Raw genomic sequence first — 55,837 nt, 5'->3', positions numbered from 1 at the left:
TCGTCGAGGCCGCGGAGCAGATGGGCATCACGCGGTCCGTCACTCCGGTCGCCCCCGGCGCGGCGCGCGCGGCCCGGCGCATCACCGAGATCGACACGCAGGACGCCCCGCGGCGCACGAGCGGCGTCGGCGAGTTCGACCGGGTGCTCGGCGGCGGGATCGTGCCCGGCGCCGCCATCCTGCTGAGCGGTGAACCCGGCGTCGGCAAGTCCACGCTGCTGCTCGAGGTCGCGGCGCAGAGCGCTCGCGCCGGCCGCCGCGTGCTGTACGCGAGCGGCGAGGAGTCCGCGGCGCAGGTCCGGCTCCGCGCGGAGCGCACCGGCGCGCTGCACGACGAGCTGTTCCTCGCGTCCGAGACCGACCTGGCCACGATCCTCGGCCACATCGACCAGGTCGAGCCCGAGCTGCTCATCGTCGACTCGGTGCAGACCGTGTCGTCCGCGCTCAGCGACGGGGCGGCCGGTCAGCCCGCACAGGTGCGGGAGGTGGCATCCACGCTCATCCGCATCGCGAAGGAACGCGGGCTCCCCGTCGTGATCGTGGGCCACGTGACCAAGGACGGCACGATCGCGGGACCGCGCGTGCTCGAGCACCTGGTCGACGTCGTCTGCCACTTCGAGGGCGACCGGCAGACGTCGCTGCGGTTCGTCCGCGCGCTCAAGAACCGCTTCGGCCCGACCGACGAGGTCGGCTGCTTCGACATGACCGGCAGCGGCATCGCCGAGGTCAGCGACCCGAGCGCGCTGTTCCTCGGCCACGGCGATCCCGAGCCCGGCACGTGCGTCACGATCGCGATGGAGGGCCGGCGCGCGCTCCCCGTCGAGATCCAGGCACTGGCCGTCAAGCAGACCGCCCCCAACCCGCGGCGCATCGTGAACGGCGTCGACTCGTCGCGCGTGGCGATGGTGCTCGCCGTGCTCGAGAGCCGGATGGGCGTCTCCCTCTCCGACAAAGACGTGTACGTCTCGACGGTCGGCGGGGTGCGCCTGGTCGAGCCGGCGGCCGACCTCGCGATCGCGATCGCCGTGGCCAACGCGGTGCAGAACCGCAAGGTCTCGAAACGCCTCGCGGCGATCGGCGAGTTGACGCTGACCGGCGAGATCCGCAACGTCACGCAGGCGGCGCAGCGCGCGTCCGAGGCCGCGCGGCTCGGGTATCACACGGTGCTCGACTCGTCGTCGCGCAAGCTCGCGCAAGCACTGAACGAGCTGAAGGTGCGCGGGATGCCACGCGACGAGGTCGCGCCCGAGTTCTGAGTCTGAAGCCGGCCGATGCGCCCGATCAGCGCCCGGGCGGGGCGGAACGGCGGCGGCGGTGCGGCGACGTGAATCCGAGAACTGCGGGGATCACGAGTCCGGCGGCGCACACGGCGCCGGCGATCAGGTACTCCATGCCTCGAGTCTTACACGGGCTCCTCACCCGCGCGACCCAGGTACTTCACCCGCAGAGTGTCACGGGGACGCGGCGCTCGGTTCCCGGCATCCATCTCTCCGGCGCAGCCGTGGGGCGCACAACTCCTGCAGATCGGGTCGGGCCCGCGGAAGCCGCCGTCCGGAAGCCGGAACGGCAGGAGTTGTGCCGCCCGATGCCCCGTCGCTCGGGAAGGTCAGGCGTCGAGGGCGGCGAGCAGGTCGGCGGGGCTGGCCTGAATCGGGTGCGGACCCGCGATGTCGATGAACACCGTCGTGATCTCGTCGCGGTGGCGGTCGAGGAACGCTCGCAGCCACTGCGGCGACTGCAGCGCAACGTGCGGCGGGAGCGTCTCGGGCTTGTGCGCGGCGTCGCTGAACAGCAGCAGCGCGATCTGCCCGGTGTTCGGGTCGCGGTAGGTCCACACCTCGCCGACATCGAGCGGGTTGTCGGCATCGCCCGCGCGCATGAGCGGCACGACCGTGGGCCCGTGTCGCAGCGCGAACGCGATCGCGGCCATGTCCTGGGTCTGCAGGGCGTCGGTCAGGGCGGTGTTCTTGAACTCCACGTCGGGCTTCTTCCCCTTGCGCTTCTTGCCACCGGCCATCCTCCGAGCCTATCCGCGACGCCCCGGCCGCGTCGCGTCAGCGCCCATCAGCCGCGCGCCGTGCCCGCGTGCCCCCGCGCCCGCGTGCCCAGCGGAGGACATACGGCGAGCGGAGGACCAAAACCCCCGCGGGCGCCCTCCCTCCGCCGCATCTCCTCCCGCCGTCACCGCGGCAGCCCCGACCGCCGAAGCCGCGAAGCCCAGCCCCCTGCCAGGCGGAGGAGATTCCGCGAGCGGAGGACCAAAACCCCCGCGGGCGCCCTCCCTCCGCCCCATCTCCTCCCCTCGTCACCGAGCGAGCTACCGCCCCGCTGCCGTCTGAACCCGGCACGCGTGACCACGGGAGGAGAGTCCGGGAGCGGAGGACCAAAACCCCCGCGGGCATCCTCCCTCCGCCACATCCCCTCCCGCCGTCACCGCGAGAGCTCCCGCCGCAACCCACGAACGGCGCAGCAGCGCATCGCTGCCGCCCGACCCGGCCCCGCGCTTCCGCCAGGAGTCGGCGCAGGCGCAGGCGCAACAGCACCCCGCTGCCGCCGACCCAGCCCCCGCGCTCTACGCCAGGAACCCGCGCAGCAGCGCCTCACTGCCGCCGAGGTGGTCGCGCATCGCCGCGTGGGCGGCATCCGGTCTCCCGGCGAGGATCGCCGACACGATCGCGGCGTGCTGCGCCGTCGAGTGGTCGATGTTGCGCGGCAGCAGGGGGAACGTGTCGAGCCATGCGTTGACGCGCGCCCGGTTGTCGGCGACGAGCGGAACGAGCGAGGGGATGCCGGCCAGTTCCGCGATCGTCAAGTGCAGGAGCGTGTCGAGCCGGCGGTAGTCGTCGCTCCCCGCGACCGCGGCTGCTTCGTGCCGAGCCCACAGCACGTCGCGTTCCTCGGGCGCGAGAGTGCGGCCCGCCGCGGCCCACGCGGCCCCGGGCTCGAGCACGCCGCGCAACGCGATGACGTCGTCGAGCTCGGCGGCCGAGACCTCCGCCGGACCCGCGGGCCGCGGGACGGGGTCCACCACGAACGTGCCGCCGTAGCGACCGCGGCGGGTCTCGAGCCAGCCGGCATCCGAGAGCTCCCGGATCGCCTCGCGCACCGTGTCGCGGCTGACGCCGTACAGCGCGGCGAGCTCGCGCTCCGCGGGCAGCGACTCCCCCGGCGCGACGAGCCCGAGTCGCACGGTCTGGACGATGCGCGCCGTGGTGTCCTCGAGCGCATTGCCGCTGCGGACGGGCCGGTACACGGCCCGCCGCAGGTCGTCGAGGGGCGCGGCGCTCATGCCGTCAGCCTGTCATGCCCCAGGTCACAGGGGCGTCACGTAGGCGTTGGTGATACCGCCGTCCACGACGAAGGCGGTGGCGGTGATGAAGGACGCATCGTCGGATGCCAGGAACGCCACGGCCGCGGCCATCTCCTCAGGTTCCGCGAACCGGCCCATCGGCACGTGCACGAGCCGGCGCTGCGCGCGCTCGGGGTCCTTCGCGAAAAGTTCCTGCAGGAGCGGTGTGTTCACCGGTCCGGGGCACAGCGCGTTCACGCGGATTCCCTGCCGCGCGAACTGCACGCCGAGCTCGCGGGTCATCGCGAGCACGCCGCCCTTGGACGCGGTGTACGAGATCTGCGAGGTCGCCGACCCGAGCAGTGCGACGAACGACGCGGTGTTGATGATCGACCCGCGTCCCGCGGGGACCATGTGCCGCAGCGCCGCGCGCGAGCAGAGGTACACGCTCTTGAGGTTCACGTCCTGCACGCGGTCCCACGCGGGTAGCTCGGTCGTCTCGATCGAGTCGTCGTCGGCGGGCGAGATGCCGGCGTTGTTGAACGCTATGTCGACGCTGCCGAGCTCCGTCGCGACGCCGTCGAAGAGGGCGTCGACGGATGCCTCGTCCGCGACGTTGACCTGACGGAAGACGCCGTCGACCTCGGCGGCCGCCGCCGTGCCGGTGGTCTCGTCGAGGTCGGCGATCACGACGCGCGCGCCCTCCGCGGCGAAGCGGCGCGCGGTGGCGAGGCCGATGCCCGACGCGCCGCCGGTGACGATGGCGACGCGGTCGCGCAGCCGCTGGGTGAGGTCGATGGTCATGTGCTGTGGTTCCTTACGCGTGGGGATGGGGTGGAAGAGGGGGTCACTCGGTGGCGTAGAAGACGTTCTTCGTCTCGGTGAAGTGCTCGGCGGCATCCGGTCCCAGCTCCCGGCCGAGGCCCGAGGCCTTCATGCCGCCGAAGGGCGTGGCGTACCGCACCGACGAGTGCGAGTTCACCGACAGCACGCCGCTGCGCACCCCGCGCGAGACCCGGATGCCACGACCGAGGTTCTCGGTCCAGATCGAGCCCGCGAGGCCGTACGCGGTGTCGTTCGCCAGGCGGATGGCATCCGCTTCGTCCTCGAACGGGAGCACGGCGAGCACCGGACCGAACACCTCCTCGCGCGCGATGCGGTCACCGGGCTGCGCGAGCACGACCGCGGGCGCGAACCAGAATCCGTCGCCCTCCGGTGCCGAGCCGCGGAAGGCGACGTCCGCCCCCTCGAGGAAGCCCGCGACGGTCGAGCGATGGGATGCCGAGATCAGCGGCCCCATCTGGGTGTCCTCGTCATACGGGTCGCCGACGCGCCACGCGGCGACGGCGGGTTCTAGCAGCTCGAGGAACCGGTCGTAGACGCTGCGCTCGACGAGGAGTCGGCTGCGCGCGCAGCAGTCCTGGCCGGCGTTGTCGAAGACGGAGCCCGGGACCCCGGCCGCGGCCTTCTCGAGGTCGGCATCCGCGAAGACGATGTTGGCGCTCTTGCCGCCGAGTTCGAGTGTGACGGGCTTGAGCAGCCGCGCGCACCCGGCGGCCACCTCGGTGCCGACCTCGGTCGACCCGGTGAAGACGACCTTGTGCACGTCGGGATGCGAGACGAAGCGCTGGCCCACGACCGCACCCGAACCGACGATCACCCGGAACAACCCCTCCGGCAGCCCGGCCTCCAGCGCCAGCTCACCGAGCCGCACGGCGGTGAGCGGCGTCAGCTCGGCGGGCTTCAGCACGACGGCGTTGCCCGCGGCAAGCGCGGGGGCGAAGCCCCACGCGGCGATCGTCATGGGGAAGTTCCACGGCACGATGATCCCGACGACGCCGTAGGGCTCGTGATACGTCACGTCGAGGCCGCCGGCGACGGGGATCTGCTGCCCGATCAGGCGTTCCGGCGATCCGGCGTAGTAGTTGAGCACCTGCGCGACGTGCTGCGCCTCCCACCGAGCCGAGCCGATCGGGTGCCCCGAGTTGCGCACCTCAAGCGCCGCGAGCTCCTCGACGTGCGCCTCGACGACCCGCGCGAACGACCGCAGCGCGTCGGCGCGGGCGACGGGCGGGAGCGCGGCCCACGCGCGCTGCGCGCGGACGGCGTCGGCGACGGCGGCATCCACCTCGGCGACCTCGGCGCGATCGAGCGTCGTGATCGGCGTGCCGGTCGAGGGGTCGGTGACGGTGAAGGTGCTCATGCGGGAACTTCCTGGTGCGTGGAACGATCGGCCCGGTACCGCGCGGCCGCGGCGACGAGCCCGAGGAACAGACGCCGGTCCTCGGCGTTCTCCTCGGGGTGCCACTGCACGGCCACGAGGTAGTCGTCGCCCGGGGTCTCGATAGCCTGCACGAGCCCGTCGTCGGTCCGCGCGGTGACCCGCAAGCCCTCCCCGACCCGGTCGATGCCCTGGTGGTGGTAGCTGTGGACGGTGAGCGCTCCGGCCCCGACGAGACCGGCCAGCCGGGTTCCGGCATCCACTTCGACGACGTTCTCGGCGAAGACGCCTCCCCCGATCTTGTAGCGCTCGGTGCGGAGGGCCTCGGGCAGGTGCTGGTGCAACGTGCCGCCGAGGGCGACGTTGATGAGCTGCAGTCCGCGGCAGATGCCGAAGACCGGGATGCCACGCTCCCGCGCCCCGGCGAGGAGCGCGAGCTCCCACGCGTCGCGGTCGGCGCGCGGCGGGTCGGTGAGCGGGTGGCGCTCGGCGCCGTACAGCTCGGGCTGCACATCGAGGCCGCCGGTGAGGATCAGCCCGTCGAGGCCGTCGAGCACCGCGGCGGCGGCCTGCTCGGGTCGGGGCTGCGGCGGCAGCAGCACGGCAGTGGCCCCCGAGGCGGTCACGGCGTCGAAGTACTGCTGCGGCAGGAACGACGCGCGCACGTCCCACACGCCCTGCGTGGCGCGTTCGAGGTAGGTCGTGAGACCCACCACGGGGGTCCGGGCCGGATCAGAGACGCTCGAAACCACGCACGCGCTCCCAGTCGGTCACGGCGGCGTCGAAGGCTTCCACCTCGATGCGCGCCTGGTTCAGGTAGTGCTCGACGACGTCGTCGCCGAAGGCGGCGCGCGCCACGGTCGACTCCGAGAACAGCGTCGCGGCTTCGCGGAGCGTCGTCGGCAGCGTGTCGACGCCGGCGGCGTACGCGTTGCCGGTGAGCGGCGCGGGCAGCGGCAGCTCGTTCTCGATGCCGTGCAGGCCGCCCGCGATGATCGCCGAGATGGCGAGGTACGGGTTCACGTCGCCACCCGGCACGCGGTTCTCGACGCGCAGCGATCCGCCGTGGCCGACGACGCGGAGTGCGCAGGTGCGGTTGTCGATGCCCCACGCGACGCCCGTGGGCGCGAACGAGCCCTTGGCGTACCGCTTGTACGAGTTGATGGTGGGGGCGTAGAGCAGCGTGAATTCGCGGAGGGTGGCCAGGATGCCGGCGATCCAGTGCTCCATGAGAGGGCTGAAGCCGTGCTCCCCGTCGCCGGCCATGACGGCCTCGCCGTTCTCGCCGCGCACCGACAGGTGGATGTGGCAGCTGTTCCCCTCGCGCTGGTCGAACTTGGCCATGAAGGTCAGCGACTTGCCGTGCCGGTCGGCGATCTCCTTCGCACCGTTCTTGTAGATCGTGTGGTTGTCGGCCGTCTCGAGCGCTTCGGCGTAGCGGAACGCGATCTCCTGCTGACCGTCGTTGCACTCGCCCTTGACGCCCTCGCAGTACATCCCCGCGCCGTCCATGCCGCGGCGGATGTCGCGCAGCAGCGGCTCGAGCCGCGTGGTGGCGAGGAGGTTGTAGTCGACGTTGTAGTCGGTCGAGGCCGTGAGCCCGGTGTAGCCCTTGGCCCAGGCATCCCGGAAGGAGTCGTCGAAGACGATGAACTCCAGCTCCGTCCCGACGTACGGGGTGAGCCCGCGCTCCGCGAGCCGGGCGCGTTGGGCGTTCAGGATGCCACGCGGCGACTGCACCACCGGCGCGCGGTCCTCCCACGCAAGGTCGGCCATGACGAGCGCCGTCCCCTCCTGCCACGGGACGCGGCGCAGCGTGTCGAGGTCGGGCACGAGCAGCATGTCGCCGTAGCCCTTCTCCCAGCTCGACATCGCGTAGCCGTCGACGGTGTTCATGTCGACGTCGACCGAGAGGAGGTAGTTGCACGCCTCGGCTCCGTGCGGAAGCACCTCGTCGCGCCAGAATCGCGCGGCGACGCGCTTTCCGACCAGCCGCCCCTGCGCGTCCGGGAAGGCGACGACGACGGTGTCGATCTCGCCCGAGTCGATCGCGGCATCCAATTCCGCGGTGGTGAGATTGCCCGCCATGGTCTCCCTCTCGCCTGCTCGACGCCTCATCTACCGGAGGCCGTAACGAGGAACTTACACGCCAAAGGTAGACAGGTCGACCAATAGAACGCCATGATTTCCCGCAAAGGCGCTCCCGAAGCCTGTCCGCATCTATCAGGAGGCTCCATGTCCACCTCGAGCAGTTCACAGAAAAAGGTCGCCGGGGCCACCTATACCGCGACCGACTCCTCCTACTTCGAGAAACGCACCCTGAAACGCTCCGCCGGCGTCTGGGGCCTGTGGGGCCTCGCCGTCGCCGCGGTCATCTCCGGCGACTTCTCCGGCTGGAACTTCGGCATCGGCTTCGCCGGGTTCGGCGGCATGCTGATCGCGTTCGTCGTGCTGGTGATCATGTACTACGGCCTGACGTTCTCGATCGGCGAGATGGCCGCCGCGATGCCGCACACGGGCGGGGCGTACTCGTTCGCGCGCTCCGCGATGGGACCGTGGGGCGGTCTGGCCACCGGCCTCGCCGAAACCATCGAGTACGTCGCGACGACCGCCGTCGTCGTCTACTTCTCGGGGCAGTACGCCGACTCCGCGCTCGAGCTGCTCACCGGCGTCAGCCTGCCGGCGTTCGTCTGGTGGATCATCCTCTACGCCGTGTTCATCGCCCTCAATGCCGCGGGGGCGAACATCTCGTTCGTTTTCGCGATCGTCGTCTCGGTGATCTCGATCGGCATCATCGTGGTCTTCGGGATCATGTCCCTGGCCACCGGCACCTTCGACTGGGGCTCGCTGTGGGACATCGCGCCCGATGAGGGGCAGTCCGCGTTCCTCCCTTACGGCGTCGGATCGATCCTCCTCGCCCTCCCCTTCGCGATGTGGTTCTTCCTCGGCATCGAAGAGCTCCCGCTCGCCGCGGAGGAGTCGCACAACCCGGCCCGCGACATTCCCCGCGCGGGACTCTGGGCCCGGGGCACGCTCATCATCACGGGCCTCATCGTGCTGTTCCTCAACACCGGGGTCCTCGGTGCCGACGCCACCGGCAGCTCGCTCGAGCCGCTGCTCGACGGGTTCCGCGCGATGGTCGGCGACCAGGCCGCGGCGCTGCTGTCGCTCCTCGCGCTCATCGGCCTGCTCGCGTCGCTGATGGGGATCATGTTCGCCTACGGCCGCAACATGTACTCGCTGTCGCGCGCCGGGTACTACCCGCGCTGGCTGTCGCTCACCGGTGCTCGCAAGACCCCGTGGGTCGCGCTCGTCTTCGGGGCCGTGGTCGGGTTCGTCGCCCTCGTCGTCGTGCAGGCGGCGGGTGGGGATGCCAGCCCCGCCGGCGCGATCGTGCTGAACATCGCCGTGTGGGGCGCGGTGGTGGCGTACTTCCTGCAGATGGTGTCGTTCATCGTGCTGCGACGGAAGTTCCCGAACGCGGTCCGGCCCTACAAGAGCCCGTGGGGACTGTTCGGCGCCTACTCGGCAGCGATCATCGCCGCGATCGTCTTCTTCGGTCTGCTGCTGAACCCCGCGTACCTGCCCGCGATCGTCGCGATCATCGTGGTCTACGCGATCATCTTCATCGGCTTCGCGATCTACGGCCGCCACCGCCTCGTGCTCTCCCCCGAGGAGGAGTACGCCCTGTCCGGCGGCCTGCACCGCGACCCGCAGGAAGAGGGCTACGACGCGATGGAGGGCGAGGTCTTCGGCGAGAAGCGCTGACGACAGTGGGGCGGATGCCACTGGCATCCGCCCCTCTTCGCCTGGTGCCGTCCCAGTTTGGGTGTCCAAGACACGCGGACGCGTCGGCGCGCGATCCGCGTGTCCTGGACACTGAAGCGCGAGCGACCCGTATCAGCGCAGGATGAACGCGGCCGTTCCGGCGGACGGGATGCCACCGATCGAGACGCTCAGGTGGTACGTCGCGCCGCCGCCGGGGGCGAACGGCCGCTCGCCCTGGCACGAGCTCACCGACGAGCGCGTGCGGTCCCACGTGAGGGGAGCCGCGCTCGTGACCTGCTGGCCGGCGGCGAGGGTCACGACCATGTCGCTGGGCTCGGACTGGCAGTCGGTCGACCGCCACCACACGTCGGAGCCGCTGGTCACCGTGAAGGACTGCGCGCTCGTGCCCACGTTCATCGTGCACGGGTTCGCCGAGGTGTTGGTGAGGCGGATCGACAGCTGCGGGTTCTCGCCCTGCCCGTACTCCGTCTTGTCGGTGAGCGCTTCGACCTTGATGTCCGCGGCGGCGCATTCCGCGGGACCCGCGGGCACGCTCGGGCTGGGGCTCGCCGAGGGCGTCGGCGACTCGGCGGGTGCGGAGGGCGAGGCGGGCGCCGACGGCGCGGGCGCGGCGGAGCTCGCCACGGGCGCGGGGTCGGCGGTCGGCGCGGAGCGCCACGGCGGCGCGGCGACGAGCCACACGACGAGGCCGATCACGAGCAGCGCGAGAAGCACGGCGGCGAGACGGCGTCGACGGTAGACCGCCGGGGATTGCCGCCGCCTGCGGGGGGCATCGGTCATCGTTCCAGCGTAGGCCGCGCGGCTGAGCGGCCACGCCACGCCGCGCTCAGAGCTGCTTGAGCATCCGGGTGTTGCCGAGCGTGTTCGGCTTCACGTGCGCGAGGTCGAGGAACTCCGCGACACCCTCGTCGGGGCTGCGGACCAGCTGCGAATACACGTCGGGGTCGACGACCTGCTCGCCGATGGGCGCGAAGCCGCGTCGCGTGAAGAAATCCACCTCGAAGGTGAGGCAGAACAGCCGCGAGACGCCGAGCGCCCGCGCGTTCTCCTCGAGCACCTCGACGATACGGCGACCGACCCCGTGGTGCAGCCACTCGTCATGGACGATCAGCGTCCGGATCTCGCCCAGGTCCTCCCACATGACGTGCAGCGCGCCGCAGCCGATGACCTCGCCGTCAGCCTCGGCCACGACGAACTGCTGCACCGAGCCGTACAGCACCACGAGGTCCTTGCCGAGCAGGATCCTCTTCTGCACGAACGGCTCGAGCAGCTCGTGGATGCGTCGGACGTCGCGGGTCCCGGCGGGGCGGACGACGAACGGCGCGGCGGTGGTCATCGTCCCAGCGTACGACGAGCCGGGCGCTCCCCCGGCATGCCGTGATCTTCGCGGCGGGGACGACGAAGGGCCTGGATGCCATGGCATCCAGGCCCTGTCGTGTCGTCGGGTCAGCCGGCGAGCGTGTCGGGCGTCGCGGCGATCTCGCCGGCCGTGCCCACACCGATCGCGACCTTGTCGCCGCGAGGTCCGCTCTCGAACGTGAACTGCCCGTTCTCGACGCCGACCTTGACGTGGTCGCCGGACTCGAGCTCGCCGTGCAGGATCTTCTCGCTCAGGCGGTCCTCGACCTCGCGCTGCATGGCGCGGCGCAGGGGCCGCGCGCCGAGGGTCGGATCGAAGCCGATCTCGATGAGCTTGTCCTTCGCGTCGTCCGACAGCTCCACCGTCATGTCGCGGTCGAGCAGCCGGTCGGCGAGGCGCTTCACGAACAGCCCGACGATCTGACGGAGCTCGTCCTTGTTCAGCTGCGGGAACACGATGACGTCGTCGACGCGGTTGAGGAACTCGGGCTTGAAGTGGCGCTTGAGCTCTTCGTCGACCTTGCCCTTCATCCGCTCGTACGAGGTCTGCGCGCTGCCCTCGATCTGGAAGCCGACCGGACCACCGGCGATCGCCGACGAACCGAGGTTCGTCGTCATGATGATGACGGTGTTCTTGAAGTCGACGACGCGGCCCTGACCGTCGGTCAGACGACCCTCTTCGAGGATCTGCAGCAGCGAGTTGAAGATGTCGGGGTGGGCCTTCTCGATCTCGTCGAAGAGCACGACCGAGAACGGCTTGCGGCGCACCTTCTCGGTGAGCTGGCCGCCCTCTTCGAACCCGACGAACCCGGGAGGGGCACCGAACAGACGCGAGACCGTGTGCTTCTCACCGAACTCCGACATGTCGAGGGAGATCAGGGCGCCCTCGTCGTCGAAGAGGAACTCGGCGAGCGCCTTGGCCAGCTCGGTCTTTCCGACACCGGTGGGGCCGGCGAAGATGAACGAGCCGCTCGGACGCTTCGGGTCCTTGAGTCCGGCGCGCTGACGACGGATCGTCCGCGACAGGGCCGCGATCGCCTCTTCCTGGCCGATGACCCGCTGGTGCAGGGCCTTCTCCATGAACATGAGGCGGCTGGACTCCTCCTCGGTGAGCTTGAACACCGGGATGCCGGTCGCCTGGGCGAGCACCTCGGCGATCAGGCCCTCGTCGACCACCGCGTGGGAGGCGACGTCGCCGGAGCGCCACTGCTTCTCGAGGCGCAGACGCTCGGCGAGCAGGGACTTCTCCTCATCGCGGAGGGCTGCGGCCTTCTCGAAGTCCTGCTCCTCGGAGGCGAACTCCTTCTGCTCGCGGACCTTGGCGATCTTCTCGTCGAACTCGCGCAGCTCCGGCGGCGACGACAGGATCGACAGGCGCAGGCGCGCGCCGGCCTCGTCGATCAGGTCGATCGCCTTGTCCGGCAGGAACCGGTCGCTGATGTAGCGGTCGGCGAGGTTCGCCGCGGCGACGATCGCGCCGTCGGTGATCTGCACCTTGTGGTGCGCCTCGTAGCGGTCGCGCAGCCCCTTCAGGATGTTGATCGCGTGGGGCAGGCTCGGCTCGGCGACCTGGATCGGCTGGAAGCGGCGCTCGAGCGCGGCATCCTTCTCGAAGTGCTTGCGGTACTCGTCGAGCGTGGTGGCACCGATCGTCTGGAGCTCACCGCGGGCAAGGAGGGGCTTGAGGATGGATGCCGCGTCGATCGCGCCCTCGGCGGCACCGGCACCCACGAGGGTGTGGATCTCGTCGATGAAGACGATGATGTCGCCGCGCGTGCGGATCTCCTTGGTGACCTTCTTCAGGCGCTCCTCGAAGTCACCGCGGTAACGGGAACCGGCGATGAGCGAACCGAGGTCGAGCGAGTAGACCTGCTTGTCCTTCAGCGTCTCGGGGACGTCGCCCTTGACGATGGCCTGCGCGAGACCCTCGACGACGGCCGTCTTTCCGACACCGGGCTCCCCGATGAGGACGGGGTTGTTCTTCGAGCGACGCGAGAGGATCTGCATGACCCGCTCGATCTCCTTCTCGCGCCCGATGACGGGGTCGAGCTTGTTGTCGCGCGCGGCCTGCGTGAGGTTGCGACCGAACTGGTCGAGCACGGCCGACCCGCCCTGGGCGGCGCCCTGGTTCTGCTCGCCGGCGCCGGACGCGACGCCCGCGGGCTCCTTGCCCTGGTAGCCCGAGAGCAGCTGGATGACCTGCTGGCGCACCTTGTTCAGGTCGGCGCCGAGCTTGACGAGCACCTGGGCGGCGACGCCTTCACCCTCGCGGATGAGGCCGAGCAGGATGTGCTCGGTGCCGATGTAGTTGTGGCCCAGCTGCAGCGCTTCGCGCAGCGACAGCTCGAGCACCTTCTTCGCACGCGGCGTGAAGGGGATGTGACCGGTCGGCTGCTGCTGGCCCTGACCGATGATGTCCTGCACCTGCTCGCGCACGGCGTCGAGCGAGATGCCGAGGGACTCGAGCGCCTTGGCGGCGACTCCTTCTCCCTCGTGGATGAGGCCGAGGAGAATGTGCTCGGTCCCGATGTAGTTGTGGTTGAGCATCTTCGCCTCTTCTTGGGCGAGCACAACCACGCGACGGGCACGGTCGGTGAATCTCTCGAACATCCTCAGTCCCTCCAGGAATGGGCTGACAGGCACGCCTCCGCGCGCCGTACATCGAGAGTAACCAGCGGTCGGATGCCACGGACCCGTGTTCGCCGTGGGCATACCCAACGCGACGGCGGGCTTGCGAGAGGCATCGAAAATCGATAACTTATCGACCAACGATAACAACGACTTTCGATAAGGAGTGAGTGATGGCATCCCCCCGTCCGACCTCGCGCATCTTGTCCCGCAGCGACACCGTCGCCTTCCTCTTCTTCATCGTCCTGGGCGTCGGCCTGGCGATCTGGGCTGTCGTGCACAGCGCGGTCCGCATCGCCGGGGCCCTTCCGGGGCGCGATGTCCGCGTCACCGCGCCGTTCCTCGACACCGTCGCCCAGGCGCCGCTCGGACCCGACGGCGCGCCCGTCCCGGTCGAGCTCGGCACCGGCGCCATCATCGCTCCTGAGCTGCCGATCGCCTCGCTGTGGGCGCTCGTGATCGCGGAGGCGCTCTTCGCCGCGGTCGTCGTGACCGTCGTCCTGCTGCTCCTCCTGCTCGTGGCCGACATCCTGCGCGGCCGGATCTTCAGCCGCCGGAACACGACGCTCGTGTCGGCGGCGGGAATCGTCGCCCTCGTCGGTCTCGCCGGCGTCCCGTTCTTCCAGAACATGGTGGCCAACGGCGCACTGGCGCGGATGTCCGACTACACGTACGACCGCGGGCTCGTCCAGGTCATCGACCTGCCGACGCTGTTCGGCGCGGCGTTCCTGGTCGCCCTGGCCAGCACGGTCTTCACCGTCGGCGACCGCCTGCAGCGCGACACGGAAGGGCTCGTGTGATGACCGCTCCGGCCCCCGTCTCACCACGAATGGAGCGCGGCATCCTCGTCCTCTTCGTCGCCGCGAGCGCCGTCATGGGCTCGGTGCTCGCTCTCCCCGCCGTGCGCAGCGCGATCGGCATCGCCACCGGCGACGGGGGGTTCCGTCTGCTCACCGACGCCGCCGTCCTCACCGCACCCACGGGCACCGGCGCGCAGACGGTCTCCGCCCGATACGAATCGGCCTGGGTGGTCGCCGACGGTCTGAGCGCGGGGGCGCGCAGCCTTCTCGCGTCGGGGACCGCTGCGGGAGCGTTGACGACTCTGTTGACCATCGGTGCCGTGATGCTGTTCTTCCTCTTGGTGACGTGGAGACGCCCCTTCCATCGCGCCCTGGTGGTCGCGACGCGCGTTGCCGGGGCCTCGCTGCTGATCGGCGGCATCCTGTCGGCGGGCTTGACCGGGCTCGGACGCATGATGGCCGCCTCCGAACTGAATCCATCGGCGGGGGACGTCTTCGTCATCGGGTCGGCCTTCGAGCCCATCTGGGCACTGGTCGGCCTGGGTGTTCTCACCCTCTCCGTGGTGTTCTCCTACGGGATCCGCCTGCAGCGCGACACGGAAGGACTCGTGTGAGCCCCGCGGTCGACGACGAAGGACCCAGCGGCATCCACTGCCGACTCGATGAGCTGCTCGCCGAACGGGGCATGACGCTGACGCGACTGAGCGAGCTGGTCGGGGTGAGCATCGTGAACCTGTCGGTACTCAAGAACGACCGCGCCCGCGCGATCCGCTACTCCACCCTCGCGGCGATCTGCCACGCTTTGGACTGCGAGGTCGGCGACCTGCTGGTGCTCCAGGGCTAGGCGATGCCGCGATCGTGCGGCTACTGCAGCGCCGAGGTGAGGCGCGCGAGGTTGTCGAGGATCGTCGAACGGAGCGGCTGGCGCCGCCACTCCTCCGCCGTCAATTCACGGCTGAGGGTGCGGTACACGTCTTCGACGCGCTGCATGTCGCGCACGAATTCCTCGCCGCGCACGAGCATCGAGATCTCGAGGTTGAGACCGAACGAGCGCATGTCCATGTTGCTCGAGCCGATCACGGCGACCTCGTCGTCGATGGTCAGGCTCTTGCTGTGCAGGATGAAGGGCTTGCGGTACATCCAGATCTTCACGCCTGCGGTGAGCAGCGCCTCGTAATAGCTGCGCTGGGCGTGGTAGACCATCGCCTGGTCGCCCTCCTCCGAGACGAAGAGCTCGACGTGCACACCGCGCTGGCATGCGGTCGTGATCGCGAGGAGCAGAGCCTCGTCGGGCACGAAGTAGGGACTGACGATGATGATGCGCTCGCGGGCCGCGAAGAGCAGACCCAGAAAGAGCTTCAGGTTGTTCTGGAAGTCGAAGCCGGGGCCCGAGGGGACGATCTGGCAATCGAGGTCGCCGGGACCGGATTCGACGCTGAACAGGTCGATCTCGTCGGTCAGCGTCTCGTCGGTCTCGCTGTACCAGTCGCTGAGGAACACCGCGTTGATGCTGGCGACGACGGGACCCTGGACGCGCACCATGAGGTCGACCCAGTGGAGTCCCCGCCGGATGTTCTTGCGCAGGTTGTACGACGAATCGGTCACGTTCTGCGACCCCATGAACGCGACGTCGCCGTCGATGACCAGGAGCTTGCGGTGGTTGCGCAGGTCGGGACGCTGGTAGCGGCCGCGCAGCGGCTGGACCGGAAGCATCAGATGCCAGTGCGCGCCCATGGCATCCAGCCGACGAAGAGTCTGACGGTAGTAGGGCTTGCCGCGGTTGGCCCAGTGGTCGAGGAGTACGCGAACGACGACGCCGCGTTCGGCGACCTCCTCGAGGGCGCGGAAGAAGTTGTCGGTGGAAGCGTCGGTCTGCAGGATGTAGAACTCGACGTGCACGTAGCGTTTCGCCCGACGGATGGCATCCGCCATCGCGTCCAGGCTCTCCTGGTAGTCGGCGATCAGGGTCGCGGCGTTGTCACCCGCGATGGGCATGGCGCCCAGATTGCGGTTGAGGCGTACGAGCGCCCGGAACCAGTCGGGGGCGTTCGGGCGGAGAGTCCCGAACTCGAGCGACTCGCTCGTGTCGTGGATGTAGCGGTTGATGTCGGCCTGCTTGCGGCGGCGCTTGCGCGGAAGACGCGGGTTTCCGATGAGCAGGAACAGCAGCACCCCGACGTACGGGATGAAGTAGATCGCGAGGAGCCACGCCATCGCCGCGGTGGGCCGGCGGTTGCGCGGGACGATGATGACCGCGGCGATGCGCACGACGAGATCGATCACGAACAGCGCGATGACGAGCCAGCTCGCCTCGAACGTGGTGTCGATCACGGGACCTCCTGGGCGGAATGTCCCCCCAGCGTAGTGACCGGCTCGGACACTCGGAGAACGGCGGCGCTCAGCGCGGAGTGCCGTCGGAGGTGGGGAGTCCGCGCTTCGCGCGTTCCTGCGCCTCGATGCGCGCGTAGGCCTTGCGCTCGGTGCGGTCCATCCGGATCACCGACCGCAGGATGAAGAAGAAGATCACCGACACCGCCAGCGTCGGCAGCAACGGCCACAGCACGGCAGTCCAGACGTCATCCACCCGCCCAGGATACGGCCATCTCCTGTGCATCGGTCGGGAGCGCGACCCCTCCCTCACACCCGGCGGACTTTCCGATCCCTCCCCAGATCGCGGTTCTCCCCGGGCGACCGACCGATCGACCCGGCCAGTCTCGTGGGCATGTCAACGATCGTCCGCGCCGGATCCTCGGCCGAATTCCTCGCCCTCGTCCCCCACCTGCTCGAGTGCACGCCGCACCGGAGTCTCGCCCTCGTCGCGTTCGCCGACGGGCGATCGATCGGAGCACTGCGTGTCGACCTCCCCGACCCGGCGGTCAGCGCCGACGTCGACAGCGTGGCCTCCACCGTCATCGGGATGGCGTGCAAGATCTCGCGAGCGGATGCCATCGCCGCCGTCGTCTACACCGATCGCTCTCTCACGGATGCCCGAGACCTGCCGCACCGGTCCCTCATCGATGCCGTACGGTCGCGCGCCCACATCTGCGGCCTCCGCGTGACGGACGCCCTCGTCGTCGGCGCCGACGGATGGGACAGCTACGTGGCGCCGGCGGACGACGGCCCGCTCCCGCTTGCGGACATCGAGGCACGCGATGACCTGCCCGCGGTGGACGGCGATCAGCTCTCCGCGGTGGCGCTCCCGGAAATCGCACAAGCCTCGGTCGAAACGGTCGCACGCCTCCTGACCGACGCCGAGCTTCTCCTGACGCGTTCGCGCGCCGCAAAGCGACTGTCGGGACGCCACCGCAGCGACGCGATGAAGCTCATCGACGTCCTCGGCGATCCCCCGGCCGTGTTCGAGGCCGCCGTGGCTTCCGACTCACCGCTCGACGTCCCGCAGCTGGCCGCGATGTCGTTCTGCCTCCAGCGGCCCGCGCTCCGAGACGTCGCCCTGATGCAGTGGGTCGGCGACCTCGCGACCGGTGACGCCACGTACCGCGCACAGTTCGCCTTCGCGGAGGGGCGTGCGTTCCCCGCCGACCTCGCACGCCCCATGTGCGGCGAGGGCGCGCGGCCCGAACCGACGCGACTTCTCCGAGCCCTCGAGGCCTGCCGTCAGGTCGCCGCGGCGACCCCGCGCGCGGAGCGTCCCGGACCGCTCGCCGCGTGCGCGTGGCTCGCGTGGGCCGGTGGTCGATCGACGCACGCAGCGGCATATGCCGACCAGGCACTCGCGATCGACGCCGAGCACGGCCTCGCCGGGATCGTGCGCACGCTCGTGGGTCACGGGCGTCTGCCCGAGTGGGTGTTCGAACGCCCGGCGGTTACTTCACCAGCGGGAACAGGATCGTCTCACGGATCCCGAGCCCGGTGATGGCCATCAGCAGGCGGTCGATCCCCATCCCCATGCCGCCGGTGGGCGGCATGCCGTGCTCGAGCGCGCGGAGGAACTCCTCGTCGATGGACATCGCCTCGTCGTCACCTCGGGCCGCGAGCTTCGCCTGCTCGGTGAAACGCTCGCGCTGGATGACCGGGTCCACCAGCTCGGAGTACCCCGTGGCGAGCTCGAAACCGCGCACGTACAGGTCCCACTTCTCCACGACGCCGGCGATCGAGCGGTGCTCACGAACGAGCGGGCTGGTGTCGAGGGGGAAGTCCATGACGAACGTGGGACGGGTCAGTCCGCCCTTGACGAAGTGCTCCCACAGCTCTTCGACCCACTTACCGTGCGTCTCGTGAGCGGGGGCGTCGACTCCCGCCTCGGCACCGAGGGCGCGCAGCTCGTCGAGCGTCGTCTCGGGGGTGATGGCCCGCCCCGCCGCGTCGGAGAGCGAGTCGTACATCGAGATGCGGTCCCAGTCGCCGCCGAGGTCGTACTCGGTGCCGTCGGCCCACGTCACGGTCGTGGAACCCGCAACAGCGACGGCCGCGTCCTGGATGAGGGTCTGCGTGAGGTCCGCGATGCCGTTGTAGTCGGTGTAGGCCTGGTAGGCCTCGAGCATCGCGAATTCGGGGCTGTGGGTCGAGTCCGCTCCCTCGTTGCGGAAGTTGCGGTTGATCTCGAAGACCCGGTCGATACCGCCCACGACCGCACGCTTGAGGAACAGCTCCGGAGCGATGCGCAGATAGAGGTCGGCGTCGAAGGCGTTCGAGTGGGTGATGAACGGGCGGGCGCTGGCACCACCGTGCTGCACCTGCAGCATCGGAGTCTCCACCTCCACGAACGAGCGCTCGGCGAACGTGCGGCGCAGGCTCGCGTTCACCTTGGCACGTGCGAGCACCGTTTCGCGGGCGCGATCCCGAACGATGAGGTCGAGGAAGCGGCTGCGGACGCGGCTCTCCTCACTCAGCTCGGAGTACAGGTTGGGAAGGGGGAGGACGGCCTTCGCGGCGATCTCCCACTGCGAGACCATGATCGACAGCTCGCCGCGCCGGCTCGAGATCACCTCGCCGGCGACGAACACGTGGTCACCGAGGTCGACGAGCTCCTTCCACGCCTGCAGGGAATCCTCGCCCACGTTCGCGAGCGACACCATCGCCTGGATACGGCTGCCATCACCGGACTGCAGCGACGCGAAGCAGAGCTTCCCGGTGTTCCGGCTGAACACGACGCGCCCCGCCACGCCCGCGGTCACACCCGTCTCGGCACCGGCCTCGAGGTCGCCGTATCGTTCGCGCAGTGCGGGGATCGTGTCCGTCACCGGCACGACGACCGGGTACGGTCCACCCGCGGCATCCGCGCGCTCGGCGAGCAGGCGTTCCCGCTTGGCGAGGCGCACCGCCTTCTGCTCGAAGACGTCGTCTTCGGTCGGTTCGGCGTCGTTCGCGGGCGCGTCGGTCATCGTGAAGGCTCCTCGGGGTCTCATCGAGTTTATCCGCGAGGCGCCGGGCGTTTTCTCGGAGCGGGGATCCCCTCAGCGCAGGGAGATCTCCGCGTTGTCGATGAACCGGTGCCCGCCGACCGTCGCGGCGATGAGCGCAATGGCCCGTCCGCGGTGCCCGTCGTCGACGGGGAGGAATGTCTCGGGATCGACCACCGAGAGGTACTCCAGACCGATGCGCGGCTCCCCCATCAGCGAGGACTGCGCGGCGGCGATGCAGGAATCCACACCCAGATCGGCATTGGATGCCGCAGCCTCCAGGGCGACCGGGAGCTTCGCGGCAGCGCGACGATCCGCCGGGTCCAACAGACCCACGCGACTCGAGATCGGAAGACCGTCCTCCGCGCGCACGGTCGGCACCAGCGCCGTCTCGATCCCGAAGTCGAGGTCGCGGATCATTCGCCGCACGAGGAACTCCCGCTGCAGGTCGCGCTCCCCGTACACCGCGACGTCCGGGCGGATGAGGTGGAACAGCTTGGCCTCGACCGTGAGGACCCCGTCGAAATAGAACGGTCGCGTGCGTCCCTCGTAGCGCAACCCCAGGTCGCCCGCGGACACGCGGGTGGTCGCGGTCCCGGCGGGGAGGAACTCCGCCGCTGTCGGCGCGAAGACGAGATCGATGCCGAGTTCGTCCAGCAGATCGGCGTCCGCGTCGGGGGTCCGGGGATAGTTCGCGGTCTCCTCCGCCGTGCGGAATCGGAGCGGGTTGACGAACGTCGACACCACCACGAGGTCGGCCCGCTCGCGTGCGGTGCGAATGAGGTCGACGTGACCGTCGTGGAGGGCCCCGAGCGTCGAGACGAGAGCGACGCGCGCAGCACCGCCCGTGCGACCTGCGCCTCTGGCCTCGGCCAGTCGGGTGCGCAGATCCGAGATGGTGCGGATCATCCGTCGATCGTAGCGTCCGGCGGGATGCCGTCCGCGCCGGCCGACCCCGTCCCCTCCACCAGCGCCTGGTCGACGCTGGAGCGCACGAGCGCCGAAAGGTACGCCCCGGTGTTCTCCACGCCGACGCCGGCGAGGAGTTCGGCCGACTGGCGCACGATGGACCGTGAGAACTGCGTGGCGGTCGCGACGGCCTCGGCGTATGCGGGACGGTCGGCCTCCGCGATCACCACCGGTTCGCATCCGAGTTCGACCGCGAGCGCCTGGGCGATGGGCAGCACCGGAGCGGGTGCCGTGACGGCCGCGTACGCCTGCGAAAGCTGGCGGAGGTCGATGGACGACGCCCCGGTGAACACGATCGCCGGGTGGATGGCGAGCGGGATGACCCCGCGCTGCAGTGCCGGCGCCAGCACCTCGACGCCGTACCCCGGGTCGGTGTGCAGCACGAGCTGCCCGGGCTGCCACGCACCGATATCGGCGAGCCCGGCCACGAGCCCCGGTAGCTGGTCGTGGGGCACGGCCACGACGACGAGCTCGCTCCGGCGCACGACCTCCTCCGACGACAGCACAGGGAGTCCGGGAAGGATCGCCTCCACGCGGTCGTCGTCCGATCCTGACGTGATGCCGGTCAGGGCATGGCCCGCGCCCGCGAGGGCGGCCCCGATCACGGGGCCCACGCGCCCCGCGCCGATGATGCCGACACCGAGCCGACCGTCGCGTCCCCCGCTCATCCGGCCCACCGGTGGCTCCGGTCGCCCGCCGCCGCCGCGACCGTCGCGCGGGCGGCGTCGTCGAACAGCGCGAGCGCGGCATCCCGGTCGAGAGCTCCGACCGAGGTCCGGACCGTGCCGGGGATCACGTGCGCGGCGAGAGTCGCCGTGCGGGTCGCCCGGGCGAGCGGCCCCTGCCGCAGCCCGATGGACTGCAGCCGCGCCAGAGGGATGACTGCGAGGGTGCGGTGCGCCCAGCCGCGGCGGAGGAAGATCGCGTCCGCCGAGACGACGGCGCCATTGCGCCGCCACGACAGGGGTCGCAACAGCCAGACCCGACGGGGTGTGCTCACGTACGGGTCGTCGTCCACCGGGCCCAGGATGCCGTGGCGGAAGACGTACGTCCATTCGTCGGCGGGGAGGGCCGGGAGGAGAATCCCCAGCACGCGCTCGACGTCCTCGCGCGTCCCGATGGGGAGTACGGTCGCGAACGGATCCGCGTTCGAGTCCGACGACCCGCGGCTGTGGCCCGTCAGCCGGTTGACCGAGATGCTCCACCACCCGAACGGGCGCCACATCAGGGGCTGGTGCACCTCGATCGCGTGGACACGACCCGGGGGGAGCACCTCGCTCACCGTCGTGAACAAGCCCGACGTGAGCCGTACCCCATCGGGGCTGGGGGCGATCGCGTACCGCAGTCCCCGCGCGATCGAACGCACGTAGTAGGCCCCGAAAGCCAGGAAGGCAGGAACCATCGTGAACAGCACCCACAGCGTCGAGAACGAGGCCGCGACGATGATCGCGGCGATCAACGCCACGAGCGTCAACGTGGAACCGCTCAGCACCCGCGACGCGACGAGACGCCCGAACGGGATCCGCACGATGCTCTCGGGTTCGGCGTCGGAGAAGTCCTCGCCGTCGACGATGCCCTGGATGCCGGCGGCCACCGCATCGGCCGCCTGCTGGACCGGAGACCCGGATGCGACCGCGGCCGCGCCGCGCTCCGCCAGGCGGCGACCGGATGCCAACCGCAGAATGTCGCCGCGGACGGTTTCAGCCGCAGGCGCGGACAGGTACTCGAGCTTCACGTTGGAGTCGAGACCGGCACCGACCACCTCCAGCTTCGCGAGGCCCAGGAGACGTGCCACCAGCGGCCGCGTCAGGTTGACGCCCTGGACACGGTCGAGCGGGGCCCGACGGTGCGTGCGGAAGAGGACTCCGGACCGAACCTCGACGTCGTCGTCGCTGATCCGGAAGGTGTGGAACCGCCACGACAACCGGAAGATGACGAGCAGCACGATGAGCACCGCGAGCGCCCCACCCCCGGCGATCAGGATGAGGTTGTGGGCCAGGATGAAGTCGACCGGGTCGGGTGGGATGACGCCGGGCGGCAGATCCGTCACGGCGGGCAGGAACAGCTCGATCAACCGCTCGCGCAGGTTCGCGACGATCACACCGATCATCACGACGAGGAACAGCCCGCCGCGCAGCAGTGGCGTGAGGGGGTGCAGGCGCTGCCACTCGCCGTCGCTCAGCGGCGACCGCACGAGCGCCCGGGGAGGCACCCCGTCGTGAGCGGACGAAGCATGGCCCGGCGGCGCAGCACCGAGCGCACCGTCCCCAGGCAGCGCCCCGCCCGGACGCGACGGATCGGTCACAGCCCGGTCCGGCGGGTCTCGGCGACGTCGATGAGGGTGTCGCGCAGCTGCTCTGCGGCGGCCTGCGTCAGGCCCGGGATGGTGATACCCGAGGAGGCGGCCGCCGTGACGAGCTTGAGCTGTGCGATCCCGAAGCCGCGGTCGAGCGGACCGTGCGTGATGTCGACAAGCTGCATGCGGCCGTACGGCACGGCCACGACGCGCTGCCAGAGGATCCCCCGGCGGAACACGAGGTCATCACGCCGCAGCTGGTATCCGAACGCGCGCGCCTGGCGCGGCGTGATGATCATCGTGATCGCCGTGATGAGCAGGATCGCGCCGGCGGGGATCCACTGCCAGAAGACACCACTCAGAACCTGGACGACGATGGCGGCGGCGAGCGCCACCGCGAACACGGCACCCTGCGAGATCAGCTGCACCCGCACGTACGCGCGCGCGAGCTGGTGCCACGTGCCGTCCCCGAGGGGCAACCGCCCGGGGCCGCGCGGCTCGAGGATGCGCGAATACGTCGCATCGTCGAGCACGGATGCCGTGGACTCAGGCGGGGGAACCGGCGTCGGGGTGCGCTCCGGAAGATCCGGGGTGTTCGTCATCGTCGTCCTTCCGGATGGTGCACAGCTGCTCGGCCACGAGTCCCGCGACGACGAGGAGGGCACCACACACGGCCGTCGCGATGATCGACCCCAATGAGCCTAACGACGGAGTGAAGGGACGTGTGAAGACGAAAGTGAGAAGCCCCAGCGCGAAGCCGGTCGCGGCTGCGCCCACGAGAGAGGAGGCCTTCGCCAGCATCGCGATCCGCAGGGCCCGGAACGGGTCGATGCGCCGGCCGCTGCGGCCCCGCGACGCCCGGAAGATCGGCACGGCTAACGCCACGACGACAGCGCCCAGAAGCACGAGGATGGTCGGCAGACTCGCCGCGGGCACGAAAGTGGGACGCCCCGTCGACGTGAGCACGGTGTCGACGAGGAACCCGACGACGAGACCTACGAGCGCCGCGATCAGGAGGATCGTCGCCCCTGTCCGCTTCACTGCGTCCCCCTCTCCTCGGCACTGGCCGACGGCGCGTCCTGCCCCGCCCCGTCGACCGACCGAGCGTCATGCCCGGCTTCGTCAACCGACCGAGCGTCACGCGTCCCACCGCCGCGCACACCCGCCAGCAGCGCGTCCACGCGACCGCGGCCGGGGATCACGGCATCCGGGTCGATCGCCACCCACGGAGCGAGCACGAACTCGCGCTCGTGCGCACGTGGATGGGGAACCGTCAGCCGCTCGTCGTCGATGCGCTCGTCACCGTAGGTGATCAGGTCGAGGTCGAGCGTGCGGTCGCCCCACTTCTCGCGCCGCACGCGGCCGTGCTCGGCCTCGATGCGGTGGAGCTCGCGCAGCAGGGTCGTCGGAGCGAGGCGCGTCTGCAGCAGAGCCACGGCGTTGAGGTATCGCGGGGCGTCCGCATCCTCGCCCGTGAGCGTCACGGCCACGGTCTCGATCGGCTCCGACACGCGCACGTCGGTGGTCAGCGGCAAGAGCCGGAGCTCCTCGACGGCCGCGGCGAGCGTTTCGGCGCGGGCACCGAGGTTGGCACCGAGCGCGACGACCGCTGCGATCGGATCGTGGGCGGGCGGGTCGCCGATGCCGTGAGCGAGGCGAACACTCACGCGCGGCCCCTCCGGATCGTCACCGACACGTCGCCGAACGGCACCGTGATCGGCGCCTGCGGCTTGTGCACGGTCACCGTCACGAGCATCACCCGCTCGTCGGACAGCACGTCATCGGCGATTCGCTGCGCCAGGGTCTCGAGGAGATCGACGGGGTCGTTCTCGACGTGCGCGACGACGCGTTCGGCGAGCTCGCCGTAGTGCACGGTGTCCACGACGGCATCCGATTCGGCTGCCGGACGCAGTGACAGCTGCAACGCGACGTCGACGACGAACTCCTGCCCCTCGCGCTTCTCCTCGGCGTACACGCCGTGGAAGCCGAAGGCGCGTACCCCCGTCAGCGTGATCTCGTCGGCGAAGTCCATCAGGCCTCCCAGGCGCGGGCGACGGCGAGCGCGTCGCGAGTGGTCGGAACGTCGTGCACGCGTACGGCCCAGGCGCCGGCGCGCTCGGCCAGGACGCTGGTGACGGCGGTCGCGAGGTCGCGGCGGGGGAGGTCGGCATCCGCGCCGAGCACATCCGCCAAGAACCGCTTGCGGCTCGTGCCCACCAGGACGCGACAGCCGAGCCCCGCCAGCCGCGGCAGCGCGCGCAGCACCTGCCAGTTTTGATCGCCGCGCTTGCCGAAACCGATGCCGGGATCTACGACGATCCGAGACCTCGGGATGCCCGCGGCCTCGGCCGCGTCGACCCGCTCCGCAAGCTCACCGAGCACCTCGGCCACCACGTCGTCGTAATCGGCTCGCGCGTACATCTCGGATGACGGCCCGCGCCAGTGTCCCAGCGCGATCTCCGCATCGGACTCGGCGACGGCCGCGAGCATCTCGGCATCCGCGAGTCCACCGGAGACGTCGTTGACCAGACGCGCCCCCGCCGCCACGGCGGCCCGCGCCGTCGCGGCGTTCATCGTGTCGATGCTGACGAACAGACCCTCGGATGCCAGCACCTCCACGACCGGGAGAACACGCTGCTGCTCGATCCGCGGTGCGACGCGATCCGCACCGGGCCGGGTCGATTCGCCGCCGACGTCCAGCAGGTCGGCCCCCTGGGCCGCGAGGGAACGCCCGTGCGCGATCGCGACGTCGGGGTCGAGGAAACGACCGCCGTCGCTGAAGGAATCGGGGGTGACGTTGAGGATGCCCATCACGAGCGTCACGGGCGGTCCCGCCCGATCAGCGCGACGAGCTCGGCGCGGCCGGCCGGGTCGGTGTAGACCCCGCGCGCGGCGATCGTGACGGTCGACGCGTCGGGCTGACGACCCCCGCGCATCGTGACGCACTCGTGCTCGGCATCCAGGATCACCAGCACGCCCCGCGCGTCGAGAGCGCCGGCGATCGTGTCGGCCACCTGTTCGCCGAGCCGCTCCTGCACCTGCGGGCGGGCCGCGAGGATGTCGATCACGCGCGGCAGCGCCCCGAGTCCCACGACCCGCTCACCCGGCAGATACGCGACGTGCGCCCGACCGCGGAACGGCAGCAGGTGGTGCTCGCACATCGAACGGAACGCGATGTCCCGGAGCATCACCGCCCCGGAGGGCAGGGTGTCCGGCGCCGGCCCGCGGCTCACCGAGATCGTGTGCTGCAGCGGGGCCGTGGCATCCTGCCCCACTCCCCCGAAGAACTCGGTCCAGGAATCCGCCACGCGCGCCGGAGTCTGCCGGAGGCCCGGGCGATCGGGGTTCTCCCCGATCGCCTCGAGCAGCTCGCGTACGAGCGCCGACACGCGCTCCCGGTCGACGGCCACGGCGCCTTAGGCGGTGGCCGGACGCGTCTGTCCGCTCGGCCGCTGGCGCTGCGGCTGGGTCGCGGGCTGAGCGTCGGCCTCGACGGACGCGGCGACACCCGAGGGCGCCTGACGACGCGGCACCTCGACCGGCGGAAGGCTCGACACCGGGCGGTCGCCCGAGGAGAGCCACTGCGGGCGCGGGGGCAGGCGCTTGACGTCCTTGAAGATCTCGGCGAGCTCCAGGTGGTCGAGCGTCTCCTTCTCGAGGAGCGCGAGCGCGAGGCGGTCGAGCACCTCGCGGTTGTCGTTGATCACCTGGTACGCCTCGTTGTGCGCCTGCTCGATCAGTCCGCGGACCTGGGCGTCGACGCGCTCGGCGATGCGCTCCGAGAAGTCACGACCGTGACCCATGTCGCGGCCCATGAAGACCTCGCCCGACGACGAGCCGAGCTTGACCGGGCCGACCTCGTTCGTCATGCCGTACTCGGTCACCATCTTGCGGGCGATGCTCGTCGCCTTCTCGATGTCGTTCGAGGCGCCCGTGGTGGGGTCGTGGAAGACGATCTCCTCCGCGACGCGGCCGCCCATGGCGTACGTCAGCTGGTCCTGCAGCTCGTTGCGGGTCACGGAGTACTTGTCGTCGAGCGGCAGCACCATCGTGTACCCGAGCGCCTTGCCGCGCGGGAGGATCGTGACCTTGGTGACGGGGTCGGTGTGGTTCATCGCCGCCGCCGCGAGAGCGTGACCGCCCTCGTGGTATGCCGTGATGAGCTTCTCCTTGTCCTTCATCACGCGCGTGCGGCGCTGCGGACCGGCGATGACGCGGTCGATCGCCTCGTCGAGGGCGCGGTTGTCGATGAGCTGCGCGTTGGAGCGCGCGGTCAGGAGAGCGGCCTCGTTCAGCACGTTCGCCAGGTCGGCACCCGTGAAACCGGGCGTCTTGCGGGCGACGACCTCGAGGTCGACGGAGTCCGACAGCGGCTTGCCGCGGCCATGCACCTCGAGGATGCGCTGGCGCCCCTTGAGGTCGGGGGCGTCGACGCCGATCTGCCGGTCGAAGCGGCCCGGGCGCAGGAGCGCGGGGTCGAGGATGTCGGGACGGTTGGTCGCGGCGATGACGATGACGTTGACCTTGGGGTCGAAGCCGTCCATCTCGACGAGCATCTGGTTCAGCGTCTGCTCGCGCTCGTCGTGACCGCCGCCCATGCCGGCGCCGCGGTGGCGACCCACGGCGTCGATCTCGTCGATGAAGATGATCGCGGGCGAGTTCTCCTTCGCCTGGTTGAAGAGGTCGCGCACACGGCTCGCGCCGACGCCGACGAACATCTCGACGAAGTCCGAACCCGAAATCGAGTAGAAGGGCACGCCCGCCTCGCCGGCGACGGCGCGGGCGAGCAGGGTCTTACCGGTTCCGGGAGGGCCGTACAGCAGCACGCCCTTGGGGATGCGCGCGCCGACCTCCTCGAACTTCTTCGGGTCCTTCAGGAAGTCCTTGATCTCGCCGAGCTCTTCGATCGCCTCGTCGGAGCCCGCGACGTCCTGGAACGTGACCGTCGGGGTCTCCTTCGTGACGAGCTTCGCCCGCGACTTCCCGAACTGCATGACCTTGCTTCCACCGCCCTGCGCGCTGGAGAGGAGCCACCAGAACAGCAGCCCGAGCAGCACCAGCGGCAGCATGAGCGAAATGAACCCGTCGAACCAGCCCGGGCGCGGGACCACGTCGTTGAAGCCGTCCTTCGGGGCGGCGTTGTCGATCGCGGTCGCGACCTCCGAAGCACGCGCACCGCCGTAGTAGAACTGCACACTGTCGGCGCCTTCGTACGGCTGGGAGAGCTTCAGATCCACGCGCTGATCGGTGTCATTGGTCGTCGCGGATGCCACCGTGCCGCCCTTGAGCAGCTGGAGACCCTCCTGAGTGGAGATCTGGCGCGCGCCGCTGAGGTTCGTGATGAGCGAGAAACCGATGACCAGAAGCAGACCGACCAGCAGAACGTAGATGATCGGATTGCGCGTGATCTTCTTGAAATCCATGGTGGGCGAGCCCAGCCCTTTCGTGATCCGCTCGGGGAAAAGCGGTTCAAACAGGGTAACGCCCGACGGCTATGCCGAGACTGTGCGTTCGTCGTGGGCGTACCGGGACCACGGATGCCACGCCCCGGCGCGCGGCGTCCCGACCGCCGTCAGGAGTAGACGTGCGGCGCGAGCACGGCGACGTCGCGCAGGTTGCGGTACTTCTCGGCGTAGTCGAGCCCGTAGCCGATGACGAAGTCGTTGGGGATGTCGAACCCGACGTAGCGGCACTCCACCTCGACCTTCATCGCGTCGGGCTTGCGCAGGAGCGCGAGGACTTCGACCGACGCGGCACCGCGAGAGGCGAAGTTCTCCAGCAGCCAGCTGAGGGTCAGGCCGGAGTCGATGATGTCCTCGACGATCAGGACGTGCTTGCCCGTGATGTCGGTGTCGAGGTCCTTGCGGATCTGCACGACACCGCTCGAGCGCGTACTCGCCCCGTACGAGGACACGGCCATCCAGTCCATCGTGATGTGGATCGGCAGGTGGCGGGCGAAGTCGGCCATCACCATGACGGCGCCCTTCAGCACGCCCACGAGCACGACGTCGCGCCCGGCGTAATCTTGCGCGACCTGCGCGGCGAGTTCGGCGAGCTTGCCGTGGATCTGCTCCTCGGTGAGGAGGACTTCGCTGATGTCGTCGGAAATATCGGCCGCGCGCATCCTGAAAGTCTACGCAGCAGGAATCAGGATGCCGCCCGCGCGACGATCTCGATCCGCCCGCCGACGCGTCGAGCGACGCATCCGGGCAGGTCGATGGGGCCCTGTCCGTGCCAGTCGGTCGCGAGCCGGGCGACCTCGAGGGTCTGCGCGCGGGTCAGGGCGACGCCGAACTCGCTGTCGACGACGTAGCGCACGATGCGATTTCGAAGCGCCGCGGGATTCGCGGCCAGCGCCGCGACCGACACCGAGATCCCGGCTTCGGCGTGCTCGACGATGTCCTCGATCGTCTCGTCGATCATGTCCTGGAACGCCGCCGCGTCCTCGCGCAGCTGCTCCGCGGTGCGGGCGAGCGCCTCGGCGACCCCCGGCCCCAGTTCGCGCTCGAGCGTCGGAAGGACGGTCTCGCGGACGCGCACGCGCGCGTATGCGGGGTCGAGGTTGTGGGGGTCGCGCCACGGATCCAACCCCTCCGCGACGCACGCGGCCGCGGTCACCTCTCGACGGACGCCGAGAAGCGGACGCAACCACACCGGGCCGGTGGCATCCCTCCGCTCGGGAGACATGCCGGACAGGCTCGCCGCACCCGACCCGCGCGCGAGGCCGAGAAGCACCGTCTCGGCCTGGTCGTCGAGGGTGTGGCCGAGAAGGACGGCGTCCGCCCCGGTCTCCGCGGCGGCACGCGCGAGGGCGGCATAACGCGCGTCGCGGGCCGCGGCCTCCGGACCACCCGCCCCGCGCACCTCGACCGCGACCACCCGAGCGGCGAGCCCGAGCCCCCGGGCGATGTCAGCCGCGCGTTCGGCGATCGTCGCCGACCCGTCCTGCAGCCGGTGGTCGATGACGACGGCCTCGGCCCGGATGCCGAGCCGCGGGGCTTCGAACGCGGTCGCCGCGGCGAGGGCGAGCGAATCCGCCCCTCCCGACAGCGCGACGAGGATCGCGCCGGCGCGTCCGTCGAGGCCCGACCGCACGGCCCGCCGCACCTCGGCGACGGCGGGATCGAGTCCGGGGCGTCGCTCGTGCATGGCATCCACGCTAATCGTTGTGTCGCGGCGAGAACCCGAGCCGACGGCAGCCGAACCGCCCCGGCTAGGCTGGGCGCGGAAATCCATCGATCTAAGGAGCACACGTATGGGCGCGTACGACGCCGTCATCGAGATCCCGCGCGGCAGCCGCGTGAAGTACGAGGTCGACCACGGCACCGGCCGGGTCTTCCTCGACCGCATCCTGTACACGGTGTTCGGTTACCCGGCGAACTACGGCTTCTTCGAGAACACCCTCGGCGAGGACGGCGACCCGCTCGACGTGCTGGTGCTCCTCGACCGCGACCTGTACCCCGGCATCCTCGCGAAGGTGCGCCCCGTCGGCGTGCTGAAGATGAGCGACGAGGCCGGTGGTGACGACAAGGTCGTCGCGGTCCTCGCGAAGGACCCGCGCTGGGACCACATCCAGGACGTCGGCGACATCGACGACTGGACGAAGAAGGAGATCTCGCACTTCTTCGAGCACTACAAGGACCTCGAGCCCAACAAGTGGGTCAAGGTCGACGAGTGGGCGGATGCCGCCGAGGCCGAGCGCCTGGTCGGCGAGGCGTTCGCGCGGTTCGAGGAGCACGACGCACAGACCAAGACGCAGGGGGAGGGCGAAGCGCCCAACACGCTCTGACCTTCCCGGTCACGACGAAGCCCCCGGTCCTCTCAACTGGACCGGGGGCTTTCGCGTTGCTCAGACCCAGACGCCGCGGTTGCGCAGCCACGGGGCGGGGTCGGTCGTGCCACCACCGGGCGGGTAGACCTCGAAGTGCAGGTGGCATCCGAACGAATTGCCCGTCTGACCCGTCGCGGCGATCTGCTGACCGGCAGAGACGCGCTGACCACTGGAGACGTAGATGCCGCCGCTGACGATGTGGGCGTAGCCGGTGCCCGATCCGTCATCGTGCTGGATGCGGATGTAGTTGCCGTAGCCCCCGTTCGGACCGGCATACGTGACCCGGCCGCTCGCGGCGGCGTAGATGGGAGACCAGCAGCTGGCGCCGAAGTCGAGGCCGAGATGCCACGTGCTCGCGCAGTAGTTCGGCCCGCACTCACCGGTACGCGGTCCGTACCCCGACGTCGTGCCCGCCGAGGAAGGCCGGGCCCATCCGGAGCCGCCGACGCTTCCGCCGCCGCCACCTCCGCCGCCGCCTCCGCCGCCGCCGCCACCGCCACCGCCACCGTTGTTCGCTGCGGCGGCCGCAGCTGCGGCTGCGGCGGCACGATCGCGTGCCTCGGCCTCTTCACGGGCCTTGCGCTCGCGCTCCTCGCGGGCCTTGCGCTCGGCCTCGACGCCGGCCTGGTAGTCGGCCACGGTCTTCGCCGTGGTGTCCTGCAGCGCAGCGAGCTGGGCCTGAAGCACGACCTGGTTCGCCTGCTGCGCCGCGAGAGCCGCCTGCGCGGCGTCGGCTGCCTGCTGAGCGGCGACCATCTTGTCTTCGGCGACCTTCTGCAGACGGTCGCGCTCGGCCTTGGCGTCATCGGCCTGACCGCTCAGGTTCTTCGCGTTGTCGCGCGCGGCGACCGCGGCAGCGTAGACGGAGCGGTTGCGCTCGAGCAGCTTGTCCATCGTGCCGAGCTTCGCGAGCAGATCGTCCGCCGTTGCGGCCGAACTCGAGAAGAAGAGATCCAGCGACGTGTCGTCGCCACCGGTCTTGTAGAGCTGGGCGGCGACCTTGCCGGCCTTCGTCGCGGCATCCGTGGCCTTGGCCGCTTCCGCATCCGCCTGGGTGCGCAGCTGCTGGGCGCGATAGTCGGCGTCGAAGAACGCCTGCTGCGCGGCGTAGTACTCGTCCGAGCGGGCGACGACCTCGGCCTGGGTGCGCTCGACATCGGCCTGCAGTCCCGCGATCAGGCCCTGGATCCGCGTGATCTCCGCAGCCTTGGCCGCCTCGTTCGCCCGAGCGGCCTCGACGTCGGCCCAGGAGGGGTAGTCGGCAGCGAACGCCGGCGATGAGGATGCCAGCGTGGGGACCGTGACCCCGATCGTGCCGAGAGCGACGGCGCCGAACGCACCGAGCATGAGGGCACCTCGGCGATCGACGGAAGGCCAGAGCCGAGCCCGCTCGCTCGGGCTCGGCGCACAACCGCAGTCGTCAGCGCCGTCGTGGGTTTCAGGCGTCACGGGATTACCTCATCTCACCGGTTCGCAACTCGCACCACAGTAGCAACACGAATCACACGAACAACAGGGCGAGTTCCCGCTGCCGGGGACCAGTCTGGCCCGCCGACACGCCAGGGAAGCGGAGCGCCACGCCCCCGATTGGCAATCTCACAAATCATGAAGTAGGCTCGGTCGTCGGCAAGTGAGCACGGAATCGCACGATTCGGGGTTCATCCGGCCCCATCGTTTAGCGGCCTAGGACGCCGCCCTTTCACGGCGGTAGCACGGGTTCGAATCCCGTTGGGGTCACTCACCGGTCACAATTAAACAAGCATGGCCCTGTAGCGCAGTTGGTTAGCGTGCCGCCCTGTCACGGCGGAGGTCGCGGGTTCAAGTCCCGTCAGGGTCGCTCCACAGCGACGGGCCTTCTTTCGAGGAGGCCTTTCGTTTAGGAAGCGGCAGACATGCCGCTCGGCTCTGTAGCTCAGTTGGTAGAGCGTTCGACTGAAAATCGAAAGGTCACCGGATCGATGCCGGTCGGAGCCACACGGGTGACCGTTACAGTCACCCCAGGAACCCTCGCGTAGCTTCTACATCGCGGGGGTTTCGTCTTTTCCCGCTCGTCCCGCCGCCACGCCCCGCGCTCGGCGCCCGGGCGCCCGCACCCGTTTGAGTGTCCAAGACACGCGGACGCGCGGCGGGGCCGTCCGCGCGTCCTGGACACTCAACGAACACGAACGCGGGCCCACACGCGTCACGCCTCGCGGGCGCGCAGGTCCTTCCGCAGGATCTTGCCGGATGCCGACTTGGGAATGGCATCCACGAACTCCACGCGCCGCACCTTCTTGTGGGGCGCGACCTCCGCCGCGACGAACGCCATGACGTCGTCGGCTGTGAGCTCCGCACCCGCGGCCGGAACCACGAACGCCTTGGGGATTTCCTGCTTCTCCTCGTCGAGGACGCCGATGACGGCGGCATCCTGAATCTTCGGATGCGACAGCAGCAGCGCCTCCAGCTCGGCGGGGGCGATCTGATACCCCTTGTACTTGATCAGCTCCTTCAGCCGGTCGACGATCGTGAAGTAGCCGTCCTCATGGTGCGTGGCGATGTCGCCGGTGTGGAGGAACCCGTCGTCGTCGATCGTGTCCGCCGTGGCATCAGGCCGGTTGAGGTAGCCGAGCATCACGTTCGGTCCGCGCACCCAGAGCTCGCCCGGCGCGGTGAGCCCGTCATCGCCGTGCTCCTCGATCTCGGCACCGGACTCGATGTCGACGAGCTTGGCCTCGACGTTCGGGATCAGGACGCCCACCGAGCTGACCGGCATGTCCTCCCGCTCGGGCGGGATCGCGTGCGACACCGGGCTGAGCTCGCTCATGCCGTACCCCTGGAAGAACCGGGCGTGGATGCGGCGGCCGGCCGTCTCGGCCGTCTCCCCGTCGAGCGGGGCGGCGCCGGAGAAGACCGTGTGGACGCTCGAGATGTCGAAGTCGTCGACGACCGGATGCTTGGCCAGGGCGAGCGCGATCGGCGGAGCGATGAACAGGAACGTGCAGCGATGCGCCTGGATGCAGCGCAGGAACGCCAGCAGATCGAACTTCGGCATCGTGACGAGCGTCGCGCGCTGCCGCAGCGCGAGGTTCAGCAGCACGGTCATGCCGTAGATGTGGAAGAACGGCAGCACGGCGAGCACGCGGTCGTCGCTGTTCAGGCGGATGCTCACGCGGCACTGGTCGACGTTCGCGACGAGGTTGCGGTGCGAGAGCATCACGCCCTTCGGGACGCCGGTGGTGCCCGACGAGTACGGCAGCACGGCGACGTGCGTGGCCGGGTCGAACGAGGCCTCGGGCGGTGTCCGCTGCTCCGTGAGCAACGACCGCAGGTCCGGGTGGCCCTCGGCGCCGTCGAGGACGACGATGCGCTCGTTCGGAATACCGACGGCGCGCGCGGCCTCGGCGGCGGGCCCGAGCAGGGGCGAGACGGTCACGAGCCAGGTGGCGCCGGCATCCCTCAGCTGGGTTTCGATCTCATGGGCCGTATAGAGGGAGTTGACCGTCGTCACCACCGCGCCCAGGCGCAGGATGCCGTGGAACACCGTCGCGAAGGCGGGGACGTTCGGGCACAGCAGCGCGACCACCGTCTCGGTGTCGACGCCCCGATGAGCCAGCGCACCGGCGAAAGCGTCGACCTGCGCGCGCAGGGTGCCGTAGGTCGTCTCGGCTCCCGTCTGGGGATCGATGATCGCCACCCGGTCGAGGTCGGCGTCCTCGAGCGAGCCGAAGAGGTGGTCGTAGACGCTGACGGACGGGATCTCGATACGCGAGTACGGGCTGTGGAACACGGGATCTCCTTCGATACCGGATGCGGCGCCGTCGCCGTGCGCCCATCCTGCCAAAGGCGAAACTCGGTGTCACTCCTTTCGAGACGGAGGTTCAGCCGACTCTCAGAGCAGTGACAGCGCGATCCCGCCCACGGCGCCGATGATGACGACGGCCCACGCCGGCGTCCGGAACGTCGTCAACAGCACGAAGCCGACGAGCGCGAGCACGAACGGCCCCGGGCCGGTGATCGCCGTCGTGAACACGGGCGTGTACAAAGCGGCCGCCAGGATGCCGACGACCGCCGCGTTCGCTCCGCGCATGGCCGTGCGGACCCGCGGACGGCCGCGCAGCGCATCCCAGAAGGGCAGAACGCCGACGAGCACGAGGAACCCCGGCAGGAAGATCGCCGCGAGCGCGACCGCCGCTCCCGCGACCCCGCCCGGACCGACCGAGGAGACGGCGCCCAGGTATCCGGCGAACGTGAAGAGCGGCCCCGGGACGGCCTGTGCGGCGCCGTAGCCGGCGAGGAACGCGTCGGGCGACACCCAGCCGGTCTCCACGACCGCGCCCTGCAGGAGCGGCAGGACGACGTGACCGCCCCCGAAGACCAGGGCACCGGACCGGTAGAAGGCGTCGGCGAGCGCGACCACGCCCGATCCCGTCACCGCGGCCAGGACGGGAAGCCCGAGGAGCCCCACGACCGCGACGATGAGGCATCCGATCGCGACGGCGCGGGGAACGCCGAACGACGGCAGGGACTCTCCGGGCGGGTCGGCCACCTCCCGCAGCAGGAGCAGCCCCGCGAGGACCCCGATCGCGAGCGCGCCGAGCTGCCCGACCGCCCCCGGGGCGACGAGAGCCAGCGCCGTCGCGACGACGGCGATCGCGGCCCGCGGCGGGTCCGGTGTGAGCGAGCGCGCCATGCCCCACACGGCCTGCGCGACGATCGCGACGGCGACGATCTTCAGCCCGTCCAGGATGCCGCCACCCACCGGCCCGCCGAACAGCGATGCTCCGGCGGCGAACGCGACGAGGAGCACAGCCGAGGGAAGGGTGAACCCGAGGAACGCCGCGAGGGCGCCGAGGAACCCGGCGCGCTGCAGGCCCATCGCGAACCCGACCTGGCTCGACGCCGGCCCGGGAAGGAACTGGCACAGGGCGACCAGGTCGGCGTACGCGCGGTCGTCCATCCACCGGCGCCGCGTGACCAGATCGTCGCGGAAGTAGCCGAGGTGCGCGATCGGTCCGCCGAACGACGTGACACCCAGACGGAGGAACGCGAGGAACACCTCGGGAACGGTGCCGGCTCGTGTCATCCGCTCTTCCTAACGTCCCGGAGGAAACGACGGGTGAACCGGGCTCATCGCAGGGGTCGCGGGAGGACGCGGTCCACGAGCCGCAGGGTCTCCGCCGTCCGGGCGTGATCCTTCGCGATGTCGGCGCCGTTCACCGCATCGCGGAAGCGCTCGACCTCGCCGACCATGGGGTTATCGGGAGCGTCCACCTCGACGGTCTCGGGTACCCCGCCGCGTGGCGCGAGGACGAGGCGGCGCGGGGCGTCGATCGCGTCGATCGAGAGGGAGCCGTCCTCGCCCTGGATCTCGCTCGGCAGCGACGTGTCGGTGATCTTCGACCACGCGACATCGGCGAGGAACCCGTCGTACTCGACGATGGCGCTGCCGAGCCCGTCGGCGCCCGACGCGATGCCCACGCGGCTCCCGAGGATCCCGAGCGGCTCGCCGAACAGCAGCACGAGCGCGTGGAGGGGGTACACGCCCAGGTCGCGCAGCGCGCTGCCGCCCCACACCGGGTCGAAGATGTTCGTCTGCTCGCCCGCGAGCACGTGGTCGTACCGCGGCGAGCGCTTCTCGTAGCGGAACGACACCCGGCGCAGCCGACCCACGCGCGGGAGGAGGTCCTGGACGACCCGGATGCCGGGATCGTAGGCCGTCCGCATCGCTTCGAGCAGCACGACGCGGCGCTCATTCGCCCGCGCCACGAGCGCGTCCCACTCCCCCGCCGTGAGGGTCGCGGGCTTCTCGACGAGCACCGGGATGCCGGCATCCACCGCTGCCCGGACCTGCGCCGCGTGCACGGAGTTCGGGCTCGCGAGGTAGACGGCGTCGACGTCGCCCGCGGCGAGCAGCGCGTCGAGGCCCTCCGCGATGCCCGGGGCGCCGATGCGCGCGGCGAACTCCCGCGCGCGTCCCGCATCTCGCGACGCGACCCGAGCGAGCTCGACGCCGTCGACCGTGCGGACCGCGTCCGCGAAACGCTCGGAGATGGAACTGGTCCCGACGATGCCGATGCGGATCATCCCCCCATCATGGCGGCGACGTCCTGCGTCTTCGTCCACGTCCTTCGCGAAACGTCCCACTAGGATCGCCCTGATCGTGGGGACGATCGGCACGATCTAGGGGGCGGAATCGATGGGGACGCGCACGCAGGCACGCCGACGTGCATCACGGCGGGCACGCCTCCGCCGCACCGTCGCGGCGGTGGTCGCGATCGCCCTGATCGGCGGGGGCGTGACGGTGTTCGCGCTGCTGCGCGGTTCGTCCGCCGGACCCGTGGCCGAGAACAGCCCGACGCCCGTCGCGACCGCGACGCCCACGCCGACACCCACCCCGACCCCTCTCACCGCGGCGCAGAGACTCCTGTCGACCAGCGCCGACCCGAAGGCGTGCGCCGTCTCCTTCGCGGGCGACGGGATCGCCCTCGACCCGCAGCTGCAGACCGAGGACACCCGCTACGCCGCGCTGCCGCTGCCGCGCGCCGACGGGCGGGTGTTCGCCGGCTGGTACGCCACCGCCGCCGACGCTGCGGCGCTCACGCTCCCGGCGCGCATCAACGGCGCCGACCTGGTCGCCTGCACCGGCCGGCAGAAGACGCTGTACGGGGCGTGGACGACCCCCGAGAAGAACGCGGCGGAGGACGCCGGCATCCCGATGCTCATGTACCACCAGTTCACGCGGAACCCCGAGGGCGAGGACGGGTGGCTCCGCGCGAACTACACGTACATCGGCGACTTCGACGCGCAGATGGCGTACATCCAGCAGTCCGCCTTCTACCTGCCGACCTGGGACGAGCTGAGCGCCTTCATCGATGGGGCGCTGTTCCTCCCCCGCCACTCCGTGATCATCACCGACGACGACGCCGACAGCACCTGGCTCGAGCAGGCCGCGCCGGTCGTGGACGCCCGACAACTGCTGACCACCTCGTTCGTGATCACGTCGGCCCGCACCGAGGGCGCGCCCAACCGCTTCGTCCAGCAGCGCTCGCACACGCACGACATGCACCGCGCGGGCGCGAACGGGAAGGGACGCATGGTGAACGAGGACGCCGACACCATCGCCGCCGACCTCGAACAGTCCGCCGAGATCCTCGGCGCGAAGGAGGTCGTGGCATATCCGTTCGGCCATTACAACGACACGACCAAGGAAGGCGTGCGTCGCGCCGGGTTCGACCTCGGACGCACCGTCGAGCACGGATACGTGCGCGTCGGAACCGACAAGCTCGCGCTCCCGGTCATCCGCATCAACTACGGGATGACGGTGGACGACGTGAAGGATGCCATCGGCTGAACGGGGCGTGGAACCGCTCCCTGAGTCCCGCGTGCCGCTAGCTCACAGGTGAATGATCCACAATCCTAAGTTGGGCCACGCGTGGGCCCCTCTACGCTGTGTACCTCCGGACCCACCGAAACGCGAGCATCCATGGACCTATCCGTCATCGTTCCGACCTTCAACGAAGGTCCGAACGTCGCCGAACTCGTCCGTCGAACGACGGCAGCGCTTCCCGGCCGTGCCGTCGAGATCCTCTTCGTCGACGACTCCACCGACGACACCCCGGACATCATCCGGGCGGTCGCGGCTCAGGCATCCATCCCGGTGCGGCTCCTCCACCGCGATCAGCCCGTCGGCGGTCTCGGCGGAGCCGTCGCCGACGGCATCCGGGCCGCGGCATCCGACTTCTGCGTCGTGATGGACGGCGACCTGCAGCACCCGCCGGAGGTCATCGCCGAGCTGCTCGCCCGCGCCGAGATGGGGGACGCGGACGTCGTCGTGGCCTCGCGCTACATCGCGGGCGGAACCTCCGACGGCCTCGCGAACGCGGTGCGCACGCTCGTGTCGCGCGGGTCGACGATGCTGACCAAGGCCATGTTCCCGCGGAAGCTGCACAACTGCTCCGATCCGATGACCGGGTTCTTCCTCATCGACCGCACCTCGCTCGACGTCGAGGGTCTGCGTCCGCGCGGCTTCAAGATCCTTCTCGAGATCCTCGCCCGCAAGCAGATGCGCGTGGCCGAAGTCCCGTTCTCGTTCGCGCCGCGTTTCGCCGGCGAGTCGAAGGCGTCGTTCAGCCAGGGCATGCGGTTCCTCACGCAGCTCACGATGCTGCGCTTCGGCCGCATGTCGGCGTTCGCCGTCGTCGGTGGCATCGGCGCCGTGGCGAACCTGCTGATCACGTGGGCCCTGACCGGGATCGGCGTGCAGTACCTCGTGGCTTCCGTTATCGCGAGCGTGCTGACGATCATCGGCAACTTCCTCGCGCTGGAGTACCTCGTCTTCGCCGACATGCGCGCGGAGTCGGGGCTCATGCGCCACCGGTTCCTCAAGTCGTTCACGTTCAACGGCATCGAGGCACTCGTCCGCATCCCCCTGCTGTGGCTGCTCGTCAGTGCCGCGCACCTGCACGTGGTCATCGCCACCGCGGTGACGCTGCTCGCGGCGTTCGTCGTCCGGTTCGTGTACCACGCCCTGGTCGTCTACGCCCCCAAGCGCAGCCGCCTGGCGCAGATGCCCCTCCCCGAGACCCTCGAGGACGAGATCGCCGCCTGACGGCCCCGGCCGGGCCGGGTCCCGGCGGCGTACCCTGGAACCATGTCTGACGCATCCATCCGCATGTTCGGCGCCGACTGGTGCCGCGACTGCATCCGCACGAAGAAGCAGCTCGACGAACTCGGTGTCGCCTACGAGTACGTCGACCTGGTGGCCGACCCGGCCGCCGCCGATGTGGCCAAGGAGATTTCCGGTCGCACGAACATCCCCGTCGTGGTGTACCCCGACGCTTCGCACCACGTCGAGCCGTCGAACGCCGACGTCGAAGCCAAGCTCCGCGAGCTCTCGCTCATCTGACGCTCCCGATGCTCGCCGCCGCGTGGCCGGTTCGCCGTCACGCGACCGGTGAGATCGGGACGTCGCTCCCGGCGTTCGCCGACCACCACGTCCACGCCCACCTCGTCGAGATCGACGCCCTCCCCGCTCGCGGGATCGCCGCTGTCGTGGACCTCGGTGGCGATCCGGCGGTGCTCGCGCGACGCGCGACGGGGCTGCCTCGCGTGTCTTTCGCCGGGGCCTTCCTGACGGCGCCCGGCGGATACCCGAGCGGGCGGTCCTGGGCACCGGATGCCATCGTGCACACCGTGTTCGACCCGTCGCTGCACCCGGGCGTTCCGGGTGGGGCGCGCACCGCTGTCGATGCGCAGGCCGACGCCGGCGCCGCCGTCATCAAGGTCGCGCTGAACGCCGACGCGGGGCCCGTGCTGCCCGACGCGGTCCTGGACGCCGTCCTGGCCGCGGCCGCCGACCGAGGTCTGCCGGTCGTCGCCCACGCCCAGGGCGCCGGGCAGGTCGAGCGCGCGATCGACCGGGGCGTCGCCGCCCTGGCTCACACGCCCTTCGACGCCACGCTCTCCCGACACTCCCTCACCCGCGCGGCGGAGGCGGGCCAGATCTGGATCTCCACGCTCGACATCCACCGAGGGGAGGCGCGCGCCCGGGCCATCGCCCACCTCGGCGCCTTCGCCGCTCACGGCGGACGCGTGCTGTACGGCACCGACCTCGGCAACGGGCCACTCCCCCTCGGCGTCAATCGCCGCGAGCTCCTCGCGCTGCAGGAGGCCGGGATCCGCGGCGACGCGCTCGTGGCATCCCTCACCGATCCGTGGCCGGCGAGGACGGGCACCGACGCCGTGCGCAGCTTCCTCGCGGGTCCCGCACCGACCGACCCCGACGATCTCGCGACCTGGCTGTCGCGGGCGACCGTCGTCCCGACCGAGGAGCTCACCCGTGTCGACTGAATCGCTCGCCGCTGAGGCCGAGGCTTCGGATGCCACCGACCCGCTCGCCGCGTATCGCGACGCGTTCGTCGGCACCGAGACGTCGCTCGTGTACTTCGACGGCAACTCGCTCGGCCGGCCGCCGCGCGCCACGGCCGAGAGGCTGCGCACCTTCGTGACCGACGAGTGGGGCGGGCGCCTCATCCGCGGCTGGGACGAGTCGTGGATGGACCTGCCGTTCCGGATCGGCGATCGCCTCGGCCGATCGACGCTGGGGGCCGCGGCCGGGCAGACGATCATCGGCGACTCCACCACCGTGCTGCTCTACAAGTTGCTGCGCGCCGGGCTCGCGGAGCGTTCCGCGGCTGACCCGGAACGCGTCGAGATCGTCGTGAGCCGCGACGACTTCCCCACCGACCGCTACCTCGTCGAGGGGATCGCCGCCGAACGCGGCGCGCGGGTCGTGTGGGTCGAGGTCGACACGTCACGCGGAGTGGATGCCGACGCGCTCCGCGCCGTGGTCGAGCCACGCACCGCGGTCGTGCTGCTCAGCCACGTGTCCTACCGCTCCGGATATCTCGCGGACGCCGAGACTCTCACGCGGATCGCGCACGACGCCGGCGCCCTCGTGCTGTGGGACCTGTGCCATTCCGCCGGGTCCGTCCCCGTCGAGCTGGACGCGTGGGGCGTGGACCTCGCCGTCGGATGCACGTACAAGTACCTGAACGGCGGCCCCGGCTCCCCCGCGTTCGCGTACGTCGCCGACCGCCATCAGCGGACGCTGACGCAACCGATCCAGGGCTGGATGGGCGCGGCCGACGTCTTCGCGATGGGGCCGGAGTACCGACCGGCCGACGGCATGCGGCGGTTCCTCTCGGGGACGCCGCCGGTGCTCGCGATGCTCGCGATGCAGGACACGCTCGATCTCATCGAGGACGCAGGGATCGCGGCGATCCGCGCGAAGTCCGTGGCGCTGACCGAGTTCGCGCTGCGGGTGGGCGATGGCATCCTGGCTCCGCTCGGGGTGGGCCTCGCGTCGCCCCGCGACCCGGCCGAGCGCGGTGGGCACGTGACCCTGTCGCACCCGGCGATGCGGGCGGTCACGGCACGGCTGTGGGCCGGTGACGTGATCCCGGACTACCGCGACCCGCACGGACTGCGGATCGGCCTCGCGCCGCTGTCGACGAGCTTCGCCGAGACCCTGACCGGACTCGTCGCCGTGGCGGAGGCCCTGCGGGCCGAGGGCTGAGCACCGCCGGGGCGGCCGCGCTAGCCTCGGAGCGTGATCGACCCCCTCCTCATCGTCGTCGGCGGGATCGTGGTGGTCTCGCTCGTCACGGTCATCGCGCCGCGCTTCAACATCGCCGGGCCCCTGGTGCTCATGGCGATCGGCCTGGGCGTGAGCCTGCTGCCGTTCGTCCCGGCGTTCACGATCCCACCCGACGTGATCCTCATCGGGGTGCTCCCGCCGCTGCTGTACTCGGCCGCGCTGCAGCTGCCGGCGATCGAGTTCCGCCGCGACTTCGCGCCCATCGCGGGACTTTCCGTGCTCCTCGTGGTGCTGAGCTCGCTCGGCCTCGGCCTGTTCTTCGCCGCTGTCATCCCGGGACTCGGACTCGCCCTCGGCGTGGCGCTCGGCGCGATCCTGAGCCCGACGGATGCCGTGGCCACCTCGATCGCGAAGCGTTTGGGCATCGCTCCCCGCGTCATCACCCTGCTCGAGGGCGAGAGCCTCCTCAACGACGCGACCGCGCTCGTACTCTTGCGGACGGCGGTGGCGGCCGTGGCATCCGGCTTCGCCTTCGGCGATGCCGTGGCCAACTTCGCCTGGGCCGTCGTGATCGCCCTCGCGATCGGAGCGCTCGTGGGGTGGGGGAACCTTCGCCTCCGCGAGCGCGTCAGCAATCCCGCGGCGAACACCGCGCTGAGCTTCACGATCCCGTTCATCGCGTACCTCCCCACCGAGCACCTCGGCGGGTCGGGGCTCGTGGCGGCGGTGGTCGCCGGGATCGTCACCGGTCAGGGCGCGGCCCGCCGCTTCACTCCGGAGCAGCGGCTCAGCGACCGACTCAACTGGCGGACGATCGAGCTGATCCTCGAGGGCGGCGTCTTCCTCGTCTTCGGCCTGGAACTCAAGGACATCGTCAACGCCAACCTCGGGGAGCACGAGGGCCTGTGGTACGGCACGTGGCTCGCACTCAGCGCTCTGGGTATCTCGCTCGGCGTGCGGGCCCTGTACGTCACGGGGATCATCTGGCTGCAGGGACGGCGCAGCCGGAGGCATGTCGCGCACCGCGAGCGCGCGGAGAAGATCAGCGAGCGCATCGATGAGATGGAGCAGGCGTATCGTGCCGACCCCGCCGCCTTCGAGAGCCGGGTCTCGAACCCCGACCGGGCCAAGCGCGGCTTCGGCCTGGTCCGCCGCCGGGTCACGCGGACCCTGGCCGACCTGGACTATTACCGCGACAGTCCTCTGGGCTGGCGGCACGGCATCATCATCGTGTGGGCCGGGATGCGCGGCGTCGTCACCCTCGCGGCCGCGCAGACGCTGCCCCATGACGGTGTCGGCGACCGCTCGCTGCTGATCTTCGTGGCGTTCCTCGTCGCGCTGTTCAGCCTCCTGATCCAGGGGCTGACGCTGTCGATGGTCGTCCGGAGCGTCGGCCTCTCCGAGGGCGCGGGCGAAGGACCCACGCGGGAGGAGCAGCACGCGCTGGATGCCGAACTTCGCACGGCCTCGGTCGCGGCCCTGACCGCGGGGAAGCTCACGCGACGGAACGGCGAACCGTTCCCGTCGGACCTCCTCGAGCGGGCCGGGGCGCGGCTGGCGCGGCCGACCGACGACGACCTGACGGCGAGAGCCCGCGACCTGCTCGAGTTCCGGCTCGCCTCGGTCGACGCGATGCGCCGCGAGCTGAACCGCATCAGCCACGACGGCCGGTACAGCACCGCCGCGCTGCGCCACGCCCTCGCCGAGCTCGACGCCGACCAGCTGAGCCTCGAGCTGCGCATCGACGGCGAGGACGATTAACGCGGCGGGGCGGGGGCGGGGCGGTGTCGGGGGCGTACGGCAGAATAGACGCGGAGGTGCCATGAGCGAACCGATCCCGACGCCGTCGACGGATGCGACGAGCGCCGCCACGTCGGTCGCTCACACGGCCGCCGACTGCCCGCAGTGCTTCACCGAGATGCAGAGCGACGGAGCCTGGTGGCGCGCCCGCCCCGCCGGTTCGCGGCTCGTGGGGCTGGTGGTCTCCCGCCCCGGGCTCCCGTCGATCGTGCAGCAGCGCGACGACCTGACTCGCTTCGGCGTTCCCATCGAGGGCTTCCGCCACCCGGCGCCGGAGACGCTCGAGGACTGGGCCGCACGACTCGACCGGTTCTTCGGCACGCTCACGCGCGGCGACGTCCTCGTCGTCACGACGGTCGAGGCGCTCGGCGTCTCTCGCGCCGACGCGTCCCGCGCCGTGGCCGAACTCCGTCAGCGCGGGGTCATCGTCAAGGTGCTCGCCCACGGCGACCGGCACCTGCACACGGCGACGGTCACACCCCCGGCCTGATCCGGGCGCGGCAGCGCGCCGGCGTTGCGCCGTGACGCCCTCGGGGCCGGAGAGGTAGCCGCGCCTCAGGCCCCGACGTACCGCGCGAGGTGCTCGCCGGTGAGCGTCGATCGCGCGGCGACGAGATCCGCCGGAGTCCCCTCGAAGACGATCGTGCCACCGTCCCGCCCGGCTCCCGGACCGATGTCGATGATCCAGTCGGCGTGCGCCATGACGGCCTGGTGGTGCTCGATCACGACGACGGTGTTGCCGGCATCCACGAGCGAATCGAGCAGCGCCAGCAACGTGTCGACGTCGGCGAGGTGCAGACCCGTCGTCGGCTCATCGAGAACGTAGACCGCGCCCTTCTTCGCCATCGAGATCGCGAGCTTCAACCTCTGCCGTTCGCCGCCCGACAGGGTGTTGAGCGACTGGCCGAGGGTGATGTACCCCAACCCCACATCGACGAGGCGTCCGAGTACCGTCGCCGCGGGCCCCTTGGTGAGGAACGTGGATGCCTCGGCCACCGACATCTGCAGGACCTCGGCGATGTTCTTCCCGTCGAGCGTGTACTCCAGCACCTCGTCGGCGAACCCGGTTCCGCCGCACAGTTCGCAGACGGTCTCGACCGTGGACTGGAAGCCCAACTGCGTGACGATCACGCCCAGCCCGTTGCACGCGACGCACGCACCCTCGGAGTTGGCGCTGAACAGCGCGGGCTTGACGCCGTTCGCCTTCGCGAAGGCCGAGCGGACGGCATCCAGAATGCCGGTGTAGGTCGCCGGGCTGCTGCGCCGCGAGCCCTTGATCGGCGTCTGGTCGACGACCACCACGTCGTCGTGCGCGGGAAGGTTGCCGTGGATCAGCGACGACTTGCCCGATCCGGCGACTCCCGTGACGACCGTGAGGACGCCGAGAGGAACATCGACGTCGACGTTCTTCAGGTTGTGCTGCGACGCTCCGCGGATCGGGATCGCCCCGGTCCGCGGGCGCACGGCCGCCTTCAGCTCGGCGCGGTGGTCGAGGAAGCGGCCGGTCAGAGTGTCGGAGCCGCGGAGTCCGGCGACGTCGCCCTCGTACTGGATCGTCCCGCCGTCGCGGCCCGCGCGAGGGCCGAGGTCGACCACGTGGTCGGCGATCTCGATCACCTCGGGCTTGTGCTCGACGACGAGCACCGTGTTGCCCTTGTCGCGCAGTTGGCGGAGGGTGTCGTTCATCCGCTGGATGTCGTGCGGGTGCAGGCCCGCGGTCGGCTCGTCGAACACGTACGTGATGTCGGTCAGGCTCGAGCCGAGGTGGCGGATCATCTTGGTGCGCTGCGCCTCGCCGCCCGAGAGGGTTCCGCTCGCGCGGTCGAGCGACAGGTAGCCGAGGCCGATGTGGACGAAGGCGTCGAGCGTGTCACGGAGGCCGTCGACGACCGGCGCCACCGACGGGTCTTCGATCGTGCGCACCCAGGCGGCGAGATCGGTGATCTGCATGGCCGCGGCATCCGCGATGTTGACCCCGTCGATGCGCGACGAGCGCGCGCCCTCGTTGAGCCGCGTGCCCCCGCACCCCGGGCACGGCACGAAGGTCACCGCCCGATCGACGAAGGCGCGGATGTGCGGCTGCAGACCGTCGCGATCCTTCTGCAGCATGCTCTTCGTGATCTTGGGGACGAGCCCCTCGTAGGTCATGTTCGAGCTGGCGATCTTCACCTTCTGCTGCTCGCCGTAGAGGAAGATCTGCCGCTGCTCGGGCGTGAAGTCGCGCACGGGCGTGTCGCCGTCGAAGAAGCCCGCCTCGGCGAAGATCCGCACCATCCAGCCGTCGGCGGTGTACCCGGGGACGAGGATCGCGCCGTCATTGAGCGAGAGCGACTCGTCGACGATCTGGGTGAGGTCGATGTCGCTCACCTGCCCGAGACCCTCGCAGTCCGGACACATGCCGCCGGTGATCTCGAACGACCGGCGCTCTCGCTGCCCCTTGCGGGCACCGGTCGCGATCGTCACGGCTCCCGCACCGGACAGCGACGGGACGTTGAACGAGAACGCCTGCGACGAGCCGACGTGCGGCTGCCCGAGCCGGCTGAACAGCACGCGCAGCATGGCGTGGACGTCGCTCGCCGTCCCCACGGTGGATCGCGCGTTGGGCGACATCCGCTCCTGGTCGACCCGGATCGTCGCGCTGAGGTTCTCGAGCGCATCGACCTCGGGCCGCGACGGCTGACCCATGAACTGCTGGACGAACGTCGGGTACGTGTCGTTGATGAGCCGCTGCGACTCGGCCGCGATCGTGCCGAAGACCAGCGACGACTTGCCCGAGCCGCTCACCCCCGTGAAGACGGTGAGTCGCCGCTTGGGAACGTCGAGGTCGACGTTCTTGAGGTTGTTCTCGCGCGCACCGCGCACGCGGATGACGTCGTGGGCATCGGCGGGGGCATCGGTCATGGCGGCTCCTCGGAGGTTCGCCCCTCAGTGTGACGGAGGCCTCCGACATTCGCGACCGCGGCCTTGTCCGGACACACGACGATGCCCCCGCGGACGGATCCGCGGGGGCATCGTGGCGTGGACTCAGCCCTGGGCGCGACGGTTCGTGCGGGCGCCCCGACCGACGACCATGCCGGTCGTGGGAGCGCCGGATGCCGAGCGCCCAGCGCCCTGCGGTCGGGCGGTGTTCGCTCCGCCGCGCGCGTTGCCGCCGCCGCCCTGGCCGCGGCCCGAACCCGAACGCTGGCCCTGCCGTGCGGGCTGCGCGGCGTCGGCCGCGGGGGCCGCCTGACCGGCACCGCGGCCGCGGCGACGACGCCCCTCACCGGGAGCGGACGTGCGGGGAGCGGCATCCGAGGATCCCTGTCCGCGAGCGGCGCGCTTGCGCTGCGCGTTGGCGCCCTGCGAGCGTCCGCCGCCCTGCGGCTGCGCGACGATCGGCTCGGGCTTGACGTACGGGGCGACCTCGCCGACGAGGGCGACGACCTCGGGGGAGGTCGAGGTGACCGACTGCGGGGTGACGTCGATCTTGGCCTTGCGCAGGATGTCGAGGGTGTCGCGACGCTGCTCGGGCAGCATGATCGTCACGACGTCGCCGGCCGAACCCGCGCGGGCGGTGCGGCCCGAGCGGTGCAGGTACGCCTTGTGCTCGACGGGCGGGTCGACGTGGACCACGAGCTCGACGCCGTCGACGTGCACGCCGCGGGCGGCGACGTCGGTGGCGACGAGGACCTTGGCGCGGCCGTCGCCGAACGCCGCGAGGTTGCGGTCGCGGGCGGGCTGCGACAGGTTGCCGTGCAGGTCGACGGACGGGATGCCGGCGGCGGTCAGTTCCTTGGCCAGCTTCTTGGCCTGGTGCTTCGTGCGCATGAAGAGGATGCGGCGAGCCGTTCCGGAAGCCAGTGTCCGGACGAGCTGCTTCTTGGCATCCGCGTCGGCCGGCACGAAGACGTGGTGGGTCATCGCGGCGACGTGCGAGTGGGCCTCGTCGACCGAGTGCAGGACCTCGTTGCGGAGGAAGCGCTTGACGAGCTTGTCCACGCCGTTGTCGAGCGTCGCCGAGAACAGCAGGCGCTGCCCGTCGGCGGGCGTGCGCGCCAGCAGACGCGTCACGCCGGGGAGGAAGCCCAGGTCGGCCATGTGGTCGGCCTCATCGAGGACCGTGATCTCGACGGCGTCGAGGCTCGCGAAGCCCTGCCCGATGAGGTCCTCGAGACGGCCGGGGCACGCGACGAGGATGTCGACTCCGGCGTTCAGAGCGTCGACCTGACGCTTCTGGTTCACGCCGCCGTAGACGGTCGTGGTGGTGAGGTCGTAGGCCGCGGCGAGGGGCTTGATGACCTCGTCGATCTGGTTGGCGAGCTCGCGGGTCGGGGCGAGCACGAGCGCGCGGGGCTTGCGTCCGCGGCGGCGGTCGCTCTTCGCGGCCAGGCGCGCCACGAGCGGCAGCGAGAACGCGAGGGTCTTGCCGGAGCCGGTCTTGCCGCGGCCGAGCACGTCGCGCCCGGCGAGGGTGTCGGGCAGGGTGTCGGCCTGGATCGGGAACGGGTCGTTCTTGCCCTGCTCGGCGAGCACGGCGATCAGCGGCGCGGGCACGCCGAGGTCGGTGAAAGTCTGGGACGTCATGAAGTCTCCTGCCGGCGCGCACGCGCACACGGCGGTTCGGGATGCCGCGATACTGCGGCTGCAATGGGCGAAGGCGCCGGGCGGCGCATCCGTTCGCCGTGAAGGTCAAAGGCCCGCGGGAAGGGGGCCGGTGCGTTCGACGACGCTGGGAGCGAGGGCTCCGGTTTTCAGTCTAGCGGGTGCGGTCAGGCGGCCGCTCGCCAGCACCCCGCGACGTGGTCGTCGACCATGCCCGACGACTGCATGAGGGCATACATCGTGGTGGGGCCGACGAAGCGGAAGCCGCGTCGCCGCAGCTCCTTGCTCATCGCCTCGGACTCGGGCGTCACGGCCGGCACCTCGGCGAACGACGACGGCGGCGTGTGCGCGCTGGGGGCGAACGACCACAGCAGGGCGTCGAGCTCACCGTCCGCCATGTCGGCGACGAGCGCGGCGTTGCCGATCACGGCCTCGATCTTGCCGCGGTGGCGGATGATCCCGGCATCCTGGAGCAGGCGTTCGACATCGGCGGGCCCGAACGCGGCGACCACGGACGGCTCGAACCCGTGGAACACCTCGCGGAAACGCGGACGCTTGCGCAGGATCGTGATCCACGACAGACCCGCTTGGAAGCCCTCGAGACTCATCTTCTCGAACAGGGGACGGTCGCCCCGCAGCTCGGTTCCCCACTCCTCGTCGTGGTACCGGCGGTACTCGGCGTCGTCGCCGGCCCACGCGCAGCGGGCGAGGCCGTCAGTGTCGATGGTGAGGTCGCTCATGGTGTCAGCGTAGGGCGGGGCTCCGACACGAGCCGGGCGCAAGCCCTGGCCTCGCCGTCCGCCCGCCGCTACTTTCCCGGCATGCACACCGTTCCCCTGGGTCCGCGAAGGACACGCGTCTCGTTGTATCTCGGCCTTGTCCTGGCCGTCATCATGATCGTCGTCGGCATCGTGGCCATCGCCGTGAACGGACCGCTGTGGTTCGCCCTCGTGATGCTGATCGCGGGCGCCATCATCGCCGGAATCGCCGTCGTCCGCTTGGTGCTGCTGCGCCGGACCTGACGACGGAGGGCGGCGGTCCTTCCGGCCACCGCCCTCCGTCCGTGCGCTTACTTGCCCGGTTTCTTCTCCGGAACCGGAGCGTTGCCCGACGCCCGCAGCGCCGAGTAGTACGACGCGGCCTCGTTCTGCCGGTCGTCCTCCACGCCGGTGGCGATCGACGCACGGATGTGCTCGGGGCCATAGCCGAAGGCATCCACGAGATCCTGCGCGTGCGGGCGGAGCCGGACGCAGAGACGGTCGATGTAGCTCGACACCGCGGCCGCGCGCTGCGTCGAGAGGCGCCCGTTGATCAGGTACCAGGCCAGGTGCTTCTCGATGAGCTGCAGGCCGAACAGGTCGCGCAGCCACGTCAGCACCTGACGCGAGCTGTCATCGCCGAGGCGGTTGATGGCGTCGGTGAACGCCTCCCACTGCAGCAGCTCGCCATGCGCCCGTGCGGCCTCGATCAGCTCGGCCTGGTTCTCGTTGAAGAGCGCCGCCGCGTCCTCGCGGGAGAGCTTGGATGCCGGGCGCAACCGCCCCGCAATGTCGGCCACCATCTGCTGCACACGACCCGCGAGAAGTTCGTGCTGCTGCTGCGCGCGCAGGCCCTTCTCGACCGAGCGGGCGGTCGAGCCGAGGTCGGTCACGGCCTGTCCGAGCTGACGTAGACCCGCACCGTGGAAGAGCTTCCCGGCGGTCTGTCCCACCGCGAACGCGGCGAGGGCCTTGGCATCCTTGCCCTTGAACTGGCGCGCGTAGTCGGCGAGCAGACGCTTGCCGACCAGCTGCAGCAGGACATTGTTGTCGCCCTCGAACGTCACGTAGATGTCGAGGTCGGCGCGGAGCCCCACGAGGCGGTTCTCGAAGAGGAACCCCTGGCCGCCGCACGCTTCGCGCGACTCCTGCAGCGTGTCGAGAGCGTGCCACGTCGACAGGGGCTTCAGCGCGGCGGCGAGCGTCTCGAGGTCTTCACGGTCGGCATCCGTGTCGAGGCGTCCGCTGAAGACGCCGTCGAACTTCTGCAGGAACTCGTCGTGCGCGAAGATCTCGGCGTACGTGGTCGCGAGGCGCGGCAGCAGGCGGCGCTGGTGCTTGCCGTAGTCGAGCAGCGTGACCTCGGGGGTTCCGCTACCGGAGTCGAACTGCCGACGCTGGTTGCCGTAGGTGATCGCGATGGTGAGGCCGATCGCGGACGCCCACGCGGCCGCGCCGTCGAGCGAGACGCGCCCCTGGACGAGCGTGCCGAGCATCGTGAAGAACCGGCGACCGGGGCTCGCGATGTCGCTCGAGTACGTGCCGTCCGCGGCGACGTCGCCGTAGCGGTTGAGCAGGTTCTCGCGCGGGACGCGGACCTGGTCGAAGTGCAGACGTCCGTTGTCGATGCCGTTGAGGCCGCCCTTGAGGCCGTCGTCCTCGCCGCCGATGCCGGGGAGGAAGTTCCCTGCGTCATCGCGCAGCGGAACGTAGAAGCAGTGCACGCCGTGGTTCACGCCGTTGGTGATGAGCTGGGCGAACACGGTCGCGGCCTTGCCGTGCAGCGCGGCGTTGCCCAGGTAGTCCTTCCACGCACCGCGGAACGGCGTGTGGATGACGAACTCCTCGGTGTCGGGGTCGTAGGTCGCGGTCGTACCGATCGCGGCCACGTCGGAGCCGTGACCGGTCTCGGTCATCGCGAAGGCCCCGGGAATCTCGAGGCTCATGATGCCGGGGAGCCACTTCTCATGGTGCTTCTCGGTGCCGAGCTGCAGGACGGCCGAGCCGAACAGCCCCCACTGGACACCCGACTTGATCTGCAGGCTCGGGTCGGCGGCCACGAGTTCCTCGAAGCCGGCGATGTTGGCGCCGTTGTTCTCCTCGCCGCCGAACCGCTTCGGGAACGCGCGGTGCACGGCCTTGCGAGCGACGAGCTCGTGCAGCTGGCCGAGGGTGCGGGTGCGGTGGGCATCCATGCCGAGGCTGTCGTCGCGCCAGAAGATCGGATCCTTCAGCATCGCGCGCGCCTCGCGGCGGGTGTCGGCCCACGTTCCGAGCAGCAGGTCGGTGACCTGCTCGATGTCGATGCGACTCTCGGCGGCCTCGGCGGCGGAGTGCGCTGCGGTCGGCGCACCCCCGACGGGGGTACGCGTGCTCGTGGCGGGCGTGGTGGGACGGACGGCGGCGTCGGTCATTTCGGCACCTTTCGACGTTGCAAAGGGATGCCTCCACGGTAGGAGTCCCACAACGCGCCGACAAACATTGTGTGAGTTGCGCACAACGCGGGCGGGCAACGCCGGGCCGGTGGGTTGTGGGGCGTCAACATCCTCGGGAGACGCCGACACGTGTCAGTTCTGGGCGACGACGGTGAGGATGCCATCACCGTAGGCCTCGCGCTTCTTGGCGCCGATGCCCGTGATGCCGTCGAGGTCGCCCATGGACGACGGTCGGGCGGCGGCGATCGCCCGCAGCGTCGCATCGCCGAAGACGATGTAGGCGGGGACGCCCTGCTCGCGCGCTTGCTCGGCGCGCCACGCGCGGAGCGCCTCGAAGAGGTCGCGGTCGCCGGGCGCGACGTCGTCCGCACTCGACTTGCGGGGTCGGCCTGCGCCACCGCCGCCGGTCCGCCCGAGCGCGTCACGGCGCAGTGGCACCGGGGTCTCGCCGCGGAGGACTCCCCCCGACGCCTCGCTGAGGGCCAGCGTGCCGTAGTCGCCCTGCGCGACGATGATGCCCCGCGCGAGCAGCTGTCGGATGACGCTGCGCCAGTCCTGGTCGGACAGGTCGGCCCCGAGCCCGTACGTGGTCAGGCGGTCGTGCCCCTGCTGCGCGATGCGGTCGGTCTTGGCGCCGCGCAGGATGTCGATGAGGTGGCCGGCACCGAAGGCCTGGCCGCGTTCGCGCTGCAGCCGCACGATCGTCGAGAGCAGCTTCTGCGCCGCGACGAGCCCGTCCCAGGTGTCGGGCGGGGTGAGACATGTGTCGCAGTTGCCGCACGGTTCCGATCGCTCACCGAAGTACGCCAGGAGATTCTGCCGACGGCATCCGACCGTCTCGCACAGCGCGAGCATCGCGTCGAGGTGCTGCCCGAGACGCATCTTGTAGGACCGGTCGCCGGGCGACTGGTCGATCATGCGCCGCTGCTGGACGACGTCGCCCAGACCGTAGGCCATCCACACGACCGACGGGTCACCGTCGCGACCGGCACGGCCCGTCTCCTGGTAGTACCCCTCGACGGACTTCGGCAGGTCGATGTGGGCGACGAAGCGCACGTCGGGCTTGTCGATCCCCATGCCGAAGGCGATCGTCGCGACCATGATGACGCCGTCATCGCGGAGGAACCGCGACTGATGCGCCGCCCGGACGGAGGCATCGAGACCGGCGTGGTACGGCAGTGCGTCGAGGCCCTGGGCCGCGAGGTAGGCCGCGGTCTGCTCGACGCTCTTGCGACTCAACGCATAGACGATGCCCGCCGAACCCTCGGGCTGCGAGCGGATGAACGACACGAGCTGGCGCCGCGGGTCGACCTTCGCCTCGATCCGGTACTGGATGTTGGGCCGGTCGAAGCTCGCGATGAAGGTTCTCGCGTCGCGGAGGCGCAGGCGTTCGACGATCTCGCGCGCGGTCTCGGGCGTGGCGGTGGCGGTGAGCGCCATGCGCGGGACGCCGGGGAAGCGATCGGCGAGGTCGCCGAGCGCGAGGTAGTCGGGCCGGAAGTCGTGGCCCCACTGCGACACGCAGTGCGCCTCGTCGATGGCGATGACGCTCAGCCGACCGCGCGACAGCAGCCCGAGGGTCTGCGCCCCGTTGAGGCGTTCGGGGGCGACGTAGAGCAGGTCGAGGTCGCCGGCGAGGTACGCCTGCTCGACCGCCTGTCGTTCGGCGGGGGCCTGCGTCGAGTTCAGATAGGCCGCCCGCACACCGTTGGCGACGAGGGCGTCGACCTGATCGTGCATCAGGGCGATGAGGGGGCTGACCACCAGCCCCGTCCCGGGTCGCACGAGGGCGGGCACCTGGTAGGTGACGCTCTTTCCCCCACCGGTCGGCATGAGCACGACGGCATCCCCACCGTCGATCACGCGCTGGACGATGTCGGCCTGATCGCCGCGGAAGGTGTCGTAGCCGTAGACCTCGTGGAGGACGTCGCGCGGATCGCGGCCCGTGAAGTCGCGGACGGCCGGCAGCTCGCGCGCGGTGCCCGTCGCGACCGCGGCGCGGGCGAAGGGCGAGGCCGCGGCATCCATCGGCGGGGGCGGGGCGTCGGGATCGTCGGGCGGAGGGAACAGATCGGGGTCCCAGTCGGCGCCCGCGTAGGGGTCGTCGTACGCGTCGAACGCGTCGGGGGGCGCGTCGGCGTACGGCTCGGGGGCGGGGCCGGGGAATGTCACTCGACCACGGTAACCCGGGGCACCGACACCGGCCGCGGGCGGCGGTGACAACGGTGGAGAACCGAGCCGGATTCAGTCCTGGGGAGAAGGGTCCGCGGGGAGTTCCCACAGCTCGAGCGGGAGCCCCTCAGGGTCGCGCAGGCGCACGAAGCGGCCGTAGTCGGTCTCCCATTCCTCCCGCCTTTCGACGGCGACCCCGGCATCCTCGAGGCGCCGCACGACGGCATCCAGATCACTCCCGCGAAGATTCAGGAGGAAGGGCTGGTCGGACGCGAAGTCCGTGGTCGCTTCCGGGACCGGCGCGAACACGGTCGGTCCGGCATCCTGCATCCAGACCGCGTCGGATCCTTCCGCGCCGACCGGGATGCCGAGGAGATCGCGGTACCAGGCCGCGCGGGCCTCGGGATCGCGACTGCGCAGAAGAAGACCACCGATGCCGAGAACCGTCATGCCCGCAACCTAGCGGGCGACCGCGACACCCACCAGCACCGTCGAGGGATGGCGGAACAGCGCACACCCTGCGAACGTTGGACGCAGTACCGACGACCGGAGGCGACATGACCGACGACCTGACCGTGACGCGCAACGACGAGGCGCACCGCTACGAGATCCACGCGAACGGAGAACTGGGCGGAGTGCTGCAGTTCCGCCCCGCGGGCGAAGCCCGCGTCGTCCTGCCGCACACCGAGATCGACGGAGCCTTCAAGGGCATGGGCCTGGGCTCGACGCTCGCGAGCGAAGCGCTGGCCGACCTCGCGCGAAGGGGAGACACGATCATCCCGACCTGCCCCTTCGTCGTCCACTACCTGCACGAGCACGACGTGCCCGGTCTCGTGATCGACTGGCCGCAGCACGAGGACGCCGCCGACTCCGCCGACCCGAGCGAACCCGCGTGACGAGGCTCGACGTCGCGCCGCCGGCATCCGAGGGGCCGGTGGACTGCGACGGTCCGCGCGCGCTCGTCGTGGAAGCCCGAGAGGTGCCGCTCGGCGGGGTCCGTGCAATGGAGGTGCACCGCACCCTCCCGCACCGCGCGCTGCCGATGGTCGGGGCGTGGTGCTTCCTCGACCGCTTCGGTCCGCAGGAGACGGTGATGCGCGTCGAGCCGCACCCGCACATCGGGCTGCAGACGGTGACGTGGCCGATCATCGGCGAAGTGCGGCACCGGGATGCCGTCGGGAGCGACGTCGTCGTCCGTCCCGGCGCGCTCAACCTCATGACGAGCGGCCAGGGCATCGCCCATTCGGAATATTCGGTCGGAGACGACCCGATCCCCCTCGACGCGTTGCAATTGTGGGTCGCGCTTCCGGAGTCGCGGCGCCACGGCGAGCCCGCGTTCGAGCGGCACGAGGACCTCCCGACGCTCGACCTCGGAGACGGCGCCGACGCCGTCGTCGTGATGGGCGAACTCGGCGGAGTCGCATCGCCCGCGACCGTGCACACCCCGATCGTGGGCGCCGAGCTCCGCCTGCCCCCGGGGATCGTCGTCCGCATTCCCCTCCGCGCCGACTGGGAATATGCCCTCTACGGAATGACCGGCTCCGCCGAGGCGGAGACGGGGATGGATGCCACCGACGCCGACGCCGCGCAACGCACGGTGCCCCTCGAGACGGCGGGGGCGACGGCATCCGTCGACGGAACGCGACTGCTCTATCTCGGCAGGGGCCGCGACCACGTGGACGTCACCGCGCCGGAGGGCGCGCGGGTGTTCCTGCTGGGCGGTGAGCCGTTCGAGGCCGACATCGTGATGTGGTGGAACTTCGTCGGCCGTTCTCACGAGGAGATCGAGGAGGCGCGCGACGCGTGGGAGGCGCACGCCCCGCGTTTCGGTGCCGTCGTGGATCACGGACCCGAGCGCGTTCCGGCTCCACCGCTCCCCGCGGTGCGCCTGACGCCGCGCCGGCGGCGGCTGTAGCCGAGCCGCGCCGCCGCTCGCGGCATCCGTCTCCGGTTGAGTGTCCAAGACACGCGGACGAGATGCCGTGGCGTCCGCGTGTCTTGGACACTCAACGGCGCGGACGAGCGCGCGGCACGCGGACGCAGACACCGCGCGGCCCGACCCGGCACACGCGAACGCGGCGCCCGAGCCGAAGCCCGGGCGCCGCGTCGGCGGGGGGATCAGCGCAGCACGATGAACGCGCTGTGCGCCGTGGACTCCTCGACCGTCTCGCTGCCGAAGTACTCCGCGGTCACGATGCGCACGCCCCGCGTCTGCGGGTCGAGCGTGATAGTCGCGCGGCCGTCCTGCAGGGTCGCCGTGTACGGCTTCCCGGCGACCGTCACCGTCACGTCGCCCGTCGGCGTCGGGCCGATGAGCGTCCGGACCCTGACGGTCAGCGTGTAGGTGTCGGAGCTGCGGCCGACCCACGGGTTGACCGTCACCGTGGTGAACGACGCGACCGTAACGGGCGCGCCCGCGCTGTCCGCGGTGCCGGTGAGGCCGGTCGCGGGGTCGGTCGCGGTGACGCG

General features: G+C 70.5%; 52 protein-coding genes and 3 tRNA genes (2 of these 55 only partly in view). 20 read left to right on the top strand and 35 right to left on the bottom strand.

Translation table 11 applies throughout. The features are described from left to right. Positions 1-1,256 carry the 3' portion of a DNA repair protein RadA gene (gene radA, locus AVW09_RS15895; protein WP_063258970.1) on the top strand. 112 nt of this gene lie to the left of the window's left edge, so 1,256 of the gene's 1,368 nt are visible here — the last part of the coding sequence; its start codon lies off the left edge, out of view; the stop codon is at positions 1,254-1,256. Positions 1,257-1,606: 350 nt separating this feature from the next. On the opposite strand, the gene AVW09_RS15890 is transcribed toward radA, so the two are convergent. The 6 genes from AVW09_RS15890 to AVW09_RS15865 form a co-directional block, all read right to left on the bottom strand. Then, complete coding sequence (locus AVW09_RS15890) at positions 1,607-2,017, bottom strand: hypothetical protein (RefSeq protein ID WP_063258969.1); 411 nt, start codon at positions 2,015-2,017, stop codon at positions 1,607-1,609. A 555-nt stretch (positions 2,018-2,572) separates the two neighbouring features. Continuing rightward, positions 2,573-3,289: a FadR/GntR family transcriptional regulator gene (locus tag AVW09_RS15885; protein ID WP_063258968.1), complete on the bottom strand. Its 717-nt coding sequence runs from the start codon at positions 3,287-3,289 to the stop codon at positions 2,573-2,575. A 24-nt stretch (positions 3,290-3,313) separates the two neighbouring features. Beyond that, positions 3,314-4,093, bottom strand: a complete 780-nt coding sequence (locus AVW09_RS15880; RefSeq protein WP_063258967.1) for a 3-oxoacyl-ACP reductase — start codon at positions 4,091-4,093, stop codon at positions 3,314-3,316. A gap of 43 nt (positions 4,094-4,136) precedes the next feature. Then, positions 4,137-5,492: an aldehyde dehydrogenase family protein gene (locus AVW09_RS15875; RefSeq protein WP_063258966.1), complete on the bottom strand. Its 1,356-nt coding sequence runs from the start codon at positions 5,490-5,492 to the stop codon at positions 4,137-4,139. Continuing rightward, on the bottom strand, positions 5,489-6,262 hold the full coding sequence (locus tag AVW09_RS15870; protein ID WP_063258965.1) for a gamma-glutamyl-gamma-aminobutyrate hydrolase family protein: 774 nt from the start codon (positions 6,260-6,262) through the stop codon (positions 5,489-5,491). The genes AVW09_RS15875 and AVW09_RS15870 overlap by 4 nt, the downstream gene beginning before the upstream one ends. Continuing rightward, on the bottom strand, positions 6,243-7,598 hold the full coding sequence (locus AVW09_RS15865; protein WP_063258964.1) for a glutamine synthetase family protein: 1,356 nt from the start codon (positions 7,596-7,598) through the stop codon (positions 6,243-6,245). Before AVW09_RS15865 ends, AVW09_RS15870 begins: the two co-directional genes overlap by 20 nt. 147 nt (positions 7,599-7,745) lie before the next feature. On the opposite strand from AVW09_RS15865, the gene AVW09_RS15860 reads away from it, so the two are divergent. Further along, positions 7,746-9,278 carry an amino acid permease gene (locus AVW09_RS15860; RefSeq protein WP_063258963.1) on the top strand — a complete coding sequence of 511 codons (1,533 nt, stop codon included), beginning with the start codon at positions 7,746-7,748 and terminating at the stop codon, positions 9,276-9,278. A gap of 132 nt (positions 9,279-9,410) precedes the next feature. On the opposite strand, the gene AVW09_RS15855 is transcribed toward AVW09_RS15860, so the two are convergent. From AVW09_RS15855 to AVW09_RS15845, 3 genes are all read right to left on the bottom strand, one after another. Next, positions 9,411-10,079 (bottom strand): hypothetical protein, encoded by a 669-nt coding sequence (locus AVW09_RS15855; RefSeq protein WP_197462671.1) that lies wholly within the window; start codon positions 10,077-10,079, stop codon positions 9,411-9,413. A 46-nt stretch (positions 10,080-10,125) separates the two neighbouring features. Beyond that, positions 10,126-10,635, bottom strand: coding sequence for an amino-acid N-acetyltransferase (locus AVW09_RS15850; RefSeq protein ID WP_063258962.1), 510 nt, complete (start codon positions 10,633-10,635; stop codon positions 10,126-10,128). A gap of 110 nt (positions 10,636-10,745) precedes the next feature. Beyond that, a complete protein-coding gene (locus tag AVW09_RS15845) occupies positions 10,746-13,268 on the bottom strand; it encodes an ATP-dependent Clp protease ATP-binding subunit (protein WP_063258961.1) in 2,523 nt (840 codons plus the stop codon). A gap of 191 nt (positions 13,269-13,459) precedes the next feature. Here AVW09_RS15845 and AVW09_RS15840 point away from each other — a divergent pair, with 191 nt between their 5' ends. From AVW09_RS15840 to AVW09_RS15830, 3 genes are read left to right on the top strand one after another with little or no spacing between them, the layout of a single operon-like run. Continuing rightward, complete coding sequence (locus AVW09_RS15840) at positions 13,460-14,086, top strand: hypothetical protein (protein ID WP_063258960.1); 627 nt, start codon at positions 13,460-13,462, stop codon at positions 14,084-14,086. Continuing rightward, complete coding sequence (locus AVW09_RS15835) at positions 14,086-14,700, top strand: hypothetical protein (protein WP_156496139.1); 615 nt, start codon at positions 14,086-14,088, stop codon at positions 14,698-14,700. Before AVW09_RS15840 ends, AVW09_RS15835 begins: the two co-directional genes overlap by 1 nt. Next, positions 14,697-14,930, top strand: coding sequence for a helix-turn-helix domain-containing protein (locus AVW09_RS15830; RefSeq protein ID WP_063258958.1), 234 nt, complete (start codon positions 14,697-14,699; stop codon positions 14,928-14,930). Before AVW09_RS15835 ends, AVW09_RS15830 begins: the two co-directional genes overlap by 4 nt. 20 nt (positions 14,931-14,950) lie before the next feature. On the opposite strand, the gene cls is transcribed toward AVW09_RS15830, so the two are convergent. Together cls and AVW09_RS15820 are read right to left on the bottom strand one after the other, a co-directional pair. Continuing rightward, complete coding sequence (cls, locus tag AVW09_RS15825; protein ID WP_063258991.1) at positions 14,951-16,414, bottom strand: cardiolipin synthase; 1,464 nt, start codon at positions 16,412-16,414, stop codon at positions 14,951-14,953. A 70-nt stretch (positions 16,415-16,484) separates the two neighbouring features. Beyond that, a complete protein-coding gene (locus AVW09_RS15820) occupies positions 16,485-16,670 on the bottom strand; it encodes a hypothetical protein (protein ID WP_063258957.1) in 186 nt (61 codons plus the stop codon). A 138-nt stretch (positions 16,671-16,808) separates the two neighbouring features. On the opposite strand from AVW09_RS15820, the gene AVW09_RS15815 reads away from it, so the two are divergent. Further along, entirely contained in the window at positions 16,809-17,960 is a 1,152-nt protein-coding gene (locus AVW09_RS15815; protein ID WP_063258956.1) for a DUF4192 family protein, read from the top strand. Here the strand turns inward: AVW09_RS15815 and lysS are convergent. The 13 genes from lysS to tilS form a co-directional block, all read right to left on the bottom strand. Further along, complete coding sequence (lysS, locus tag AVW09_RS15810; RefSeq protein WP_063258955.1) at positions 17,911-19,428, bottom strand: lysine--tRNA ligase; 1,518 nt, start codon at positions 19,426-19,428, stop codon at positions 17,911-17,913. The genes AVW09_RS15815 and lysS overlap by 50 nt on opposite strands. Positions 19,429-19,500: 72 nt before the next feature. Next, the gene (panC, locus tag AVW09_RS15805) at positions 19,501-20,355 is read right to left on the bottom strand and encodes a pantoate--beta-alanine ligase (protein WP_063258954.1); all 855 of its coding nucleotides are present in this window, start codon (positions 20,353-20,355) and stop codon (positions 19,501-19,503) included. Continuing rightward, on the bottom strand, positions 20,352-21,083 hold the full coding sequence (locus tag AVW09_RS15800; RefSeq protein ID WP_063258990.1) for a DUF2520 domain-containing protein: 732 nt from the start codon (positions 21,081-21,083) through the stop codon (positions 20,352-20,354). Before AVW09_RS15800 ends, panC begins: the two co-directional genes overlap by 4 nt. Beyond that, a complete protein-coding gene (locus tag AVW09_RS15795) occupies positions 21,080-22,627 on the bottom strand; it encodes a PH domain-containing protein (protein WP_063258953.1) in 1,548 nt (515 codons plus the stop codon). Before AVW09_RS15795 ends, AVW09_RS15800 begins: the two co-directional genes overlap by 4 nt. Before the next feature lie 89 nt (positions 22,628-22,716). Beyond that, positions 22,717-23,313 carry a PH domain-containing protein gene (locus AVW09_RS15790; RefSeq protein ID WP_063258952.1) on the bottom strand — a complete coding sequence of 199 codons (597 nt, stop codon included), beginning with the start codon at positions 23,311-23,313 and terminating at the stop codon, positions 22,717-22,719. Further along, entirely contained in the window at positions 23,258-23,752 is a 495-nt protein-coding gene (locus AVW09_RS15785; protein ID WP_063258951.1) for a DUF3180 domain-containing protein, read from the bottom strand. Before AVW09_RS15785 ends, AVW09_RS15790 begins: the two co-directional genes overlap by 56 nt. Further along, positions 23,749-24,378, bottom strand: coding sequence for a 2-amino-4-hydroxy-6-hydroxymethyldihydropteridine diphosphokinase (folK, locus tag AVW09_RS15780; RefSeq protein ID WP_082823033.1), 630 nt, complete (start codon positions 24,376-24,378; stop codon positions 23,749-23,751). Before folK ends, AVW09_RS15785 begins: the two co-directional genes overlap by 4 nt. Continuing rightward, on the bottom strand, positions 24,375-24,743 hold the full coding sequence (gene folB, locus AVW09_RS15775) for a dihydroneopterin aldolase (RefSeq protein ID WP_063258950.1): 369 nt from the start codon (positions 24,741-24,743) through the stop codon (positions 24,375-24,377). The genes folK and folB overlap by 4 nt, the downstream gene beginning before the upstream one ends. Continuing rightward, positions 24,743-25,534 carry a dihydropteroate synthase gene (folP, locus tag AVW09_RS15770; protein ID WP_063258949.1) on the bottom strand — a complete coding sequence of 264 codons (792 nt, stop codon included), beginning with the start codon at positions 25,532-25,534 and terminating at the stop codon, positions 24,743-24,745. Before folP ends, folB begins: the two co-directional genes overlap by 1 nt. Then, on the bottom strand, positions 25,531-26,121 hold the full coding sequence (gene folE, locus AVW09_RS15765; RefSeq protein WP_063258948.1) for a GTP cyclohydrolase I: 591 nt from the start codon (positions 26,119-26,121) through the stop codon (positions 25,531-25,533). The genes folP and folE overlap by 4 nt, the downstream gene beginning before the upstream one ends. A gap of 6 nt (positions 26,122-26,127) precedes the next feature. Then, positions 26,128-28,134, bottom strand: coding sequence for an ATP-dependent zinc metalloprotease FtsH (gene ftsH, locus AVW09_RS15760; RefSeq protein ID WP_063258947.1), 2,007 nt, complete (start codon positions 28,132-28,134; stop codon positions 26,128-26,130). Positions 28,135-28,283: 149 nt separating this feature from the next. After that, positions 28,284-28,835, bottom strand: coding sequence for a hypoxanthine phosphoribosyltransferase (hpt, locus tag AVW09_RS15755; protein WP_063258946.1), 552 nt, complete (start codon positions 28,833-28,835; stop codon positions 28,284-28,286). 23 nt (positions 28,836-28,858) lie between these two features. Next, the gene (tilS, locus tag AVW09_RS15750) at positions 28,859-29,860 is read right to left on the bottom strand and encodes a tRNA lysidine(34) synthetase TilS (protein WP_063258945.1); all 1,002 of its coding nucleotides are present in this window, start codon (positions 29,858-29,860) and stop codon (positions 28,859-28,861) included. 106 nt (positions 29,861-29,966) lie between these two features. Between tilS and AVW09_RS15745 the strand changes: the two genes are divergently transcribed. Next, positions 29,967-30,500 (top strand): inorganic diphosphatase, encoded by a 534-nt coding sequence (locus AVW09_RS15745; protein WP_022879724.1) that lies wholly within the window; start codon positions 29,967-29,969, stop codon positions 30,498-30,500. A 60-nt stretch (positions 30,501-30,560) separates the two neighbouring features. On the opposite strand, the gene AVW09_RS15740 is transcribed toward AVW09_RS15745, so the two are convergent. Next, entirely contained in the window at positions 30,561-31,889 is a 1,329-nt protein-coding gene (locus AVW09_RS15740; protein ID WP_082823032.1) for a M23 family metallopeptidase, read from the bottom strand. Between the two features lie 317 nt (positions 31,890-32,206). Between AVW09_RS15740 and AVW09_RS15735 the strand changes: the two genes are divergently transcribed. The 3 genes from AVW09_RS15735 to AVW09_RS15725 all read left to right on the top strand — a co-directional run bounded on the left by AVW09_RS15735 (position 32,207) and on the right by AVW09_RS15725 (position 32,516). Further along, positions 32,207-32,279 (top strand) — tRNA-Glu (locus AVW09_RS15735). Between the two features lie 26 nt (positions 32,280-32,305). Beyond that, a tRNA-Asp gene (locus AVW09_RS15730) sits at positions 32,306-32,379 on the top strand. Positions 32,380-32,443: 64 nt separating this feature from the next. Beyond that, a tRNA-Phe gene (locus AVW09_RS15725) sits at positions 32,444-32,516 on the top strand. A gap of 208 nt (positions 32,517-32,724) precedes the next feature. Here AVW09_RS15725 and AVW09_RS15720 read toward each other — a convergent pair. From AVW09_RS15720 to AVW09_RS15710, 3 genes are all read right to left on the bottom strand, one after another. Then, positions 32,725-34,308 (bottom strand): AMP-binding protein, encoded by a 1,584-nt coding sequence (locus AVW09_RS15720; protein ID WP_063258943.1) that lies wholly within the window; start codon positions 34,306-34,308, stop codon positions 32,725-32,727. A 102-nt stretch (positions 34,309-34,410) separates the two neighbouring features. Further along, the gene (chrA, locus tag AVW09_RS15715; protein ID WP_063258942.1) at positions 34,411-35,604 is read right to left on the bottom strand and encodes a chromate efflux transporter; all 1,194 of its coding nucleotides are present in this window, start codon (positions 35,602-35,604) and stop codon (positions 34,411-34,413) included. A 44-nt stretch (positions 35,605-35,648) separates the two neighbouring features. Further along, positions 35,649-36,605, bottom strand: a complete 957-nt coding sequence (locus AVW09_RS15710; RefSeq protein ID WP_063258941.1) for a Gfo/Idh/MocA family protein — start codon at positions 36,603-36,605, stop codon at positions 35,649-35,651. A gap of 181 nt (positions 36,606-36,786) precedes the next feature. Here AVW09_RS15710 and AVW09_RS15705 point away from each other — a divergent pair, with 181 nt between their 5' ends. From AVW09_RS15705 to AVW09_RS15675, 7 genes are all read left to right on the top strand, one after another. Further along, a complete protein-coding gene (locus AVW09_RS15705; RefSeq protein WP_231901864.1) occupies positions 36,787-37,872 on the top strand; it encodes a polysaccharide deacetylase family protein in 1,086 nt (361 codons plus the stop codon). A 132-nt stretch (positions 37,873-38,004) separates the two neighbouring features. Continuing rightward, positions 38,005-39,129, top strand: a complete 1,125-nt coding sequence (locus tag AVW09_RS15700; RefSeq protein ID WP_063258939.1) for a glycosyltransferase — start codon at positions 38,005-38,007, stop codon at positions 39,127-39,129. A 42-nt stretch (positions 39,130-39,171) separates the two neighbouring features. After that, complete coding sequence (locus AVW09_RS15695) at positions 39,172-39,426, top strand: glutaredoxin family protein (RefSeq protein ID WP_022879717.1); 255 nt, start codon at positions 39,172-39,174, stop codon at positions 39,424-39,426. Positions 39,427-39,434: 8 nt separating this feature from the next. Then, a complete protein-coding gene (locus AVW09_RS15690) occupies positions 39,435-40,370 on the top strand; it encodes a hypothetical protein (RefSeq protein ID WP_063258938.1) in 936 nt (311 codons plus the stop codon). Beyond that, positions 40,360-41,598: a kynureninase gene (locus tag AVW09_RS15685; RefSeq protein WP_063258937.1), complete on the top strand. Its 1,239-nt coding sequence runs from the start codon at positions 40,360-40,362 to the stop codon at positions 41,596-41,598. The genes AVW09_RS15690 and AVW09_RS15685 overlap by 11 nt, the downstream gene beginning before the upstream one ends. Before the next feature lie 33 nt (positions 41,599-41,631). Beyond that, entirely contained in the window at positions 41,632-43,380 is a 1,749-nt protein-coding gene (locus tag AVW09_RS15680; protein ID WP_082823030.1) for a cation:proton antiporter, read from the top strand. A gap of 61 nt (positions 43,381-43,441) precedes the next feature. Next, positions 43,442-43,909 (top strand): dehydrogenase, encoded by a 468-nt coding sequence (locus AVW09_RS15675; protein WP_063258936.1) that lies wholly within the window; start codon positions 43,442-43,444, stop codon positions 43,907-43,909. Positions 43,910-43,974: 65 nt separating this feature from the next. On the opposite strand, the gene AVW09_RS15670 is transcribed toward AVW09_RS15675, so the two are convergent. The 3 genes from AVW09_RS15670 to AVW09_RS15660 all read right to left on the bottom strand — a co-directional run bounded on the left by AVW09_RS15670 (position 43,975) and on the right by AVW09_RS15660 (position 48,743). Continuing rightward, positions 43,975-46,320 (bottom strand): ATP-binding cassette domain-containing protein, encoded by a 2,346-nt coding sequence (locus AVW09_RS15670; protein ID WP_063258935.1) that lies wholly within the window; start codon positions 46,318-46,320, stop codon positions 43,975-43,977. A gap of 123 nt (positions 46,321-46,443) precedes the next feature. Beyond that, entirely contained in the window at positions 46,444-47,985 is a 1,542-nt protein-coding gene (locus AVW09_RS15665; RefSeq protein ID WP_063258934.1) for a DEAD/DEAH box helicase, read from the bottom strand. 185 nt (positions 47,986-48,170) lie between these two features. Beyond that, positions 48,171-48,743 (bottom strand): DNA-3-methyladenine glycosylase I, encoded by a 573-nt coding sequence (locus AVW09_RS15660; protein WP_063258933.1) that lies wholly within the window; start codon positions 48,741-48,743, stop codon positions 48,171-48,173. A gap of 81 nt (positions 48,744-48,824) precedes the next feature. On the opposite strand from AVW09_RS15660, the gene AVW09_RS17795 reads away from it, so the two are divergent. After that, on the top strand, positions 48,825-49,025 hold the full coding sequence (locus tag AVW09_RS17795; RefSeq protein ID WP_156496138.1) for a hypothetical protein: 201 nt from the start codon (positions 48,825-48,827) through the stop codon (positions 49,023-49,025). Positions 49,026-49,072: 47 nt separating this feature from the next. Here AVW09_RS17795 and AVW09_RS15655 read toward each other — a convergent pair whose 3' ends face one another. From AVW09_RS15655 to AVW09_RS15645, 3 genes are all read right to left on the bottom strand, one after another. After that, positions 49,073-51,175, bottom strand: coding sequence for an acyl-CoA dehydrogenase family protein (locus AVW09_RS15655; protein ID WP_063258932.1), 2,103 nt, complete (start codon positions 51,173-51,175; stop codon positions 49,073-49,075). 153 nt (positions 51,176-51,328) lie between these two features. After that, positions 51,329-53,368: a DNA helicase RecQ gene (recQ, locus tag AVW09_RS15650; RefSeq protein ID WP_063258931.1), complete on the bottom strand. Its 2,040-nt coding sequence runs from the start codon at positions 53,366-53,368 to the stop codon at positions 51,329-51,331. A gap of 72 nt (positions 53,369-53,440) precedes the next feature. Continuing rightward, a complete protein-coding gene (locus AVW09_RS15645; RefSeq protein ID WP_063258930.1) occupies positions 53,441-53,818 on the bottom strand; it encodes a VOC family protein in 378 nt (125 codons plus the stop codon). Positions 53,819-53,925: 107 nt separating this feature from the next. On the opposite strand from AVW09_RS15645, the gene AVW09_RS15640 reads away from it, so the two are divergent. Beyond that, complete coding sequence (locus AVW09_RS15640; RefSeq protein WP_063258929.1) at positions 53,926-54,264, top strand: GNAT family N-acetyltransferase; 339 nt, start codon at positions 53,926-53,928, stop codon at positions 54,262-54,264. Then, positions 54,261-55,283, top strand: coding sequence for a pirin family protein (locus tag AVW09_RS15635; protein ID WP_063258928.1), 1,023 nt, complete (start codon positions 54,261-54,263; stop codon positions 55,281-55,283). Before AVW09_RS15640 ends, AVW09_RS15635 begins: the two co-directional genes overlap by 4 nt. 203 nt (positions 55,284-55,486) lie before the next feature. Here the strand turns inward: AVW09_RS15635 and AVW09_RS15630 are convergent, their stop codons facing one another. Next, a protein-coding gene (locus AVW09_RS15630) for a S8 family serine peptidase (protein ID WP_156496137.1) crosses the window boundary here: on the bottom strand, positions 55,487-55,837 show its 3' end. The gene runs 3,222 nt beyond the window's last position; only the last 351 of its 3,573 coding nucleotides appear in the window; its start codon lies off the right edge, out of view; it ends in the stop codon at positions 55,487-55,489.

It is taken from the genome of Microbacterium sp. T32 (genome assembly GCF_001619615.1).
Taxonomy (GTDB): domain Bacteria; phylum Actinomycetota; class Actinomycetes; order Actinomycetales; family Microbacteriaceae; genus Microbacterium.
This window is presented reverse-complemented; position numbering and strand designations above follow the sequence as displayed.

What these genes read in the sequence shown, in the direction of transcription:
- AVW09_RS15890 (WP_063258969.1), bottom strand. Translation starts at nt 2,017, where the DNA reads ATGGCCGGTGGCAAGAAGCGCAAGGGGAAGAAGCCCGACGTGGAGTTC.
- AVW09_RS15885 (WP_063258968.1), bottom strand. Translation starts at nt 3,289, where the DNA reads ATGAGCGCCGCGCCCCTCGACGACCTGCGGCGGGCCGTGTACCGGCCC.
- AVW09_RS15880 (WP_063258967.1), bottom strand. Translation starts at nt 4,093, where the DNA reads ATGACCATCGACCTCACCCAGCGGCTGCGCGACCGCGTCGCCATCGTC.
- AVW09_RS15875 (WP_063258966.1), bottom strand. Translation starts at nt 5,492, where the DNA reads ATGAGCACCTTCACCGTCACCGACCCCTCGACCGGCACGCCGATCACG.
- AVW09_RS15865 (WP_063258964.1), bottom strand. Translation starts at nt 7,598, where the DNA reads ATGGCGGGCAATCTCACCACCGCGGAATTGGATGCCGCGATCGACTCG.
- AVW09_RS15860 (WP_063258963.1), top strand. Translation starts at nt 7,746, where the DNA reads ATGTCCACCTCGAGCAGTTCACAGAAAAAGGTCGCCGGGGCCACCTAT.
- AVW09_RS15855 (WP_197462671.1), bottom strand. Translation starts at nt 10,079, where the DNA reads ATGACCGATGCCCCCCGCAGGCGGCGGCAATCCCCGGCGGTCTACCGT.
- AVW09_RS15850 (WP_063258962.1), bottom strand. Translation starts at nt 10,635, where the DNA reads ATGACCACCGCCGCGCCGTTCGTCGTCCGCCCCGCCGGGACCCGCGAC.
- AVW09_RS15845 (WP_063258961.1), bottom strand. Translation starts at nt 13,268, where the DNA reads ATGTTCGAGAGATTCACCGACCGTGCCCGTCGCGTGGTTGTGCTCGCC.
- AVW09_RS15840 (WP_063258960.1), top strand. Translation starts at nt 13,460, where the DNA reads ATGGCATCCCCCCGTCCGACCTCGCGCATCTTGTCCCGCAGCGACACC.
- AVW09_RS15835 (WP_156496139.1), top strand. Translation starts at nt 14,086, where the DNA reads ATGACCGCTCCGGCCCCCGTCTCACCACGAATGGAGCGCGGCATCCTC.
- AVW09_RS15815 (WP_063258956.1), top strand. Translation starts at nt 16,809, where the DNA reads ATGTCAACGATCGTCCGCGCCGGATCCTCGGCCGAATTCCTCGCCCTC.
- lysS (WP_063258955.1), bottom strand. Translation starts at nt 19,428, where the DNA reads ATGACCGACGCGCCCGCGAACGACGCCGAACCGACCGAAGACGACGTC.
- panC (WP_063258954.1), bottom strand. Translation starts at nt 20,355, where the DNA reads ATGATCCGCACCATCTCGGATCTGCGCACCCGACTGGCCGAGGCCAGA.
- AVW09_RS15800 (WP_063258990.1), bottom strand. Translation starts at nt 21,083, where the DNA reads ATGAGCGGGGGACGCGACGGTCGGCTCGGTGTCGGCATCATCGGCGCG.
- AVW09_RS15790 (WP_063258952.1), bottom strand. Translation starts at nt 23,313, where the DNA reads ATGACGAACACCCCGGATCTTCCGGAGCGCACCCCGACGCCGGTTCCC.
- folB (WP_063258950.1), bottom strand. Translation starts at nt 24,743, where the DNA reads ATGGACTTCGCCGACGAGATCACGCTGACGGGGGTACGCGCCTTCGGC.
- ftsH (WP_063258947.1), bottom strand. Translation starts at nt 28,134, where the DNA reads ATGGATTTCAAGAAGATCACGCGCAATCCGATCATCTACGTTCTGCTG.
- hpt (WP_063258946.1), bottom strand. Translation starts at nt 28,835, where the DNA reads ATGCGCGCGGCCGATATTTCCGACGACATCAGCGAAGTCCTCCTCACC.
- tilS (WP_063258945.1), bottom strand. Translation starts at nt 29,860, where the DNA reads ATGCACGAGCGACGCCCCGGACTCGATCCCGCCGTCGCCGAGGTGCGG.
- AVW09_RS15745 (WP_022879724.1), top strand. Translation starts at nt 29,967, where the DNA reads ATGGGCGCGTACGACGCCGTCATCGAGATCCCGCGCGGCAGCCGCGTG.
- AVW09_RS15740 (WP_082823032.1), bottom strand. Translation starts at nt 31,889, where the DNA reads ATGCTCGGTGCGTTCGGCGCCGTCGCTCTCGGCACGATCGGGGTCACG.
- chrA (WP_063258942.1), bottom strand. Translation starts at nt 35,604, where the DNA reads ATGACACGAGCCGGCACCGTTCCCGAGGTGTTCCTCGCGTTCCTCCGT.
- AVW09_RS15710 (WP_063258941.1), bottom strand. Translation starts at nt 36,605, where the DNA reads ATGATCCGCATCGGCATCGTCGGGACCAGTTCCATCTCCGAGCGTTTC.
- AVW09_RS15700 (WP_063258939.1), top strand. Translation starts at nt 38,005, where the DNA reads ATGGACCTATCCGTCATCGTTCCGACCTTCAACGAAGGTCCGAACGTC.
- AVW09_RS15695 (WP_022879717.1), top strand. Translation starts at nt 39,172, where the DNA reads ATGTCTGACGCATCCATCCGCATGTTCGGCGCCGACTGGTGCCGCGAC.
- AVW09_RS15690 (WP_063258938.1), top strand. Translation starts at nt 39,435, where the DNA reads ATGCTCGCCGCCGCGTGGCCGGTTCGCCGTCACGCGACCGGTGAGATC.
- AVW09_RS15675 (WP_063258936.1), top strand. Translation starts at nt 43,442, where the DNA reads ATGAGCGAACCGATCCCGACGCCGTCGACGGATGCGACGAGCGCCGCC.
- AVW09_RS15670 (WP_063258935.1), bottom strand. Translation starts at nt 46,320, where the DNA reads ATGACCGATGCCCCCGCCGATGCCCACGACGTCATCCGCGTGCGCGGT.
- AVW09_RS15665 (WP_063258934.1), bottom strand. Translation starts at nt 47,985, where the DNA reads ATGACGTCCCAGACTTTCACCGACCTCGGCGTGCCCGCGCCGCTGATC.
- AVW09_RS15660 (WP_063258933.1), bottom strand. Translation starts at nt 48,743, where the DNA reads ATGAGCGACCTCACCATCGACACTGACGGCCTCGCCCGCTGCGCGTGG.
- AVW09_RS17795 (WP_156496138.1), top strand. Translation starts at nt 48,825, where the DNA reads ATGCACACCGTTCCCCTGGGTCCGCGAAGGACACGCGTCTCGTTGTAT.
- AVW09_RS15655 (WP_063258932.1), bottom strand. Translation starts at nt 51,175, where the DNA reads ATGACCGACGCCGCCGTCCGTCCCACCACGCCCGCCACGAGCACGCGT.
- AVW09_RS15645 (WP_063258930.1), bottom strand. Translation starts at nt 53,818, where the DNA reads ATGACGGTTCTCGGCATCGGTGGTCTTCTTCTGCGCAGTCGCGATCCC.
- AVW09_RS15640 (WP_063258929.1), top strand. Translation starts at nt 53,926, where the DNA reads ATGACCGACGACCTGACCGTGACGCGCAACGACGAGGCGCACCGCTAC.